At 71.3% G+C, this 57,671-nt stretch carries 41 protein-coding genes, 6 tRNA genes and 1 riboswitch (1 of these 48 running past the window's edge); of the genes, 23 read left to right on the top strand and 24 right to left on the bottom strand.

Annotated features, from left to right (window positions below; translation table 11 throughout):
• Window positions 1–133, bottom strand: the beginning of a protein-coding gene (locus tag ACWGJB_RS46335; RefSeq protein ID WP_453386058.1) for a Uma2 family endonuclease. 452 nt of this gene lie to the left of the window's left edge; 133 of the gene's 585 nt are visible here — the first part of the coding sequence; it begins with the start codon at window positions 131–133; its stop codon lies beyond the left edge, outside the window.
• A 155-nt stretch (window positions 134–288) separates the two neighbouring features.
• Between ACWGJB_RS46335 and ACWGJB_RS46330 the strand changes: the two genes are divergently transcribed.
• Window positions 289–801 carry a GNAT family N-acetyltransferase gene (locus ACWGJB_RS46330; protein ID WP_453386057.1) on the top strand — a complete coding sequence of 171 codons (513 nt, stop codon included), beginning with the start codon at window positions 289–291 and terminating at the stop codon, window positions 799–801.
• 19 nt (window positions 802–820) lie between these two features.
• Here the strand turns inward: ACWGJB_RS46330 and ACWGJB_RS46325 are convergent, their stop codons facing one another.
• Together ACWGJB_RS46325 and ACWGJB_RS46320 are read right to left on the bottom strand one after the other, a co-directional pair.
• Window positions 821–1,285 carry a Clp protease N-terminal domain-containing protein gene (locus tag ACWGJB_RS46325; protein ID WP_453386056.1) on the bottom strand — a complete coding sequence of 155 codons (465 nt, stop codon included), beginning with the start codon at window positions 1,283–1,285 and terminating at the stop codon, window positions 821–823.
• A gap of 7 nt (window positions 1,286–1,292) precedes the next feature.
• A complete protein-coding gene (locus tag ACWGJB_RS46320) occupies window positions 1,293–1,496 on the bottom strand; it encodes a helix-turn-helix domain-containing protein (RefSeq protein ID WP_189262712.1) in 204 nt (67 codons plus the stop codon).
• Window positions 1,497–1,584: 88 nt separating this feature from the next.
• Between ACWGJB_RS46320 and ACWGJB_RS46315 the strand changes: the two genes are divergently transcribed.
• The 4 genes from ACWGJB_RS46315 (at window position 1,585) to purM (ending at window position 5,763) form a co-directional block, all read left to right on the top strand.
• Complete coding sequence (locus ACWGJB_RS46315; protein WP_453386055.1) at window positions 1,585–2,382, top strand: sterol carrier family protein; 798 nt, start codon at window positions 1,585–1,587, stop codon at window positions 2,380–2,382.
• 18 nt (window positions 2,383–2,400) lie between these two features.
• A complete protein-coding gene (locus ACWGJB_RS46310) occupies window positions 2,401–2,874 on the top strand; it encodes an META domain-containing protein (RefSeq protein ID WP_453386054.1) in 474 nt (157 codons plus the stop codon).
• Window positions 2,875–3,095: 221 nt separating this feature from the next.
• Window positions 3,096–4,625: an amidophosphoribosyltransferase gene (gene purF, locus ACWGJB_RS46305; RefSeq protein WP_360481173.1), complete on the top strand. Its 1,530-nt coding sequence runs from the start codon at window positions 3,096–3,098 to the stop codon at window positions 4,623–4,625.
• Window positions 4,626–4,659: 34 nt separating this feature from the next.
• Window positions 4,660–5,763, top strand: a complete 1,104-nt coding sequence (gene purM, locus ACWGJB_RS46300; protein WP_453386053.1) for a phosphoribosylformylglycinamidine cyclo-ligase — start codon at window positions 4,660–4,662, stop codon at window positions 5,761–5,763.
• 116 nt (window positions 5,764–5,879) lie between these two features.
• On the opposite strand, the gene ACWGJB_RS46295 is transcribed toward purM, so the two are convergent.
• Together ACWGJB_RS46295 and ACWGJB_RS46290 are read right to left on the bottom strand one after the other, a co-directional pair.
• Window positions 5,880–6,140: a DUF3073 domain-containing protein gene (locus ACWGJB_RS46295; RefSeq protein ID WP_351937593.1), complete on the bottom strand. Its 261-nt coding sequence runs from the start codon at window positions 6,138–6,140 to the stop codon at window positions 5,880–5,882.
• Window positions 6,141–6,440: 300 nt separating this feature from the next.
• A complete protein-coding gene (locus ACWGJB_RS46290; protein WP_453386052.1) occupies window positions 6,441–7,532 on the bottom strand; it encodes a Leu/Phe/Val dehydrogenase in 1,092 nt (363 codons plus the stop codon).
• 233 nt (window positions 7,533–7,765) lie between these two features.
• On the opposite strand from ACWGJB_RS46290, the gene ACWGJB_RS46285 reads away from it, so the two are divergent.
• Window positions 7,766–8,608, top strand: coding sequence for a hypothetical protein (locus ACWGJB_RS46285; protein ID WP_453386051.1), 843 nt, complete (start codon window positions 7,766–7,768; stop codon window positions 8,606–8,608).
• 643 nt (window positions 8,609–9,251) lie between these two features.
• The gene (bldC, locus tag ACWGJB_RS46280; protein WP_003949541.1) at window positions 9,252–9,458 is read left to right on the top strand and encodes a developmental transcriptional regulator BldC; all 207 of its coding nucleotides are present in this window, start codon (window positions 9,252–9,254) and stop codon (window positions 9,456–9,458) included.
• A 526-nt stretch (window positions 9,459–9,984) separates the two neighbouring features.
• Here bldC and ACWGJB_RS46275 read toward each other — a convergent pair.
• From ACWGJB_RS46275 to ACWGJB_RS46235, 9 genes are all read right to left on the bottom strand, one after another.
• A complete protein-coding gene (locus ACWGJB_RS46275; protein ID WP_453386050.1) occupies window positions 9,985–10,176 on the bottom strand; it encodes a DUF6274 family protein in 192 nt (63 codons plus the stop codon).
• 301 nt (window positions 10,177–10,477) lie between these two features.
• Window positions 10,478–10,552 (bottom strand) — tRNA-Asp (locus ACWGJB_RS46270).
• 93 nt (window positions 10,553–10,645) lie between these two features.
• A complete protein-coding gene (gene hrpA / locus ACWGJB_RS46265; protein WP_453386049.1) occupies window positions 10,646–14,614 on the bottom strand; it encodes an ATP-dependent RNA helicase HrpA in 3,969 nt (1,322 codons plus the stop codon).
• Window positions 14,615–14,807: 193 nt separating this feature from the next.
• The gene (locus ACWGJB_RS46260) at window positions 14,808–15,137 is read right to left on the bottom strand and encodes a hypothetical protein (RefSeq protein ID WP_453386048.1); all 330 of its coding nucleotides are present in this window, start codon (window positions 15,135–15,137) and stop codon (window positions 14,808–14,810) included.
• A gap of 72 nt (window positions 15,138–15,209) precedes the next feature.
• Entirely contained in the window at window positions 15,210–18,080 is a 2,871-nt protein-coding gene (locus tag ACWGJB_RS46255) for a PKD domain-containing protein (RefSeq protein ID WP_453386047.1), read from the bottom strand.
• A 260-nt stretch (window positions 18,081–18,340) separates the two neighbouring features.
• Window positions 18,341–18,414, bottom strand: a tRNA-Phe gene (locus tag ACWGJB_RS46250).
• A 24-nt stretch (window positions 18,415–18,438) separates the two neighbouring features.
• Window positions 18,439–18,513, bottom strand: a tRNA-Asp gene (locus ACWGJB_RS46245).
• Window positions 18,514–18,550: 37 nt separating this feature from the next.
• Window positions 18,551–18,623 (bottom strand) — tRNA-Glu (locus ACWGJB_RS46240).
• 80 nt (window positions 18,624–18,703) lie between these two features.
• Window positions 18,704–20,254, bottom strand: a complete 1,551-nt coding sequence (locus ACWGJB_RS46235) for a metallophosphoesterase family protein (RefSeq protein WP_453386046.1) — start codon at window positions 20,252–20,254, stop codon at window positions 18,704–18,706.
• Window positions 20,255–20,403: 149 nt separating this feature from the next.
• Between ACWGJB_RS46235 and ACWGJB_RS46230 the strand changes: the two genes are divergently transcribed.
• From ACWGJB_RS46230 to ACWGJB_RS46205, 6 genes are all read left to right on the top strand, one after another.
• Window positions 20,404–20,757, top strand: a complete 354-nt coding sequence (locus ACWGJB_RS46230; protein ID WP_453386045.1) for a metallopeptidase family protein — start codon at window positions 20,404–20,406, stop codon at window positions 20,755–20,757.
• A gap of 163 nt (window positions 20,758–20,920) precedes the next feature.
• Window positions 20,921–21,445, top strand: a complete 525-nt coding sequence (locus ACWGJB_RS46225) for a hypothetical protein (RefSeq protein WP_453386044.1) — start codon at window positions 20,921–20,923, stop codon at window positions 21,443–21,445.
• Window positions 21,446–21,849: 404 nt separating this feature from the next.
• Window positions 21,850–24,054 carry a DEAD/DEAH box helicase gene (locus ACWGJB_RS46220; protein WP_453386043.1) on the top strand — a complete coding sequence of 735 codons (2,205 nt, stop codon included), beginning with the start codon at window positions 21,850–21,852 and terminating at the stop codon, window positions 24,052–24,054.
• A gap of 201 nt (window positions 24,055–24,255) precedes the next feature.
• Window positions 24,256–27,336 carry an FG-GAP repeat domain-containing protein gene (locus tag ACWGJB_RS46215; protein ID WP_453386042.1) on the top strand — a complete coding sequence of 1,027 codons (3,081 nt, stop codon included), beginning with the start codon at window positions 24,256–24,258 and terminating at the stop codon, window positions 27,334–27,336.
• Between the two features lie 81 nt (window positions 27,337–27,417).
• A complete protein-coding gene (locus ACWGJB_RS46210; RefSeq protein WP_453386041.1) occupies window positions 27,418–28,932 on the top strand; it encodes an amino acid permease in 1,515 nt (504 codons plus the stop codon).
• A 98-nt stretch (window positions 28,933–29,030) separates the two neighbouring features.
• A tRNA-Lys gene (locus ACWGJB_RS46205) sits at window positions 29,031–29,103 on the top strand.
• A gap of 94 nt (window positions 29,104–29,197) precedes the next feature.
• Here ACWGJB_RS46205 and ACWGJB_RS46200 read toward each other — a convergent pair.
• The 3 genes from ACWGJB_RS46200 to ACWGJB_RS46190 all read right to left on the bottom strand — a co-directional run bounded on the left by ACWGJB_RS46200 (window position 29,198) and on the right by ACWGJB_RS46190 (window position 31,743).
• Window positions 29,198–30,175 (bottom strand): hypothetical protein, encoded by a 978-nt coding sequence (locus ACWGJB_RS46200; protein WP_453386040.1) that lies wholly within the window; start codon window positions 30,173–30,175, stop codon window positions 29,198–29,200.
• Window positions 30,176–30,412: 237 nt separating this feature from the next.
• The gene (locus ACWGJB_RS46195; protein WP_360481220.1) at window positions 30,413–31,054 is read right to left on the bottom strand and encodes a GTP cyclohydrolase II; all 642 of its coding nucleotides are present in this window, start codon (window positions 31,052–31,054) and stop codon (window positions 30,413–30,415) included.
• Between the two features lie 161 nt (window positions 31,055–31,215).
• On the bottom strand, window positions 31,216–31,743 hold the full coding sequence (locus ACWGJB_RS46190) for a MarR family winged helix-turn-helix transcriptional regulator (RefSeq protein WP_453386039.1): 528 nt from the start codon (window positions 31,741–31,743) through the stop codon (window positions 31,216–31,218).
• A 69-nt stretch (window positions 31,744–31,812) separates the two neighbouring features.
• On the opposite strand from ACWGJB_RS46190, the gene ACWGJB_RS46185 reads away from it, so the two are divergent.
• From ACWGJB_RS46185 to ACWGJB_RS46165, 5 genes are all read left to right on the top strand, one after another.
• The gene (locus ACWGJB_RS46185) at window positions 31,813–32,943 is read left to right on the top strand and encodes a dihydrofolate reductase family protein (protein ID WP_453386038.1); all 1,131 of its coding nucleotides are present in this window, start codon (window positions 31,813–31,815) and stop codon (window positions 32,941–32,943) included.
• A gap of 57 nt (window positions 32,944–33,000) precedes the next feature.
• A tRNA-Met gene (locus tag ACWGJB_RS46180) sits at window positions 33,001–33,074 on the top strand.
• 217 nt (window positions 33,075–33,291) lie between these two features.
• Window positions 33,292–34,401, top strand: coding sequence for a PP2C family protein-serine/threonine phosphatase (locus ACWGJB_RS46175; RefSeq protein ID WP_453386072.1), 1,110 nt, complete (start codon window positions 33,292–33,294; stop codon window positions 34,399–34,401).
• 256 nt (window positions 34,402–34,657) lie between these two features.
• A riboswitch (cyclic di-AMP (ydaO/yuaA leader) is annotated at window positions 34,658–34,815 on the top strand.
• A 9-nt stretch (window positions 34,816–34,824) separates the two neighbouring features.
• Window positions 34,825–35,859, top strand: a complete 1,035-nt coding sequence (locus ACWGJB_RS46170) for a M23 family metallopeptidase (RefSeq protein WP_453386037.1) — start codon at window positions 34,825–34,827, stop codon at window positions 35,857–35,859.
• A gap of 155 nt (window positions 35,860–36,014) precedes the next feature.
• Window positions 36,015–36,977: an aldo/keto reductase gene (locus tag ACWGJB_RS46165; RefSeq protein WP_453386036.1), complete on the top strand. Its 963-nt coding sequence runs from the start codon at window positions 36,015–36,017 to the stop codon at window positions 36,975–36,977.
• 92 nt (window positions 36,978–37,069) lie between these two features.
• On the opposite strand, the gene ACWGJB_RS46160 is transcribed toward ACWGJB_RS46165, so the two are convergent.
• The 4 genes from ACWGJB_RS46160 to ACWGJB_RS46145 all read right to left on the bottom strand — a co-directional run bounded on the left by ACWGJB_RS46160 (window position 37,070) and on the right by ACWGJB_RS46145 (window position 42,245).
• The gene (locus ACWGJB_RS46160; protein WP_453386035.1) at window positions 37,070–38,395 is read right to left on the bottom strand and encodes a PrsW family intramembrane metalloprotease; all 1,326 of its coding nucleotides are present in this window, start codon (window positions 38,393–38,395) and stop codon (window positions 37,070–37,072) included.
• 10 nt (window positions 38,396–38,405) lie between these two features.
• Window positions 38,406–39,287: a tRNA (guanosine(46)-N7)-methyltransferase TrmB gene (gene trmB / locus ACWGJB_RS46155; protein WP_453386034.1), complete on the bottom strand. Its 882-nt coding sequence runs from the start codon at window positions 39,285–39,287 to the stop codon at window positions 38,406–38,408.
• Window positions 39,288–39,419: 132 nt separating this feature from the next.
• Entirely contained in the window at window positions 39,420–40,640 is a 1,221-nt protein-coding gene (gene lhgO, locus ACWGJB_RS46150; RefSeq protein ID WP_453386033.1) for an L-2-hydroxyglutarate oxidase, read from the bottom strand.
• Window positions 40,641–40,820: 180 nt separating this feature from the next.
• Complete coding sequence (locus ACWGJB_RS46145; RefSeq protein WP_351713581.1) at window positions 40,821–42,245, bottom strand: MFS transporter; 1,425 nt, start codon at window positions 42,243–42,245, stop codon at window positions 40,821–40,823.
• Window positions 42,246–42,994: 749 nt separating this feature from the next.
• Between ACWGJB_RS46145 and ACWGJB_RS46140 the strand changes: the two genes are divergently transcribed.
• A complete protein-coding gene (locus tag ACWGJB_RS46140; protein WP_453386032.1) occupies window positions 42,995–45,073 on the top strand; it encodes an asparagine synthase-related protein in 2,079 nt (692 codons plus the stop codon).
• Window positions 45,074–45,361: 288 nt separating this feature from the next.
• The gene (locus ACWGJB_RS46135; RefSeq protein ID WP_453386031.1) at window positions 45,362–48,652 is read left to right on the top strand and encodes a BTAD domain-containing putative transcriptional regulator; all 3,291 of its coding nucleotides are present in this window, start codon (window positions 45,362–45,364) and stop codon (window positions 48,650–48,652) included.
• Here ACWGJB_RS46135 and ACWGJB_RS46130 read toward each other — a convergent pair.
• Together ACWGJB_RS46130 and ACWGJB_RS46125 are read right to left on the bottom strand one after the other, a co-directional pair.
• On the bottom strand, window positions 48,639–50,537 hold the full coding sequence (locus ACWGJB_RS46130; RefSeq protein ID WP_453386030.1) for a sigma-70 family RNA polymerase sigma factor: 1,899 nt from the start codon (window positions 50,535–50,537) through the stop codon (window positions 48,639–48,641). The two genes, ACWGJB_RS46135 and ACWGJB_RS46130, sit on opposite strands and share 14 nt — an antisense overlap.
• A 317-nt stretch (window positions 50,538–50,854) precedes the next feature.
• The gene (locus tag ACWGJB_RS46125) at window positions 50,855–51,628 is read right to left on the bottom strand and encodes a TetR/AcrR family transcriptional regulator (RefSeq protein ID WP_453386029.1); all 774 of its coding nucleotides are present in this window, start codon (window positions 51,626–51,628) and stop codon (window positions 50,855–50,857) included.
• 394 nt (window positions 51,629–52,022) lie between these two features.
• Between ACWGJB_RS46125 and ACWGJB_RS46120 the strand changes: the two genes are divergently transcribed.
• Window positions 52,023–53,402, top strand: a complete 1,380-nt coding sequence (locus ACWGJB_RS46120) for an NAD(P)/FAD-dependent oxidoreductase (protein WP_453386028.1) — start codon at window positions 52,023–52,025, stop codon at window positions 53,400–53,402.
• Between the two features lie 181 nt (window positions 53,403–53,583).
• Window positions 53,584–55,230: an ATP-binding SpoIIE family protein phosphatase gene (locus ACWGJB_RS46115; protein WP_453386027.1), complete on the top strand. Its 1,647-nt coding sequence runs from the start codon at window positions 53,584–53,586 to the stop codon at window positions 55,228–55,230.
• A gap of 114 nt (window positions 55,231–55,344) precedes the next feature.
• Here the strand turns inward: ACWGJB_RS46115 and ACWGJB_RS46110 are convergent, their stop codons facing one another.
• Complete coding sequence (locus ACWGJB_RS46110; protein WP_453386071.1) at window positions 55,345–56,628, bottom strand: MFS transporter; 1,284 nt, start codon at window positions 56,626–56,628, stop codon at window positions 55,345–55,347.
• Between the two features lie 128 nt (window positions 56,629–56,756).
• On the opposite strand from ACWGJB_RS46110, the gene ACWGJB_RS46105 reads away from it, so the two are divergent.
• Window positions 56,757–57,305, top strand: a complete 549-nt coding sequence (locus tag ACWGJB_RS46105; protein ID WP_453386026.1) for a MarR family winged helix-turn-helix transcriptional regulator — start codon at window positions 56,757–56,759, stop codon at window positions 57,303–57,305.
• Window positions 57,306–57,671 lie beyond the last annotated feature (366 nt).

The raw sequence follows: 57,671 nt of genomic DNA, 5'->3' as shown, positions 1-57,671 counted from the left end.
CTCCGTCCGCCACCTTCTTGACTCCGATCCGTCCGTTGATGAACTCCAACGTGACGGTCTCGGGAGCGGCGGAGGCGATTGTTTCGAACTCCTCCACCGACATCTGAGACGTGCGCTCGGCCATAACCGTCATGCTGCACCCCCTTCCAGGCGAAAACCAGTGTCGCCAGGTCCCGGCGATGCGAGGCGGGTTTCGCCGTTGATCACATTCATGGGTGATCGTTCTTGGCTGTCGCAGCCGGCTCCGGGACCCTTTCGGGTTCCAGCCGGAAACCGCATCCTTCTGACATGCACTTGCGAGATGTCACCCCGGACGACGTGGACGCCTACGTCCGCATGCGCTGCGACCCCGTCATGATGAGGGACCTCGGCGGACCGTTGCCCCCCGAGGGCATGAAGGACAAGGTGCGCCGGGACGCCGAGGCGGCGGCAGCGGACACCTCCTGGATCAAGGTGATCGTCCCTGATCCCGGCACCCCCGACATCGTCGCGGGCCATGTGTGCATCTGGGCACACGACGAGGACGGGAAGCCGATCTCGGAGATCGGGTGGATGGTCCTGCCCGAGTTCCAGGGGCGTGGCCTCGGCAAGCTGGCCACCCGCACCCTCCTGCGGCAGGCCCGGGACGAGAACCGCTGGGGCGACATCCACGCCTTCCCGGCGACGACCAACGGCCCCTCGAACGGCATCTGCCGATCCCTCGGCTTCCGCCTTCTCGGCGAGGTCGACGTCGACTTCGCGGACCGGGCCATCCACAGCAACCACTGGGTGATCACCCCGGCTTCCGACCTCGTTCCCTGACCGCCTCGGGCCTGACGTCTCAGCCGCCCGGCTGCCGGATGCGTGCCCGGACCGCGGTGCGGTCGATGTCCAGTTCGGCCAGGAGTTCCGCCACGGGATCGGGCCGCTCGCAGTCGAGGAGGGCCAGCAGCAGGTGTTCCGGGGTGATGCGGCGGCTGCGGGCCCTCTTCGTCTCGGCCAGGGCGCGGGGGAGGACGGCGCGGGCGCCCGAGGTGAAGGGGGTCCGCTTGCGGGACGCGGGAATCGGTGCCCGCTCGATCCCCCGGACGTCGATGCCGACCACGGCCAGCGCGGACCGGTCGAGGGAGTCGAGGGCGCCGCGTGCGGTCTCCAGGTCGGTACCGAGAGCGCGGACCGCGCCGGGATCGTGCAGCACTCCCAGCAGCAGGTGCTCCGTACCGATGCGGCGGTCGCCGCGCAGCGTGGTCTCTTCGAGCGCCGACGTGACGGTCGCCCGGGCCTCTGCCGCGAACTGTTCGAACATGGTCGTCTCACTTCCCGTACTTGGCGTGGACGGACTGCCGGGACACGCCGAGGGCGTCCCCGATCTGCTCCCAGGACCATCCCTGTTCCCTGGCGCGCGCGACCGCCGCCGCTTCGACCTGCTCGGCCAGTCGGTGCAGGGCACCCACGGCCCGCAGTCCCACCGCGGGGTCGTGCGACCTGAGGCGTTCCGAGAGCTCTTGCGTTTCCATGCCTGTCAGTCTGGATTGACAGTCCCCTGCTTGTCAACCCAGCCTGACAGGCGCTCGCCTGTCGGACCGGGGCAATACGCTCACCGCCATGCCTCCCGCCAAGAAGCGCCCCAGGACGTACGACCCCGGCAAGATCCGTACGGCGGTTCTCGCCCAGCTCGCGGACGTGCGAGAGGCCGTCCAGGGCCTCACCCCCGAGCAGCTCGCGCTCCCCACCCGGCTCGGCGAGTGGACCGTACGGGACCTCGTCGCCCACATCGGCATGGCCGTGACCGCCGTCCAGCGGGCCCTGGACCAGCCCGAGCCGGCGAAGGCCGACGCGGTCCTCCTCGACTGGCCGTTCGCGACCTCGGGCAACTCCGCCGCCATCGCCGACTTCACCCGGGCGCTCGCCGACGGCCACCCCGACCTCGATGCCTATCTCGCCGACGCCGACGGCAGCCTCCGCGCGCTCCTCGCGGCACACCCCGGCACCCGGCTGCTCGCCACCAGCGCCGGCGCGATGTCCCTGGACGACTACCTGGTCACCCGGACCGTCGAACTGGTCGTCCACACCGACGACCTCAACGCGGCCGTCGCGGGACCGGAGGTGCCGTTCGACCGGCAGGCCCTGGCCGCCTGCACCCGGCTGCTCGCCGACGCGCTCGCGGTCAAGGCGCCCGGCGGCTCCACCGAGGTGCGGGTGCCGCCGTACGCCGTGGTGCAGTGCGTCGAAGGCCCCCGGCACACCCGGGGGACCCCGCCGAACGTGGTCGAGACCGATCCGCTCACCTGGATCCGGCTGGCCACCGGACGGCTGGGGTGGCAGGACGCCCTGGCGGACGCCAAGGTCAGCGCCAGCGGCGAGCGGGCGGACATCGGGGCCCTGCTGCCCCTCATGAGCTGAGGGAACCGATCATCCGGGGTGTTCCGTCGAACCGGCATGTACGGGTACAAGCAGCGCACGCAGCGCAGGACCCTGACCATGACGGCGGCCGCCGTGCTCGTCCCGCTCGCGGTGGCCTGTGGCGGTGAGAAAGCCGGTGTCTCCGTGGGATCCCAGCCACCGGTGACCGGGATCGAGTGGACCGTCGACAGCGTCACGGTGGACGGCACCACCCGGCGCGCCCCGGCACCCGCCCACGTGAAGATCGACGACGGCAAGGCCGCCGGCAGCTACGGGTGCAACCAGTTCAGCGCCACCGCGAAGGTCACGGACGACCGGATCCGGCTGAGCAACGCTCGCACCACCCGCATGGCCTGCGACAACACCCGCATGACCTTCGAGCGCGCCCTCGCCCGAACCCTCACCGCGGGGCCGCTCACCACCCGGGCCGACGGCAGAAAGCTCACCCTCACCACCGTCGGCGGCGACCGGGTCGAGCTGTCCAGGAAGTGACCTCCGGCGCCCCGAATGATGTGCGACACCTCACTCAGAGATACGGTGTGAGGGGGTTGCGCGGGCACAGGACCGCACGAACGTGCCCCGGCTGGAGATTCCTCCCACCGTGTTGACCAGCGGAAATGGAGAAACCCACAACCGCGTCCCCAGTCGTAGATCCATTACGGCCGGGTATCCCCAATTCGGACCAGTGGTCGATCTCGCCTACACTCGGTGGCGTGCCACGTGGTGACGGTCTCCTCAATCACGATCTGCTCCCCGGTGAGAAGGGCCCCCAGGACGCTTGCGGCGTCTTCGGTGTCTGGGCTCCGGGCGAAGAGGTCGCCAAGCTCACGTACTTCGGGCTGTACGCCCTCCAGCATCGGGGCCAGGAATCCGCGGGAATCGCGGTCAGCAACGGCTCCCAGATCCTCGTCTTCAAGGACATGGGGCTGGTCTCCCAGGTCTTCGACGAGACCTCCCTCGGTTCGCTCCAGGGTCATATCGCGGTCGGTCACGCCCGCTACTCGACCACCGGTGCCTCCGTGTGGGAGAACGCCCAGCCGACGTTCCGCGCCACCGCGCACGGCTCGATCGCGCTCGGCCACAACGGCAACCTCGTCAACACGGCGCAGCTCGCCGAGATGGTCGCCGACCTCCCCAAGGACACCCACGGCCGGTCCACCCGGGTCGCCGCCACCAACGACACCGACCTGCTCACCGCGCTCCTCGCGGCCCAGGTCGACGCCGACGGCAAGCCGCTGACCATCGAGGAGGCCGCGCACGCGGTCCTGCCGAAGGTCCGGGGCGCCTTCTCCCTCGTCTTCATGGACGAGCACACCCTCTACGCCGCCCGCGACCCGCAGGGCATCCGCCCGCTGGTCCTCGGCCGCCTGGAGCGCGGCTGGGTCATCGCCTCGGAGTCCGCCGCCCTCGACATCTGCGGCGCCAGCTTCGTGCGCGAGATCGAGCCGGGCGAGTTCGTCGCCATCGACGAGAACGGTCTGCGTACCTCGCGATTCGCGGATGCGAAGCCCAAGGGCTGTGTCTTCGAATATGTGTACCTGGCCCGCCCCGACACCGACATCGCCGGGCGGAACGTCTACCTGTCCCGGGTGGAGATGGGCCGGAAGCTGGCCAAGGAAGCCCCGGTCGACGCCGATCTGGTGATAGCGACCCCGGAGTCCGGCACTCCCGCCGCCGTCGGCTACGCGGAGGCCTCGGGCATCCCGTTCGGCAACGGTCTGGTCAAGAACGCCTATGTCGGCCGGACCTTCATCCAGCCCTCGCAGACCATCCGGCAGCTCGGCATCCGCCTGAAGCTGAACCCGCTGAAGGAAGTCATCAGGGGCAAGCGGCTGGTCGTCGTCGACGACTCGATCGTGCGCGGCAACACCCAGCGGGCCCTGGTGCGCATGCTGCGCGAGGCGGGCGCGGCCGAGGTCCACATCCGGATCTCCTCGCCGCCCGTGAAGTGGCCCTGCTTCTTCGGCATCGACTTCGCCACCCGCGCCGAGCTCATCGCCAACGGCATGACCATCGACGAGATCGGCACCTCGCTCGGCGCCGACTCCCTGGCCTACATCTCCATCGACGGCATGATCGAGGCGACCACCATCGCCAAGCCGAACCTCTGCCGTGCCTGCTTCGACGGCGAGTACCCGATGGAGCTCCCGGACCCCGAGCTGCTGGGCAAGCAGCTCCTGGAGACCGAACTGGCCGCCGGTCCGGCAGCCACGGCCGCGGCCGACGCGATCCGTCGCCCGTAAGCCCCGTAGCAACCAACCCGAAAGATCCCAGGCAATGTCTGCTGCAGACAATCAGTCGCCTCCGGCGACGGGTGCTGTTCCCGGTGCTTCCTACGCGGCCGCCGGTGTTGATATCGAGGCGGGCGACCGCGCCGTCGAGTTGATGAAGGAGTGGGTGAAGAAGACCCGGCGTCCCGAGGTCCTCGGCGGCATCGGCGGCTTCGCCGGTCTCTTCGACGCCTCCGCCCTCAAGCACTACGAGCGCCCGCTGCTCGCCTCCGCCACGGACGGCGTGGGCACCAAGGTCGACATCGCCCGGCAGCTGGGCGTGTACGACACCATCGGCCACGACCTGGTCGCCATGGTCATGGACGACATCGTGGTGTGCGGTGCCGAGCCGCTCTTCATGACCGACTACATCTGTGTCGGGAAGGTCCACCCCGAGCGGGTCGCCGCGATCGTCAAGGGCATCGCCGAGGGCTGTGTGCTGGCCGGCTGCTCCCTGGTGGGCGGCGAGACCGCCGAGCACCCGGGCCTGCTCGGCGCGGACGACTTCGACGTGGCCGGCGCCGGTACGGGCGTGGTGGAGGCCGACCGGCTGCTCGGCGCGGATCGTATCCGTACGGGTGACGCGGTGATCGCCATGGCGTCCTCCGGGCTTCACTCCAACGGGTACTCCCTGGTCCGGCATGTTCTGCTGAACCAGGCGGGGCTCGCGCTCGACGCGCATGTCGAGGAGCTCGGCCGCACGCTCGGCGAGGAGCTGCTGGAGCCGACCAAGATCTACTCGCTGGACTGCCTGGCCCTGATCCGCACCGCCGAGGTGCACGCCTTCAGCCATGTGACCGGCGGTGGACTCGCCGCGAACCTGGCCCGGGTCATCCCGGACCACCTGCACGCGACCGTCGACCGGGCCACCTGGACGCCGGGTGCGATCTTCGACCTGGTCGGCCGGACCGGCAACGTCGAGCGGCTCGAACTGGAGAAGACGCTCAACATGGGCGTCGGCATGATCGCCATGGTCCCGCAGGAATCGGTGGACGTGGCGCTGGCCACACTGGCCGACCGCGGGGTCGACGCATGGGTGGCCGGCGAGATCACCGAGCGCGGCGAGCACACCACGGGCGCGGAGCTGGTCGGCGACTACGCGCCGAACTAGCCCCTCGGGCGGGTGAGGAGCGGGATCCGGGGCCGAGCCCTGTGAGGCCAGCACAAAACCCGGTCCGGCGTCAGAACCCCGGACCGGGTATGTGAACGGCTAAGCAGCCGCGGGCATTACGCACCGCGACGATGTTGAGACTGGGGACCGGACTGGTCGTCCTCGTCCTCGTCGTCATCGTCGTTGTAGAGATCCGCGTACTGGGCGTACGGGTCGTCGTCCTCGTCGTCGTCCTCGAACGGCTCGCCATTCGGCGGCTGGCTCGAAGTCGAAGCGCCCAGCTCGCTGGCCAGACGTGACAGGTCAGTCCCACCGCTGTTGTACTTCAGCTGGCGGGCGACCTTCGTCTGCTTGGCCTTGGCCCGGCCGCGCCCCATGGCTCGACCCCCTCGGTGACGGGGCTCGACGGCCCCAGAGTCTGACACGCGTTCATGATCCGGAACGGACTCTCCTCGGAGAGACCGGTCCGTAGGGCTTCCACGGTACCTGAGCCCGCGCCCATACGGTACGTCGCCCGCACCACGCGCCTGGCTGCACAACCCGCGAGGCGCCCCGTCCCCGCTGGTCAACGACGATTTTAACCACTTCCTGGCGAGCGACCCGCCGACGAACGTGAGAGTTCTCTCCAACTGCCCGCCGGCGGGTACCGGAAATCCGTGCGGAAACCCGGCGTTCGGTCAGCGTGCATCCGCCGTTGCCGCTTCGTGCATCCGCTGTTCGGCGATCCGGTCGGCCGCCGCGGCAGGCGGAATCCCGTCATCCTTCGCACGAGCGAATATGGCCAGGGTGGTGTCGAAGATCTTCGCCGCCTTGGCCTTGCACCGGTCGAAGTCGAACCCGTGCAGCTCGTCGGCGACCTGGATGACCCCGCCGGCGTTCACCACGTAGTCCGGTGCGTAGAGGATCCCGCGGTCGGCGAGGTCCTTCTCAACGCCGGGGTGGGCGAGCTGGTTGTTGGCCGCGCCGCACACCACCTTGGCGGTCAGCGCCGGCACCGACTCGTCGCTCAGGGCGCCGCCGAGCGCGCAGGGCGCGTAGATGTCGAGGCCCTCGACACGGATCAGGGATTCGGTGTCGGCGGCGACCTGGACCTGGGCGTGCCGGTCGGAGATCCGGCCGACGGCCTCCCGGCGCACGTCGGTGATGACCACCCGGGCGCCTTCCTCCAGCAGGTGCTCCACCAGGTGGTGGCCGACCTTGCCGACGCCCGCGATGCCGACGGTGCGGCCGCGCAGCGACGGGTCGCCCCACAGGTGCTGGGCACTGGCCCGCATGCCCTGGTAGACGCCGTACGCGGTGAGCACGGAGGAGTCGCCGGCGCCGCCGTTCTGCGGGGAGCGCCCGGTGGTCCACCGGCACTCCCGCGCCACGACGTCCATGTCGGCGACATACGTGCCGACGTCGCAGGCGGTGACGTAGCGACCGCCGAGCGAGGCCACGAACCGCCCGTAGGCGAGCAGCAGCTCCTCGCTCTTGTCGCGCTCGGGGTCGCCGATGATCACGGCCTTGCCGCCGCCGTGGTCCAGACCGGCCATGGCGTTCTTGTACGACATCCCGCGCGCGAGGTTGAGGGCGTCGGCGACGGCCTCCTCCTCGTTGGCGTACGGGTAGAAGCGGGTGCCGCCGAGGGCGGGGCCCAGCGCGGTGGAGTGGATGGCGATGACGGCCTTGAGGCCGCTCTTGCGGTCCTGGCAGAGCACGACTTGCTCGTGACCGCCCTGGTCCGAGTGGAACAGGGTGTGCAGGACGCCGGTGGAAACGTCGGTCACTGTGGTGACTCCCGGTTGTGTCGCGGCGAGTGGAAGCGGGGGCTCCCGTACGGGTGGCGGGAGCCTGGCATGAGCGTAGAGCTATTGCCCGCCCACCATCCGCGCCGTGTTCAGGATCACTCTCCCGCGCCGTGAGTGCACGTATGAGCGTGGGACGATTTGCTGTGGTTTCGCGGCTGCTCCGTAGTGGGTTCCGCTGGTTTCGAGCCCGGTCCGATGGGGAGGGAGCAGGCGTGCCCAAGGTGTCCTCGGTGGTCATCCCCTACGCGACGTACCTGCGTGTGTACGAGCCGCTGGCCGCCTTCCCGGAGCCCGAGCGCGGCCACTGGACGCGCTACGCCCGCCGCTCCGACCGGCCCTCCTATCAGGACGAACTCCGGCGCGCACTGGCCGACTTGCTTCCCACCCCGCCGATCCCGGTGCCGGTGCAGGAGAGCGCCGACGCCTTCGTCCTGGAGGTCGACGGTGTCGTGTGCGTGTGCCCGTGGCGGACCCGGCTGCGCGGCTGGCAGGCCCTTCAGGAGCTGCCCGACGAACTGCCGAACACGGTCCTGGACGCGATGCTGCCCCCGGTCGTCCGCCGGCAGGCCGCGATGGACTACGAGCGGTGGCTGGCCCGCAACCCCGACTCCCGGCCCTGGATCCGGACGGCGACCTGGCAGGTGCCGCTGAACTGGTTCGTGCTGGTCTCCGACGAGGAGCGCCGGTACGAGAAGGGCACCGGCGAGATCCCGCCGATGCTGCGCTACCGCACGCCGATGGTGCAGGCCCGGCGCCGGGTGGCCCGGGCGCTGCGCACGCTCAAGGACACCATCGACGAAGGACCGCTGATCGACGGCCTGGTGGACGTCGGACGCTGGCTGGAGGAGTTCCATCCCCGCTCACTGGTCGAGCTGGACTACGGCGGCCTGGTGCACGCCCTGCCGGCCGGCGACCTGGAGGACGACCATTCGGCGGCCGATGTGGCGGCCGGCATCGAGGCGCTGCGGCAGGGCGACGGGGCCGCGGCCGGGGAGGCGTACGGGCGGCTGGTGGAGCGCTGGCGGGCGGTGCGGGACCGCCGGTCCGCGAACTGAGCACGGCTGTGACCACCGGCCCGAGTGCCGGCCTGAGCACCGATGCCGACTGCTCCGCACTGAGTGTCAGGTCATGTGATGGTGTGACAGCCGGATGACACCTCGGTGACGTATGAGTGCCGAGTGATCTACATCACGGCCCAGATGCCATGAAACAACGTACGTTGACGGCACTTCAGTGAACGCACGGGACGTTGGTCCCGATCCGGGCTTTTGCGTCAAGGGTGACGGACCGCACTTACACGGCTCTTGCGCCTCTTGCCACTCCTCGTGCCAAAATAGGACAAGGAGTCCGGGGAGGGCTCCTTCCGTCCACTTGTGGTGCACTGTGGGCGGAATCTCAGCATTGCACTCGCTTTGGGGGGTCTGACGACTCCTGATCGCCATGTGACTGATCGTCACAGTGGCGTGACTGTCCGCTATGGCATGGTCCATCGGCTTCCGCGGCTGATGACTACCTGGGAGGGCAATTCCATCGGTTTGGCCGACGCGGCTGGACGGATGGTGTAGTTGTAGTGCCGAGGACAAGCCGTTCGTCCTATAACCGACTCGACTCGCGTCCACCATTTCGGGCAACGCGGGTCAAGGTGCAGAATTTAGAGGAAAGAACCGAGAAGGTTCGGTTCTCCCGAGGAGGCCGCTCATGACCGCTCGCACCCCTGATGCCGAGCCGCTGCTGACCCCGGCTGAGGTCGCCACGATGTTCCGCGTCGACCCCAAGACGGTCACGCGGTGGGCGAAGGCCGGCAAGCTCACGTCGATCCGCACACTGGGCGGACATCGACGCTACCGCGAGGCTGAGGTCCGCGCGTTGCTCGCGGGTATCCCGCAGCAGCGCAGCGAGGCCTGACCAACTGAATAGCGGGCAAACCGACCGGTCCCCCAACTGGCCGAGGTGCTCGCAACCCTAGCTCCGAGCGACGCGGGACCTGCCCCAACAGGGCCCACGCCCAGGCCGACAGAACTTCTCAGGCAGCGACACAGGGTGCGTCGTAGATCGCGCTGGACTCCGCCGGGTCCAGCGCGATCTTTTTTGTGCGTCCATGGGGCCTGATCGACCATGACCGGCGACTCTGTGGGCAGCCTTGTCGGAGTCTGGGGAGGCCTGTCGGATCTGCTGTGAACGCGCCCGAAGGTGGGACGGGAGGGGGTTCGGGGGGGAGCTCGTGGGCGTGCCGCGGGAGGTGTCTCAGGGTGGTGCAATTGCACATATTAAATTGACTTGTTGTATGCGGGGTGTAAGTACCGTTGTTTCAGGAACTTATGCGGTGACTCCCGTCACATACCGCACGGGTTGTTTGTACTGCCCCGGGTGCGCTAATGGAGTCGAAGGCTCCACCGTCCCACAGGGGAACGGCCGTTGGGGCCGGCGCCGCTCAAGCGCCGACGGGACCTTCGTCCTCCGGGGCGTCCTCGGGGGCCTCCGCGGCGCACGGGGCGGAGGTCATGGCCAGTCGCAGCAGCCGATGGCAGACCGGGCAGTGGCGGGTCAGGTGCCGGTACGACGAGGCGGCCGCCAGGTGGGCCCGCAACAGGGCTCGCGTCTCATGCCGCACCGAAGCCGCCATACGCCACCTCCAGGAGGGGGTCCGAGGGGAAGCGGGCCCTGTCTTCTGGGTACCGACCGAATGTGACCCCGTCAAGAGCGCACCCTCTGCACCCGGCCAACGGCCAGGGGGCTGGCGGCGCCGCCGGGGAACACGGAAGAGGCCCGCGTCCCTTGTGGGGATGCGGGCCTCCCGGGTTATGCGGTCCTGACGGGATTTGCTGCATCCGATCGCGGCTGCGCCGCGGGCGCGGCCTCCGTCTCGACGGGATGACGTGCGAGAGGCCCGCGCCCCTTGAAGGGATGCGGGCCTCTCGCCTATGCGGTCCTGACGGGATTTGAACCCGCGGCCTCCACCTTGACAGGGTGGCGAGCACTCCAAACTGCTCCACAGGACCAGGTTTTGCGGCACTTTGTCTTCGCTGTGCTGCGAGAAGGACTGTACAGGAGGGTGAGGGTCCTGGTCGAACTCACGCAGCGTGCCCGGTCGGTTACGGTAGTGCGGAGTCGATCGCCTTCACGATCCGCTTGTCGGAGATCGGATACGCCGTGCCCAGCGCGTGCGCGAAGTAGCTGACCCGCAGCTCCTCCAGCATCCAGCGGATGTCCAGCGCCTGCTGCGGCACCGGCCGCCCCTTGGGGAGCTGCTCCAGGAGCCAGGCGTACTCGTCCTGCATCTCGTGGACCTTCTCCATCCGGGTGGTGTCCCGCTGGACGTTGGTCGGCATCTGCTGGAGGCGCCGGTCGGCGGCCACCAGATAGCGCATGAGGTCGGGGAGCCGTCGTATACCGGCCCACGTCACGAAGCCCGGCTTCACCAGGGCGTCCAGCTGCTTGCGGACGTCCGTCAGGTTTGCCAGCAGCGCGGGGCTCCCCACGGCCTTCAGACGGCGCTCGCAGGCCTGCCAGGCCGCCAGTACCTGCTGCACCTGACCGACCGTACGGACCGTCGTGTCGACGATCTCGGCGCGCACCTTGTCGTAAAGCTTCCGGTACGACTCCTCGTCCCACACCGGTCCCCCGAAGTCGCCGATCAGCTTGTCCGCCGCCGCCATCGCGCAGTCGTCGAACAGGGCCTGGATCGTGCCGTGCGGGTTGGCGGACAGTGCCAGCTTCTGGGCGTTGGTGAGCTTCTCCGAGGCGAACTTCGCGGGATTGACCGGGATGTTGCGGAGGATCAGCCTGCGCGTGCCCTTCCACATCGCCTCGGCCTGCTCCTCCTCGGTGTCGAAGAGGCGGACCGAGACCGTGTCGCCGTCGTCGACGAGCGCCGGGTACGCCTTCACCGGCTGGCCGGCCCGGCGGGTCTCGAAGACGCGGGTGAGCGAGCCGATCGTCCAGTCCGAGAGGCCCGTGCGCTCCAGCGACTCGCCGCCCTCGCGCTCCGCGGTGGCCGCGGCGGCCTGCGAGATGGCCTGGCGGGCCTTCGGCTTCAGCCGGATCTTCAGCGCCTCCAGGTCCTTGTCCTCGGCCAGCTTCCGGCGCCGTTCGTCGACGATCCGGAAGGTGATCTTCAGATGGTCCGGGAGCTTCGCCCAGTCGAAGTCATCGGCCTCGAAGGGCACCCCGACCATCCGCTTCAGCTCGCGGGCCATGGTCGTGGTCAGGGGCTCCTGGAGGGGGACCGCCGTGTCCAGGAAGCGCTTGGCGAAGTTGGGTGCCGGGACGTAGTTGCGGCGGATCGGCTTGGGCAGGGACCGGATCAGCTCCGTGACGACCTCTTCCCGGAGGCCCGGGATCTGCCAGTCGAAGCCCTCGTCCCTGACCTGGTTGAGGACCTGGAGCGGGATGTGCAGGGTCACACCGTCGGCGTCCGCGCCCGGCTCGAACTGGTACGTCACCCGGAACTTGAGCTGCCCCTGCTGCCAGGAGTCCGGATAGTCGGCCTTGGTGACCGCCTCCGCCGACTCCCGGATGAGCATCTCGCGCTCGAAGTCGAGGTACTCCGGCTGCTCCTGGCGCTTGTGCTTCCACCAGGAGTCGAAGTGGGCGCCGGAGACGACGTGTTCGGGCACCCGCTGCTCGTAGAAGTCGAAGAGCGTGTCGTCGTCCACGACGATGTCCCGGCGCCGGGCCCGGTGCTCCAGCTCCTCGACCTCGCTGAGGAGTCTTCGGTTGTCGGCGAAGAACTTGTGGTGGGTCCGCCAGTCGCCCTCGACCAGCGCGTTGCGAATGAAAAGCTCGCGGCTGGTCTCGGGGTCGATCCGGCCGTAGTTGACCTTGCGCTGGGCGACGATCGGTACGCCGTACAGCGTGACCTTCTCGAACGCGAGCACGGCCGCCTGGTCCTTCTCCCAGTGCGGTTCGCTGTACGTCCGCTTCAGGAGGTGCTCGGCGAGGGGTTCCACCCACTCCGGCTCGATCTTCGCGTTGACCCGGGCCCAGAGGCGGGAGGTCTCGACGAGTTCGGCGGACATCACGAACCGGGGCGTCTTCTTGAACAGGGCCGAACCGGGGAAGATCGCGAACTTGGCGCTGCGGGCGCCTAGATACTCGTTCTTCGCTGTGTTCTTCCCACCCTCGCCCCCGGCGTTCTTCACGTCCTTCATACCGATGTGCGAGAGCAGGCCCGCGAGCAGCGAGACATGGACACGGTCTCCGGGGGCGTCCTCCTCGTTGAGGTGGATGCCCATCTGCTTGGCGACCGTGCGCAGCTGGCTGTAGATGTCCTGCCACTCCCGGATGCGCAGGAAGTTCAGGAACTCCTGCTTGCACATCCGCCGGAAGGACGACGAGCCGCGTTCGCGCTGCTGTTCGCGGATGTACTTCCACAGGTTGAGGAAGGCGAGGAAGTCGCTGGTCTCGTCGCGGAAGCGGGCGTGCTGCTGGTCGGCCTGGGTCTGCTTGTCGGCGGGGCGTTCGCGCGGGTCCTGGATGGAGAGCGCGGCGGCGATGACCATGACCTCACGGACACAGCCGTTCTTGTCGGCCTCCAGGACCATGCGCGCGAGGCGCGGGTCGACGGGCAGCTGGGCGAGCTTGCGGCCGGAGTCGGTGAGCCGCTTGCGGGTGTCCTTCTCGTCCGGGTTCAGGGCGCCCAGCTCCTGGAGCAGCTGCACACCGTCGCGGATGTTGCGGTGGTCCGGCGGGTCGATGAAGGGGAACTTCTCGATGTCGCCGAGGCCGGCCGCGGTCATCTGCAGGATGACGGAGGCGAGGTTGGTCCGCAGGATCTCGGCGTCGGTGAACTCCGGGCGGGCGAGGAAGTCGTCCTCGTCGTACAGCCGGATGCAGACGCCGTCGCTGGTCCGGCCGCAGCGGCCCTTGCGCTGGTTGGCGCTGGCCTGGCTGATCGGCTCGATGGGCAGCCGCTGCACCTTGGTGCGGTGGCTGTAGCGGCTGATCCGGGCGAAGCCGGGGTCGATGACGTACTTGATGCCCGGGACGGTCAGCGAGGTCTCGGCGACGTTGGTCGCCAGAACGATCCTGCGACCGGTGTGCGGCTGGAAGACGCGGTGCTGCTCGGCGTGTGAGAGCCGGGCGTACAGCGGCAGCACTTCCGTGAACCGGTAGTTCTTCTTCTCCAGCGCGTCCGCGGTGTCCCGGATCTCCCGCTCTCCGGACAGGAAGACGAGGATGTCGCCCTTGCCCTCGGCCTGGAGCTCCTCGACCGCGTCGCAGATCGCGGTGATCTGGTCGCGGTCGGCGTCCTCGGCGTCCTCTTCGAGGAGGGGCCGGTAGCGCACCTCCACGGGGTACGTCCGGCCGCTGACCTCGACGATCGGGGCGTCCCCGAAGTGCCGGGAGAACCGCTCGGGGTCGATGGTCGCGGAGGTGATGATCACCTTCAGGTCGGGCCGCCTGGGCAGCAGCTGGGCCAGATAGCCGAGCAGGAAGTCGATGTTGAGGGACCGCTCGTGGGCCTCGTCGATGATGATCGTGTCGTAGGCGCGCAGCTCGCGGTCGGTCTGGATCTCGGCGAGCAGGATGCCGTCCGTCATCAGCTTGACGAAGGTGGCGTCCGGGTTCACCTGGTCGGTGAAGCGGACCTTCCAGCCGACGGCCTCCCCGAGGGGCGTGCGCAGCTCCTCGGCGACCCGCTCGGCGACGGTGCGGGCGGCGATCCGGCGGGGCTGGGTGTGACCGATCATTCCCCGGACACCGCGCCCGAGTTCCAGACAGATCTTCGGGATCTGTGTGGTCTTCCCGGACCCGGTCTCACCGGCGACGATCACGACCTGGTGATCGCGTATCGCCTCCGCGATCTCGTCCTTCTTCTGACTGACGGGCAGCTGCTCGGGGTACGACACGGCGGGCACGACGGCGCGTCGGCCGGCCATCCGTTCCTCGGCCCTGGCCACCTCGGCCTCGATCTCCGCGAGGACGGTGGCCCGGGCCTCCGGCTTACGGATCTTGCGTGCACCTTCCAGCCTGCGCCCGAGCCGGTGCGCGTCGCGCAGCGAAAGCTCGGTCAGGCGGGGGGCGAGAGCGCCGAGGGCGGGGGCGGGATGCGTAGACATACGCGGTCCAGGATCTCACCTCGGGGAAATTCGTGGCGAACGCTTTTGCCTCCGGCGGTTCGGCCGGGGTTGGGCTACCGGCTTCACCGGCCCCGCCGGGCGGCCGGGGTGGCAGCGGAGGGGCCACGGCGGGGCCGGCGCCGGGTGCGGCGGGGCGGTGTGGAGGCGGGTGGTTCGGGGTGCCTGTGGGCGGCTACTGGGCGCGCTGCGTGGGCGCGGTGGTGGCAGTGGCGGTGGCGGGGGCGACCGGAGTCGGTGGGGCGGTGTGGGCGGCCGGGGCCGAGGCGGCGGCCATCGCCTTTGCCGTGTTGGACACCGCCTTGATCCCCAGGTACGCCGTGGTCATGCTGCTCACGGCGGTGAAGGCGGCGGAGAGCACGCCGATGATCACCGACGTGTCGCCGCTCAGCCGCCAGACTCCGAAGACCGCGACTCCGGCGATCGCGAGGTTGCTGATGACGACGGCGAGCAGGCCGTATCTCGCGCGGACCTTCTCCAGCTGTATGTCCTGGTCCCGGCTCATCTTCCCCACCCTGATGACGTGTCGACCCGCCAGAACCTAGCGCCGAGCGGTCCCGCCGCCAAGGAGATCAGGTCAGCCCGCCGGGAAGACGTCGTAATCGCCCAGTAGGTCGGCATAGACGTCCACCGGGCCGGTGCCGGCGTTGTAGAGGTCGATCTCGCCGTCGGTGCCGACCTTGACCAGTGCGTGGTTGGCCGCGGTGTGTCCCTTGGTGAAGTTCAGGGAGTAGACGCCGGGGCGCGAGGTGCCGTCGGGGTAGGCGACGAGGTAGCCGCTGCCGGACGGCGAGGGCACCGTGAGGTTCAGGTCGACGGCGGTCACTCCGGTCGCCGGGACGCCGTGGGCGCCGGTGACCTTGAGCTTGAGGGTGGCGTGGGCGGCGATCCTGGCGGCCTTGCCGGTGCCGGTGCCGGTTCCGGTGCGGGTGTTGAGGATGCGGGCGGGGGTGGCGGGCAGGAACTCCGAGCCGCCCGCGGTGGTGCCGTACCAGCCGGCGAGGTCCGCGACGAGGTTCGCCGAGCCCTTGCCGGCGTTGCGCAGGACGACCTTGCCGTCCTTCAGGGGGAGCACGATCTGGGCGGAGGCGGTCTGCCCGGTGGTCCAGTACGGGCCGGTCAGGCTGGAGCCGGTGGTGCCGTGCGTGGAGAGGACGAGGCTGCCGGACGACTTGGTGGTGGTCGCGGTGACGTTCAGGACCACCGCCTGGGCTCCCGCCGGGACGCCGTGGGTGCCGGCGACCGGCAGCGTGACCGAGTGGTTGCCGGCCACCGGGCCGGTGACGCCGCCGGTGTGGTTGCGGGTGTCCAGCAGGCGGACCGGTGTGGCCGGGTGGTAGGTGTCGGCGTACTGGGCGTGCGAGTGGAGGCCCACGGTGGCGACATTGATCGTGACCGCGCCGGAGCTGCCGTTGTAGAGGTCGACCGCACCGGTCGGGGTGACCTTGACCGTCGCCTCGTTGAGCGTCGTCCGGCCGGGCTCGAAGTTGAGGGTGGAGGTACCGGGACGGGTGGTGCCGGCGGTGTAGAGGGTGAGCGAGCCGCTCGCCTTGGCGGCGCTGGTGACGAGCTGCAGCTGGGCCGCGTCGACGCCGTCGGTGTTGGCGTGCAGCGCGGCGGCCGAGAGCTTCAGGACTCCGTGGGCGGCGATGGTCTTCTCGGTGTCGTACTGCGGGGTCGTCGCGACGTAGGTGTCCGCGGCGTGGAAGGTCGTCGTGGCGGTGGTGGTGCGGCCGAACCGGTCGGTTTGCGTCAGGGTGGCGGTGTAGGTGCCGGGGGCCGGGTACTGGTGGAGCGGCTGCTCGGTGCCGATGGCCAGGTTCTGCTGGGTGCCGTCGCCGAAACTCAGGGTGCGCGAGGCGACTTCCCACGAGTCCGCCGGTTCCGGGGCGGTGAACTGCGCGGATCCCGCGTTGACCGATCCGTCCGCGGTGTCGGGGGCCATGGACAGGGAGGCGGGCGGCGGGGTGGTCGTACCCGCCACCACCCAGCCGTACGACGTGGTCCGGCTGTTCCCGTCGGTGTCGGTGACCGTGATGAGCGGGCTGTGCAGACCCGGCGTGGTGTAGGTGTGGGTGATCGGGGTGCCCGCGGGGCCGTGGGCCGGGGCGCTGCCGTCCCCGAAGTCGATCGAGTAGGTGAGGGCCTCGCCCCAGGAAGTGGTGGCGTCGGTCTTCATCGAGGTGTCGAACGGAGCGATCCCCTGCGTGGGCGAGGGGGCGTCGCCGGGCGGGATGTCGATGGTGTCCTGCCGCTCGATGGCGCCCCGGTCCGGGTGGGTCGTGGTGGCGGCGCCGGTGTCGGTGACCAGCCGGTCGTCGACACGCGGGTGGCCCACGTAGTCGGTGGTGAGTTCGCCGGGCGCGGTGGCGTCGGCCGAGTCGATGAGGGGGGAGTGCTCCACGGGCGTCCCGAGGTACGCGCTGACCCTGTCGATGTCGTGTGTGCCCTGCCCGGTGGCGTCCCGGAACGCCGCGCTGGTGACGTAGGAGGTGCCGGCCCAGGAGTACTCGGTGCGTGCGGGGGCGGAAGGCGGCGCGTCGTTCGCTGCCACGTTGTAGTCGCTGGTGACCTGGCCGGCGGAGTCGGGTGACACGGTGTAGAGCGGAGCCGTCGGCGTCGGGCACGTGCTGCTCTGCGTCGACCCCGTGGAGACGGCCACGTTGTTCTCCACCACCCCGGAGCTTCCGCCGTCCATCGAGATTCCGGTGGCGCACGGCGCCCATACCGTGTTGCTCGTCACGTCTGCGCCGGTCGCGCCCGTCACCACGATCCCGGCCTGCCGCATGGTGGTGATCACGTCGGTCGTCACGGTGACCTGGCTCGCTCCGGGCCGCACGCGCACGCCGTACGCGCTGCCGGGACCGATCCAGTTCCGTGACACGGTCACATTCGAGGACGTGCCGTCCACATCGACCGCGCTCCCCGTGGCGGGGCCCGACGGCGCGGGGCGGTTGATCACCAGCCGGTCGAGGGTCACGTGGTCGGACCCGGTCACCGCCACTCCGTCTGCGCCGTCGTCGCTGACGGGCAGCGATTCGACGCGCACGTCGTGCACGCCCTTCAGCGTCAGCGCAGGTGCCGAGGCGGACCCGGTGAGCGACGCCTTCGGACCGTTCGGGAGGAGAGGTTCCCCGGTGAACGTGATCGGCGCATCGCTGGTCCCCGACCGGGTGAGGGTCACCGCCGGGTACGGGTCGTTGTCGAATCCAAGGATCCGGACCGTGCCGCCCGCCTCGACCACGTCGGCCGCGGCCTGCACCGAACAGAAGGGCTGGCTCTGCGTCCCCGCGCCGCTGTCGGTGCATGCCTGGCTGTTGTGGTTCACGTACAGCGTCCCGCCGGACCCGGGGTCCGCCATCGCAGCCCCGGTCCCCCAGCCGCTCATCACCCCCGCTACGGCGATCACGGCGAGGGACAGCCCGACGGCGGGGCGGGGTCTGCGCATGAGATCTCCACGGAGCGTTCGCGGGTGCGGTCACGAGAACGCCGGAGGGGTGAACAGCCCGGGGGATACGACCGATTGGGGCCTGGGGCGGTTCAGCTCAGCGTTGGCATGCAGCCGTCATGTTCGCAGCCCGATCTCAAAGGAACGCCATGTTCCACCCTGGTCTTGCCCAAACCGGAGCAGGTCGGCAGAGCACCGGATCGGCGAGGCCGTGGGGCATGAAAACAGCCCCTCCGGAATTCCGGAGGGGCTGCTTATTGTGGCTGGGGCCGGGGTCGAACCGGCGACCTATCGCTTTTCAGGCGATCGCTCGTACCAACTGAGCTACCCAGCCACGAGGTTTCACGTGAAACCCCAGCGGTCCTGACGGGATTTGAACCCGCGGCCTCCACCTTGACAGGGTGGCGAGCACTCCAAACTGCTCCACAGGACCAAGCTTTGCGTGCAACAGTGTCGCACACGATCTTGCGTGCCCCCAACGGGATTCGAACCCGTGCTACCGCCTTGAAAGGGCGGCGTCCTAGGCCGCTAGACGATGAGGGCTATCGGCCCGCCTGGGCGCTTCTCAGCGCGTCGGGGACGTGAGAAGCATATGGGATGGCGGGGAGTATCGCCAAAACGGTTTACGACCCCGAGGGCGTCGGGGTGTCCGGTGTGCTTCCTGCGGGTGACGGGCTCTCCGAAGGGGAGGGAGCGGCGCCGGGTTGGTTCTCTTCGGGGAGGTGACGGCTGACCTCGGCCGTCGTCTCGCCCAGACCGCCCAGTCTGATCTCGTCCCAGGCCTGGAGCCGGCGGGTGTCGCGGTCGAAGTAGAGGACCGAGGCCTCGATGGGGTCCGGGTACTTGCCCTCGACCGCGCGCAGACCGCTGCCGCCCGTGGAGCCCTCCACCCGGAGACGGGTGCCGTGCGGCAGGATCTCGGTCTGTTCGTGGTGGATGTGGCCCGCCAGGACCAGGGGCACCTCGCCGTCCGTCATCCGCGCGGCCGTCGGTTCATGGGCGATGGCCACGTCCACCGGGGTGTCGGCCGCCCGCTGCTCCCGCAGGGCCGTGGCCAGACGGTCTCCGGCCCGTTCCTCGGCCGTGTCCCCGCCCGGCACGGCGGAGCGGTCGGGCGTGAACTGGGGATCACCGGTCCCGGCGAAGCGCAGCCCGGCGATCGTCTCGGCGCGGCCGTCGTCCAGGACGTGCACGTTCTTCATCCGGGACAGATAGCGCTGGGTGATGTCCGAGTCGTGGTTGCCCCGCACCCAGACGTATGGCACGCCCAGGTCGGCGATCGGGTCCAGGAAGCCGTTCTCGGCCGCAATGCCGTGGTCCATGGTGTCGCCGGAGTCCACGATCACATTCACCTTGTACTGCTCCACCAGCGAGGCGATGATCTTCCAGCTCGCCGGGTTGAGATGGATGTCGGAGACGTGCAGGACGCGCAGGGTGGTCGGGTCCGGTGCGTAGGCGGGGAGCGTGGAGGTGGCGTCGTACAGCTTCGTCACATTGGTCACCAGGCGCGCCAGTTCCTTCTGGTAGACGTCGAATTCGGTGACGATGCTGCGTGCGTTGCCGACCAGGGCGGGGGCCGAGGAGAGCAGGCCGGAGAACCTCGGTTCCAGGACCGACTTGGGGTTCCAGGTGGCGTACGCGGTCACGCCGGAGGCGGCGAGCAGGGCGAGGGCGAGGCCGCCCGCGGTCAGGGCGCGGCGCGGGCGGCGGTAGACGGCGAGGCCGAGGGCGGTGGCGCCGCAGACGACGGCCACGCAGGAGCGTACGGCCACGTCGAGGGTGCCGTGCTCGACGTCCTGGGCGACCTCGTCCTGGAGACCGGCGAGGCGCTCTGGGTGGTCGACGAGCGCCTGGGAGCGGACCGGGTCGAGCTGGTCGACGTTGACGTCCAGGCGGACCGGCGCGGAGTGGGTGTCCAGGTAGAGGGCGCCCAGCGGGGAGACGTTGATCTTCGTGCCGCCGTGGAGGGACGGACGCAGGGCCATCGTCGTGTCCATCGGGCCGACCTGGGCCCGGACGTTCCCGACGACCAGCAGGCCGAGCCAGGCGCCGACGAGCACGACGGTTATCAGGCCGAGGACGCGGATCCAGACGGGCGGTGCGTGCGCATCGGGGGCGAGTTCCAGATCGGGCAGGCGGGCATGGGCATGGGCACGGGCTCGGACGCGGGCCATTGGTGCCGTATGCCCAGGATTGCGGGCGCGTATGCGACGGTGGTTGGCCGGATGTCGGGGGCTGGCGGCCCGCCTGTCGGGGGCTCGCGGCCCGGATGCCGGAGGGTTCGCGACTCTCGTACGGGCGTTCCGTGCCGGACAATGGGCCTGTGCTGGAGATGACGCGCGAGGAGTTCGAGGAACTGGTCGCCGAGGCGCTCGACCGGATCCCGCCGGAGCTGACCCGGCTGATGGACAACGTGGCGGTGTTCGTCGAGGACGAGCCCGACGACCCGTCCGACCCTGAGCTGCTCGGGCTGTACGAGGGGACTCCGCTGACCGACCGCGGGGAGTGGTACGCGGGCGTGCTGCCGGACCGGATCACCATCTACCGCGGGCCGACGCTGCGGATGTGCGCGTCGCGCGAGGAGGTCGTCGCGGAGACCGAGGTGACCGTGGTCCACGAGATCGCCCATCACTTCGGCATCGACGACGCGCGGCTCCATGCGCTGGGGTACGGGTGAGGGGTGAACCGGGGGCGGCGGGGCCGGCGTGCGCCCTTGTGCGCGGGTGACGCCGCGACGCGGGTGATGCACCGGTGCGGGTGACGCCTCGGTTGCGTGTCCTCTTGTGGGCGGCGGGAGTTGGGGAGGTTGACTCCTTTCTTCGCCCCCGGAGGTGGCCGCCGTGCGCCCCTTGTACGTACCCGTCCGTCTGGCCGTCACCGTGATGGCCGTCGCGGCCGCCGCGGGCTGTGTGAACGTCGGGGACGACGCGGGGAAGGCCAAGCCGTCGCACTCCGCCGGGCACCGGGACGGGGGCGAGGCCGACGGGGGTTCCGGGGTGTCCGGCGAGGGTGGTGCGGGGTACGGCGGTGCGGTGGCCGACGGGAAGCGGGGGCATGGGGGGAAGCCGAAGCCGGGGGAGTCCGGGTCGGCGACCGCCAAGCCGTCGAAGGGCGCGAGTGCGGGGCCGACGGTGCCGGTGAAGCCGGGGAAGAGCGCGCCGCCGGGGGTACCGGCCGGACCTTCGGGGGCGCCGGCGTCACCCACGCCGCCGGCGGCCTCCCCCACGCCACCGCCGGACTCGCCGACACCGCCACCGCCGGCCACGGACCCGCCGTCCGCCGAGCCGTCCTCGTCGGCGCACGAGGGCGCGGGGCCGCAGCTGATGCAACGGGAACCGGCACCGGAGGCGGGGACGCCTGCGTAGGTCGCCGTCGGCCTTCAGAGCGCGGGCGGGTCCGGCACGACGAGCGACGGCTTGGCCTCCGCCCACGACGAGCACCGGTGCGTGCGGCACGACGAGCGGCGGTGGGTCCGGCACCGCCGGAGAGCGCCGTGGGGGTCGAGCGCCGACGCGGTGGGCCGAAAATTGGGCGGCGGAGGAAGGGGGGTGTGGTGTGTGAGCTGCGGGTTTGGGGGGCGGTTTGCCTTGAGGGGTGTTGGGTGCGTATGGTGGTAGATCGTTTGATCCCATTTGCCCGGCGCCACCGCAGAGCGCGCCGTGTGGCGCGTACTCTCCCTTGCCGTGGCGGACCGCATTGAGGCGGTCGTGAGCGAATCACGGAGTTGACGGGCGCGTGCCGAAGAGACTCCGGAAGGTTTCGCATTCGCATGTCCGTGTCCAGTACTGATCAGTTCGTCGTGTCCGAGAACAACGAGGACAACGAGCTGGTGACCCAGGTCTCCGAGGAGACCGCTGACACCACCGACACCACCACTGACACCACCACCGACACCCCTCAGGTCACCTTCGCCGACCTCGGTCTCCCCGAGGGCGTCGTGCGCAAGCTCGCGCAGAACGGTGTGACCACCCCCTTCCCGATCCAGGCCGCGACCATCCCGGACGCCCTGCTCGGCAAGGACATCCTCGGCCGTGGCCGCACCGGCTCCGGCAAGACCCTCTCCTTCGGTCTGCCCACCCTGGCCACGCTGGCCGGCGGCCGTACCGAGAAGAAGCGGCCCCGCGCCGTCATCCTCACCCCGACCCGTGAGCTGGCCATGCAGGTCGCGGACGCCCTCCAGCCGTACGGCGACGTCCTCGGCCTGAAGATGAAGGTCGTCTGCGGCGGTACGTCCATGGGCAACCAGATCTACGCCCTGGAGCGCGGCGTCGACATCCTCGTCGCCACCCCCGGTCGTCTCCGCGACATCATCAACCGCGGCGCCTGCTCCCTCGAGGACGTGCAGATCGCCGTTCTCGACGAGGCCGACCAGATGTCCGACCTGGGCTTCCTGCCCGAGGTCACCGAGCTGCTCGACCAGGTCCCGGCCGGCGGCCAGCGCATGCTGTTCTCGGCCACGATGGAGAACGAGATCTCCACGCTGGTCAAGCGCTACCTGACCGACCCGGTCACCCACGAGGTCGACAGCGCCCAGGGCAACGTCACGACGATGTCCCACCACATCCTCATCGTGAAGCCCAAGGACAAGGCGCCGGTCACCGCCGCGATCGCCTCCCGCAAGGGCCGCACGATCATCTTCGTCCGCACCCAGCTGGGCGCCGACCGGATCGCCGAGCAGCTGCGCGACGCCGGTGTGAAGGCCGACGCGCTGCACGGCGGCATGACCCAGGGCGCCCGCACCCGGACGCTGGCCGACTTCAAGGACGGGTACGTCAACGCGCTCGTCGCCACCGACGTCGCCGCCCGCGGTATCCACGTCGACGGCATCGACCTGGTCCTGAACGTGGACCCGGCCGGCGACCACAAGGACTACCTGCACCGCGCGGGCCGTACGGCGCGTGCCGGTCGTACCGGAACCGTCGTCTCCCTCTCCCTGCCGCACCAGCGCCGGCAGATCTTCCGGCTGATGGAGGACGCGGGCGTCGACGCCGGCCGTCACATCATCAACTCCGGTACGGCCTTCGAGCCCGAGGTCGCCGAGATCACCGGCGCCCGTTCGATGACCGAGGTCCAGGCCGAGTCCGCGGGCAACGCGGCGCAGCAGGCCGAGCGTGAGGTCACCCAGCTCACCAAGGAGCTGGAGCGGGCCACCCGCCGTGCGGCCGAGCTGCGCGAGGAGGCCGACCGTCTGGTCGCCCGTGCCGCCCGCGAGCGTGGCGATGACCCGGAGACCGCGGTGGCCGAGGCCGCTGCCGTCGCCGAGGCCGAGGCCGAGGTGGCGGAGCAGCCGGCCGTCGAGGCGCCGGCCCGTCAGGAGTCCTCCTCGTACGAGCGTCCGCGTCAGCAGCGCGACGAGCGGGGCAACTACGAGCGCCGTGACCGCCGTGACGACCGTCCCTCCGGTGGCTTCCGCCGGGACGACCGTCGTGACGGTGACCGTGGTGGCCGTTCCTTCGAGCGTCGTGACGACCGTCCGTCGGGTGGTTTCCGCCGGGACGACCGTCGTGACGGCGGTGACCGTGGCGGCTTCCGCCGCGACGACCGTCCGTCGGGCGGCTTCCGCCGGGACGACCGCCGCGACGACCGCGGTGCCCGTTCCTTCGACCGTCGTGACGAGCGTCCGTCGAGTGGCTTCCGCCGCGACGACCGCCGGGACGACCGTCGTGACGGTGACCGTGGTGGCCGTTCTTTCGAGCGTCGTGACGAGCGTCCGTCGGGTGGTTTCCGCCGGGACGACCGTCGTGACGGCGGTGACCGTGGCGGCTTCCGCCGCGACGACCGTCCGGCCGGCCACCGGGGCAGCGACCGTCCCTTCAACCGCGACCACCGCGACGACCGTCCGGGCTTCCGCAGCGGCGGCCACGACCGCCCCTACGGCCGCCGTGACGACCACCGCGGCACCGGCACCGGCACCGGCACCGGCTCCAGCTCCTTCCGCCGCGACGACAAGCCGCGCTGGAAGCGCAACGGCTGACACCGAGTGAGCTGAGGAAGGGCCCGTACGACGAACTGTCGTACGGGCCCTTCCGCATGACGCGTCCGGAACGGCTGGGCGCGAACCTGTGAAGCGGCTGTAAGATCGGCGCACTTATGTGACGGGTGGGCAGGCCGGGGGGCCGAGGGCGTCGGAGTGAGCGGCGCCGAACCCGTCTCCGTTCCTGGGGAGGGACTCTTCGTGGTGCGTCATGCCCCTGCACGCCTGCGCCTCGTCGCCGCGACCGCCGTACTGGCGGCAGCCCTGAGCCCACTGTTGCCGGCCCCGTCGGCGACGGCCGGCACCGCACAGGAGACGGTCGTACCGCCGACGCTGCGCGGCACGTACACGTCCGGGGCGCTCTACGGGAAGTCGACGTACGGCGGCCGCGACGGCGCTGGTGACCAGGGCGTGTTCCACAGTCTGGAGCGCGCGGGGCTGGTCTGGACGCGCTACTCCACCGGCGTCTCGGTACTGGTGGTCCACCCGTCCGGCTACACCAGCTACTCGACCGCCGGCGGCGACGTCCTCGCGTACAGGTACGCCGACGGCCGGGTCGACCTGTGGAACGCGGCCGACGGCACCACCCGGACGATCCACACGCCCGAGGGGCTCTCGCTGCTCACTGCCTACGCCGACCTGGCGGTCGCCTACCGGCAGGTGCCCGACGAGAACGGCACGGCGACCCGTGAGATGCATCTGCTGCTTCCGCAGGACGACGGCAGCACGCGTGACGTACCGGTGACCGGGGTGCCCGACGGATACGTGCTCGGGCAGCCCAAGGGCGGCGACGCGGACGGGCTGCTCTTCCTCGCCGGACGGACCGGCGGCGGGTCGTACACCTCGGTCATGGTCGACCGGCACACGGGGCAGGTGCGGGCCTGGACCCCGCCCACCGCCAAGGTCTACCTCAACGCGCAGGTCACCCCCGCCCATGTCGTCCTCTTCAACACGAACGACCCCACGGTCCAGGTGTACTCCCGCACCGACCTGTCCGCCGCCCCGGTCGCGGTGACGCTGGGCGGCGGCGGCATGCTGCCCGCGACCGACCTCGCGGTCGTCGGCGACTGGCTGCTGACCCAGCCCGGTACGGCGGTGATCGCCAAGCCGATCGCCGGCGGTCCTTCGAGGACCCTGCTGCCCGCGTCGAACGGCGGCGTCGCCGCCGCCTCCGACGGCGGTGCCCTGGCGGTCGGCCGTACCGGCGCCGCCGCGGACGACTGGGGCGTCCAGCGCATCCAGCCGGGCCCGGGCGGCGAGCCGACGGTGACCCAGGTCAAGGCGCTGCCAAAGCCGGCGTACAAGATCCAGGGGCTGTCCCTGGACCAGGGGACGCTTGTCGTCGGCGACGCGAGTGACTCCGACGTCCGGGACGCCTTCGCACGGACCGTCGCCGCGTCCGGGACGCCGACGTTCGGGGCGCGCACCTCGGTCGACGGGACCACCACCCGGCTGGGCACCTGCGCGGAGACGGACCTCGGCTGCTCGCAGCTGTTCGGCATGCCCGGCGGGCGGGTCGCGTCGCTCCAGCGCGGCACGGAAGGTGCGGACGGGCCGGACCGGATCACGGTGGCCGAGCCCGGCCAGCACTGGGAGAGCGAGGTCCCGGCCGGCGGACGGATCACCGATGCCTCCGGCACGTACCTGATCCACACGACATCCCACCGGCAGGCCGTCTACGGGATCGTCGGCGGCAGCCTCACCCCGGTCCTCACCCGCACCCCCGGCCCCGCCGCCCTCTCCGGAGACACGCTGTGGACGCCGGGCGCGACCCCCGGCACCGTCACGGCGTACGACCTGACGCAGCGGAAGACGGTCGAGACCGTCGCCACCGACGCCGGCTGCGCACCCACCGAACTCCAGGCGCTGGGTCGCTGGCTGTACTGGAACTGCGGCGACAGGGCCGGGGTGTACGACCGTACGGCGAAGAAGTCCGTGTCCGTCCCGGCCGACGAGGCGAAGCTCGGCGACGGGTATGTCGTCACGCACGACAAGGCGGCCGGGAAGCTGGTGTCGACGACCGTCGCCGACGGGACCCCCGTCAGCCGGGTGATCGGCGACCTGCCCGACACCGGGGTCTCGCAGCGGGACGTGCGCTGGACGGTCGACGAGTCCGGCGCCAACGCGGCCTATGTGGACGCCAGGGAGCAGGTGCACCTCGAGCCGTCCGGGGTGGCCCAGCAGCCGCTGCGCACGCTGGGTCCGGTATACCGCGCGACCACGCTGGAGGCCCGTCAGACCGATCCGGCCGTGTACGCGGTGACGCGGGTGCCGCTGTCGAAGCCGGCCGCGGGCTGGACGCTGACCGTCCGCGACAAGGTGACCGGCAAGGTCGTCGACACCGCGACCGGCGGTCCGGCGCGGGGCGTGCTGAACGTCGGCTGGGACGGCGTGGCCGGTACGAAGCTCCTCCCGAGCGGCCCGTACGACTGGACGCTGTCGGTCACTCCGGCGGACGGGACGGGTGCGCCGCTGTCGCTCCAGGGGTCGGTCCGGCTGCTGCACGGCCGCGTCGTGCACCGCGACTACGTCGGCGGCGGGGACGGCATGGGCGACCTGCTCACCCTGAACACGTTCGGTGAGCTGACGTTCCAGCTGGGCACGGGCGGGCAGTTCAAGGTCTGGATGATCGGCAGCGGCTGGTCCACGGCGATCAGACCGGTGCCCGTCGGCGACCTGAACGGCGACAACTGCAACGACGTGCTGGTCCGGCTGAGCAACGGCACTCTGCGGCTGTACAAGCCGGCCTGCGACGACCCGCTGGAGCCGACGACGCGGTACACGACGCTGGGCACCGGCTGGGACCAGTACGACGTCCTGACCGCCCCCGGCGACCTCACCAAGGACGGCCGCCCGGACCTGATCACCCGCAACGCCAAGACCGGCGCGGTGTACGTCTACAAGGGCACCAGCACCGGCAAGCTCTCCGCCCGCGTGAAGCTGTACGACAACTGGAAGACGTACAAGAAGGTCGTCGGCGCCGGGGACCTGAACGGCGACGGGGTCGGGGACCTGGTCGCGCAGGACAAGGCGAACAACCTGTACCGGTACTACGGCACCGGCAAGGGCGGCTTCGGCGGCCGGGTGAAGATCGCCACCGGGTGGGGCTCGTCGTACAACGCGGTCGTGGGCGTCGGGGACATCACCGGGGACGGGAAGAGTGACCTGGTCGTGCGGGACACGGCGGGCAACCTGTACCGGCAGACCGGGACCGGCAAGGGTACGTTCGCGGCCCGGGTGAAGATCGGGACGGGCTGGCAGGGCTACAAGGGCCTCTTCTAGGCCTGTTTCCAGAGGGTTCCAGAGTGTTTTCAGCCACGCTGTGACGCATGTCACGCCCCCGGCGAGGGAATCGCTGGGGGCATGACAGATGACGCGATAGGCAAAGCGACCTCCGACGAGGAGCGGCTGGCCCAGCTCGGCTACACCCAGGTCCTGGCCCGCCGTATGTCGGCCTTCTCGAACTACGCGGTCTCCTTCACGATCATCTCGGTCCTCTCCGGCTGTCTCACCCTCTACCTCTTCGGCATGATCACCGGCGGTCCCGCGGTGATCACCTGGGGCTGGGTGGCCGTGGGCCTGATGACCCTCTTCGTAGGCCTCTCCATGGCCGAGATCTGCTCCGCCTATCCCACCTCGGCGGGCCTCTACTTCTGGGCCCACCGCCTGGCCCCGCCCCGCAGCGCGGCCGCCTGGGCGTGGTTCACGGGCTGGTTCAACGTGCTCGGCCAGGTGGCGGTGACCGCGGGCATCGACTTCGGCGCCGCGTCCTTCCTGGGCGCGTACCTGAACCTGCAGTTCGACTTCAAGGTGACCCCGGGCCGCACGATCCTCCTCTTCGCCGCGATCCTGCTCCTGCACGGCCTGCTGAACACCTTCGGCGTCCGCATCGTCGCGCTGCTCAACAGCGTGAGCGTGTGGTGGCACGTCGTCGGTGTCGCGGTCATCGTCGGCGTGCTGACCTTCGTCCCCGACCACCACCAGTCGGCGTCCTTCGTCTTCACCGAGTTCGTGAACAGGACGGGCTGGAGCAGCGGCCCGTACGTGGTCCTGCTCGGCCTTCTGATGGCCCAGTACACCTTCACCGGGTACGACGCCTCGGCGCACATGACGGAGGAGACGCACGACGCGTCGACGGCGGGCCCGCGGGGCATCGTCCGCTCGATCTGGACGTCGTGGATCGCCGGCTTCGTCCTGCTCCTCGGCTTCACCTTCGCGATCCAGTCGTACGACAAGGAACTGGGGTCCCCGACCGGGGCACCGCCGGCCCAGATCCTCCTGGACGCGCTCGGCGCCACGACCGGCAAGCTCCTGCTCCTCGTCGTCATCGGCGCCCAACTCTTCTGCGGAATGGCGTCGGTGACGGCCAACAGCCGGATGATCTACGCGTTCTCCCGCGACGGCGCGCTCCCCTTCTCCCGCGTCTGGCACACGGTCAGCCCGCGCACCCGCACCCCGGTGGCGGCGGTCTGGCTGGCGGCCTTCGCCGCGCTCGCCCTGGGCCTCCCGTACCTGATCAACTACACGGCCTACGCCGCGGTGACGTCGATCGCGGTGATCGGGCTGTACGTGGCGTACGTGATCCCGACGCTGCTGCGGGTCAGGAAGGGCGCCGCGTTCGAACGCGGGCCGTGGCATCTGGGCCGCTGGTCCGGGGTGATCGGCGTGATCTCGGTGGCCTGGGTCGGTGTCATCACCGTCCTCTTCATGCTCCCGCAGGTCTCCCCGGTCACCTGGAAGTCCTTCAACTACGCCCCGGTGGCCGTGCTGGCGATCCTCGGCTTCGCCGCGATCTGGTGGCAGGTCTCGGCCCGGCACTGGTTCCTCCACCCGGACAGAGCACGCCACGAGGACACCGCCAAACTGGTCGATCTCTGACGGTCCGGGCCACTTCTGCCTCACGACGCGGCCGCGACCCCGATACCCGATCGGCGACGCGGCTCCGTCCGGCTATGCTCGGGGAGGCAACATCGCCTGGGCCGTTAGCTCAATTGGCAGAGCAGTGGACTTTTAATCCATTGGTTGTGGGTTCGAGTCCCACACGGCCTACGGGATGTGGGCGGGGGATATGGCCCCTGACCTGCTGTGCAGCGTCCGGGTCGGCTTCGGCTGACTCGGACGCTGCGGTGTTTTCAGGTGGCGGTCAGTCAGCTTCCGTCTCTGCGGCCAGTGCATCGAGCGCCGTACGCAGCGCGGCCAGTTCGGCCGGGGTGGGATCGGCCGGTTCGTGCGGCACCAGCGCGGCGGGGGTCACCACGGGGGTGGTGCCCTCCGGACCGGACACAGCCGTGGCGTGGGCGAGGAGCGCGCCGTTGTCGGGCGGCGGGGTGCCGAGGCCCTCGCCGAGCGTCCGCAGTGCCGCCGCGAGCGGGGGCCGGGGGAAGGGGAAGTCCGCGGGGAGCAGCCCGGCCTGCCGGGTGTGGTCGTCGCCGCGGAAGTCCAGGACCCAGTTCTCCCAGCCCGGCAACGGCCAGTTGTGAATGCCGGCCACGGTCTGCACCGCCCAGAGCGCGACGGTGCGGGCCTGCGGGTCGAAATGGACACCGCCGTACGGCATGTCCGTGGGCGGAGGGGTGGCCGGCGACGCGACGAGCAGGTCGATCAGGCCGGAGCCGTCGGCGAGGTACTCGATGGGCTCCCGGCCGCTGCCCCAGGCGCGAACGCTTCCGTCGGGCAGGCGCAGGGAGACGACGGACCTGGGCTCGGTGTTCTCGGGGTCCGCGTACCAGGAAGGTTCGAAGGTCTCGAACCAGCCCGGCGGACGGGTCAGGTCCCTTCCCAGGCCCAGGTGGTGGGTCAGATCGCCCATGCCGTCGTGCGCGAAGCGGACCTCCCAGCCGGGCCATGTCCGGGCCAGTACGGCGCGGGCGGCCACGTGGTCGGCCCAGCTGTCCGCGAAGGCGAACCAGAGCAGGATCCCGCGGTCGTGGTCGACGAGTGCCGCGCCTTCGCACCACACGTCGTCGAGCCATTCGCTGATCTCCTGGTTGGCGCGGAAGCAGCGTGTCGCCGCGGCCGGGCCGGGCAGCAGGTCGTCAACCACCCGGTTGGCGGCCCAGTGCGAGTAGTACCGCTGCCAGGCGCCGTTCTCGACCACCACGTACTGCGCTCGTGCTCCCATGGCCGGCGAGGCTAGCGCCGCTGCGCGACGGACGGCGAACGAGTTTCAGCCGACGTTCCGCGCGGCGCCGGTCGGCCGTTCCGCCCGGCCGCCACCGCGCCGGCCGGCCGGCCGGATCGGGGCGGTGCCCAGCCGGCATCGGAGCGTCTCAGCCCGGCCGCTCTGCCCAGCCGCTCAGCCCGGTTGCTCAGCCCGGCCGCTCTGCCCGGCCGCTCTGCCCGGTTTCAGCCCCGTTGCTCAGCCCGCGTTGAGTTCCGTCAGCTCGGCGAGGGGGAGTGTGTGCTGGGTGTGCAGGACCTTCGCGCGCAGGTAGCGGACGTTGTGCGCGGTGCGGAAGACACCGGTCGGGACGCGGTCCCGGACGGTGACGCCGAGGCCGCGCAACTGCTCCGCCTTGTCGGGGTTGTTGGAGAGCAGGTCGAGGTCGGTGACGCCGAGAGCGGCCAGCATCTGGGCGGCGGCGGTGTAGTCGCGGCCGTCCTCGGGGAGGCCGAGGGCGGCGTTGGCCTCGTAGGTGTCGAGGCCCTGGTCCTGGAGGGCGTAGGCGTCGAGCTTGTTGTAGAGGCCGATGCCGCGTCCCTCCTGGCGCAGGTACAGCAGCACGCCACCGCGCTCCGCGATGCGCTCGACGGCCTCGCGCAGCTGGGGTCCGCAGTCGCAGCGGGCCGAGCCGAAGACGTCGCCGGTCAGGCACTCGGAGTGCAGCCGGACCAGCGGGAGCGTGCCGGGCGCGGGGTCGCCGAGGACGACGGCCACATGTTCCTGGCCGTCGGTGAGGCCATGGAACGTGACGAGTTCGGCGTTGACGCTGTAGCCGTCGGTGAAGCGCAGCGGTACCCGGACGCGGGCGCGCTGGGTGGCGGCGGGGAAGTCGGGCATCGGGTTCTCCTGTGTCCGGGTGCAGGACGGTAGCGGCCTCTGCTTCAGATTTGAAGCAGATCCACTGCTGGAACCCTACCCATGTTTTAAATTTGAAGCAACAGGGTTTTGCGGGAATATCCACGCGGCCCCACCGCGAGACCTCACGGCAGGCCGAGGCCTTAAGAGGGGCCGGAACAGGGCGACGACCGCCGCCGCCAGGGAACCTCGTCGGAGGTCGGCCGCGGGGTCGACGCGTCACCCTCCAGCGCCCGTGCGATCACCGAGCTGATCTCCTCCAGCTGGTCCACCTGCTCCGGGGAGAGATGGTCGAACACCGCCGCCCGTACCGTCTCCACATGCCCCGGCGCCGCGCGCTCCAGCACCGCCATGCCCTCGTCGGTCAGGGCGGCGAAGCTGCTCCGCTTGTCCCACTTGCAGTCCTCGCGCCGGATCAGCCCGTCCTTCTCCAGCCGGGTCACCGCGTATGTCAGCCGGCTCCGGGTGATCTTCGACTTCTCGGCGAGGTCGGTCATGCGCAGCTTGTGCTCCGGCGCCTCGGAGAGACTGACGAGGATGCCGTAGTACAGATGCGGCATGCCGGCGTCCTGCTGGAGCTGCCGGTCCATCGCATCGTCCAGGAGGTGTGTCGCCGAGACGTAGGCGCGCCAGGCGCTCTGCTCCTTCGGCGTCAGCCAGCGAGTCGTCATACAGCCAGTGTAGGTTTGTTTCAAAGTTTAACCAAGCCTGCCCGTCGCCCTCGGGAGTGAGCACGTCCGATGCCGTACCCCTACGTCCTGCTGTCCGCCGCCGTCTCCCTCGACGGCTATCTCGACGACACCGGCCCCGACCGCCTGCTGCTCTCGTCCCCGGCCGACTTCGACCGGGTCGACGAGGTGCGGGCCTCCGTCGACGCGATCCTGATCGGCGCCGGCACCGTCCGCGCGGACAACCCGCGGCTGCTGGTCAACGATCCCGGGCGGCGTGCGGCCCGGACCGCCGCGGGCAAGCCCGAGTACCCCCTCAAGGTCACGGTCACCGCGACCGGCGACCTCGACCCGGACGCGCGTTTCTGGCACACCGGCGGCGAGAAGGTCGTCTACACGACGGACACGGGCGCGACGCGGATCCGCGGCCTCGGTATCGCCGCGGACGTCGTCTCCCTCGGCGCCGACCTCGACTGGCCCGCGCTGCTGAGGGACCTGCACGAGGTGCGGTCGGTCGGGCGCCTGATGGTCGAGGGCGGCGGCACCGTCCACACCCAGCTCCTCCAGCAGGGCCTGGCCGACGAACTCCAGCTGGTCCTGGCCCCCCTCTTCGTCGGCGACCCGAAGGCACCGCGGCTGTTCGGCCCGGGCGGGTACCAGGAGGGGCGGCTGCGGCTCCTGGAGAGCCGCCGTATCGGGGACGTGGTCCTGATGCGGTACGAGCCCACCGCCCCCGGCACGGGCGGGTCGGCGTCCGCCGCGGACCGGCACTGGCTGCGGCTCGCCTGCGAGCTGGCGGCCGACTGCCCGCCCTCCCGGACCGCCTTCAGCGTCGGCGCGGTGGTGGTCGCGGCCGACGGCACGGAACTGGCCCGCGGCCACTCCCGGGAGGCCGGCGACCCGGTCGTCCACGCAGAGGAGGCGGCCCTGGCCAAGATCTCCCCGGCCGACCCCCGGCTGGCCACGGCCACGGTCTACACCAGCCTCGAACCCTGCACCCACCGCGCCTCCCGGCCGCACCCCTGCGCCGAGCTGATCCTCCGGGCCGGGGTGCGGCGGGTGGTGACGGCGTGGCGCGAGCCGGACACCTTCGTCGAGGCGGCCGACGGGACGGGGATGCTGCGGGAGGCTGGGGTGTCGGTGCTGGTGCTGGGCGCGTACGAGGAGCTGGCGAAGACCCCGAACGCGCACCTGCTGAGCTGACCTCTCCTCAACCCGTGTGACTCGCGCTCCTCCGATGGCGTATGCTGGTTTCACCGACGCGGGGTGGAGCAGCTCGGTAGCTCGCTGGGCTCATAACCCAGAGGTCGCAGGTTCAAATCCTGTCCCCGCTACTGAAGGCTCAGGGCCGGAATCCAAGAACGAGGATTCCGGCCCTGAGTCGTATACCGGCACGTGCTTCTCCGTGTGTCCCTCCGCTTGTCCCTCCGTGTGTCCCTCTGCGTGTTCCTCATCACACCCGTCCGTACTCATCCGCCCGGTCCACACCACTCGCCCCTGCTCGCTCGCAGCCGCAAATCTGGACGGACATATATTGGACACCGGGGACATATAGGGAGTCGTGCCGTGGGCTCTGGACAGGTGCAGGAGGACGGGTCCGCAGTCGTCCGCACCCTGGCCCGCTTCCTGCCCGTCCTGCTGATCGCGGCCGGCGTCTGCTACGACGTCCTCACCCCGCGGGCCTTCACGCCGGTCCCCTTCTTCACGGCCGCCCCGCTGATCGCCGCGCCCCTCTTCTCCCTCCGCGCCACCGTCCTGACCGGCCTCGCGTCCTTCCTCGCCGCCTATGCCGTGCACGCCCGCTACACCTTCAGCCCCAACGTCGACATGGCCACCGAAGTCCTCACCGTGGTCACCGTCGCCGCCCTCGCCGCCGGCATCAACCGGGTGGTCCGCCTCGGCGACCAGCGCCTCGCCTCCGCCCGCGAGATCGCGGAGGCCGCCCAGCGGGCGGTGCTGCCCGAGCCCGCCGAGCGGATCGGCGGCTTCGAGATCGCCGCCCGCTACGAGGCGGCCCAGGAGGGCGCCTTCATCGGGGGCGACCTGTACGCCGTCCAGGACACCCCGTACGGTGTGCGGCTGGTCGTCGGCGACGTCCGTGGCAAGGGCATGGACGCGGTCGCCGCCGTAGCCGTGCTGATCGGCGCGTTCCGGGAGGCGGCCGAGCAGGAGGCCACGCTGGAGGCGGTGGCGGCGCGGCTGGAGCGGGCGCTGGCCCGCGAGGGTGTCCGGCGCGGTGGCGTCGACGCGTTCGAGGGGTTCACCACCGCCGTGCTCGCCGAACTCCGGCACGGCGACGGCACGGTCCGGGTCGTCAACCGCGGCCATCCGCCGCCCCTGCTGCTGTACGGCGACGGCAGGGTGAGCCCGGTACGGGTGCCCGAGGCCGCGCTGCCGCTGGGGATGGGCGAGTTGGGGGCCTGGCCGGACCGGGCCGCCGAGCACGCGTTCCCGAGCGGGGCCACGCTGCTGCTGCACACCGACGGCCTCTCCGAGGCGCGGGACGCGCACGGCCGGTTCTACGACCCCGAGCGGCGGCTGGCCGGCCGGGTCGGCACCGCCCCCGGCCCGCTGCTGGCCTGGCTCGCGGCCGAGGTGCGCCGGCACACCGGCGGCGGCATGACGGACGACATGGCGCTGCTCGCGGTACGGCGGCCCTGAGCGCGGGCACCGGCTGTACTGGGGATTGTGACCCTAGGTGCGCGGACGACCGCCCTCCGCATAACGTCTGAGACGCGTGTGACTCCTGAGCCGAACAGAATGCATGGTCAACTCGACCGTTTTTGGCCGTTCGTGGCAGGTAAGTCCACGCTTTGAAAGCTTAATGATCAAGGCGAACTGCTTGGAATCTGATAGCCGGGTCTATTAACGTTCGATAACGCAGCGCGGTCGTCCCAGCCGTCACCCGCGACGGCTCCGTGCGCACGCGCCGAATCCCGCAAGGGAACCGGGGAACCACCACCTTGGGGTGAATCGCACGGCTGCCGCCGGAAGAAATCGGCCGGTATACGCGCGTAGGAGACCTTCCCGCTCCGAACCCGTCAGCTAACCCGGTAGGCAGCGGAAGGAAAGGAGTGCGCCCGCGTGGCGTCCAACCGGCCTGCCCCGACAGCCCCGTTCGTGCCCAGCCAGCGTCAACCCGAGACCTACGGCTACGGCGGCTACCGCACCGACGAGGGCCCCTGGGAGGAGTGGAACCCCACCGAGGAGTCCCTCGCCCCGGTACGTGGCCGGCACCGGGTCGCCAAGCAGCGCGGCGGCGGGCTCGCCCGCAGCTCCACGGTCCTCGGCGTCGGCGTCATCGCCGCCGTCGGCGCGGGCGGCATGGCCAGCGCCAACACCGGCAAGCCGCCGGTCTCCATCTCGCTGCCCGACCTGCCGTCCTCCGTCGACTCCCTGCTCGGCCAGGGCAGCGGCCACCACGCCACCCAGACCGCCCTCAGCAGCGTCACCACGACGGCCGCCACCGACGCGGACTCCTCCTCCGACGCCGGTGAGGCGCTGCGCAGCCGGATCATCGCCCAGGCCGAGCAGCAGCAGACCCAGCTCGACGTCAAGGCCACCGCCAAGGCCGTGGCCGCCGCCGACAAGGCGGTCTCCGACGCGGAGGCCAAGGCGGAGAAGACGGCGGCAGCCAAGGCCGCCGACGCCAAGGAGCAGGCGCAGGCCGCCGAGAAGGCGCAGGCCGAGCAGAAGCGGCTCGCCGCGCTGGCCAAGCAGTACACGCTGCCGGTCGTCTCCTACACGATCACCGGCACCTTCGGGCAGGCCGGCTCCATGTGGGCCTCCGGCTACCACACCGGCCTCGACTTCGCCGCCCCCACCGGCACGCTGATCAAGGCCGTGCACAGCGGCACCGTCACGGAGGCCGGCTGGGCCGGCTCGTACGGCTACCGCACGATCATCACCCTGGACGACGGCACCGAGCTGTGGTTCTGCCACCAGTCCTCGATCGGCGTCAAGGTCGGCCAGAAGGTCGCCACCGGTGACGTCATCGGCCGGGTGGGCGCCACCGGCAACGTCACCGGCCCGCACCTCCACCTGGAGGTCCACCCGAACGGCCAGGCCACCGCCATCGACCCGATGACCTGGCTGCGTGGCAAGGGCCTCAACCCCTGACGGACCCCACTGATCCCCGGCGGCCCTGACGACAACCCCCCCGACGTCAGGGCTGCCGGTTTGGTGTACCCGGGGCCGGCCAGGGCCTTCCGCTTTTACGAGAACTTCGCGTTGCGGCGGCATGGGTCCGCAGGCGGCCGGTGTTGAACTGAGGCATGACCTCTTCTTCCGCTTCCCGTTCCCTCCGCAAGCTCGGCGCCTCCGACCTGGAGGTGTTCCCACTCTGCCTCGGCGGCAACGTCTTCGGCTGGACCGCCGACGAGGCCGCCTCCTTCGCCGTCCTCGACGCGTACACGGCAGCGGGCGGCAACTTCGTGGACACCGCCGACGCGTACACCGCCTGGATCGAGGGCCACAAGGGCGGCGAGTCCGAGACGGTCATCGGCAAGTGGGTCAAGGCGCGCGGCAACCGCGCCGACGTCGTGATCGCGACGAAGGTCAGCCAGCACCCCGAGTACCTGGGGCTGTCGGGCGCCAACATCAAGGCCGCCGCCGACGCGTCCCTGCGCCGCCTGGGCACCGACTACATCGACCTGTACTACACGCACTTCGACAAGCCCGAGATCCCGGTCGAGGAGATCGTCGGCGCGCTGGACGAACTGGTGCGGGCGGGCAAGGTCCGGCACATCGCCGCCTCCAACATCACCCCCGAGCGGCTCCAGGAGTCCCTGGACTTCTCCGACCGCGAGGGTCTCGCCCGGTACGTCGCCCTCCAGCCCCACTACAACCTGGTCTCCCGCGACACCTACGAGGGCCCCCTCCAGGAGCTGGCCTCCCGCACCGGCCTCGCGGCGGTCCCCTACTTCGCCCTCGCCGCCGGCTTCCTCACCGGCAAGTACCGCCCCGGCACGATGGTTGACAGCGCCCGCGCGGGCCGCGCCGCCCAGTACCTCGAGACCGAGCGGGGCCAGAAGGTGCTGACCGCCCTGGACGAGATCGCCGAGGCCCACTCCGCCCCGGTCCCCACGGTCGCCCTGGCCTGGCTGGCAGCCCAGCCCACCATCACGGCCCCCATCGCCTCGGCCCGCTCGGTGGAACAGCTCCCGGCGCTGCTGGGGGTGGCGGACCTGGAGCTGACGGAGCAGGAGCTGGCACAGCTGACGGCGGCTTCCGCCTGACTCCCGCTTTCTCTCCGCTGCTTTCCGCGGCAACCGCGGTCGGCCCGTGCGGCCTCTTCCGGCGGTGCCCAGCCCTCCGCAACCCTGGAGCACTAGCTCCGGTACGGGTTGTAGGACGGATACGGCACCGCCGCCGCATACCACCCCGGTGCCCCATAGGCCGGCGGCGGGTATCCGGGCCAGCCGTTCGGTGCGGCCGTGCGGGCCGCGTAGCCCAGGGCGGGGCGGACCAACTCGCGCCGGGTCCACAGCTCCGTCAGCAGCTCCCGCTCCCGCACCACGAAGTCGGCGCCCGCCCGTCCCCGCCGCCCTCGGCGGCGTAGCAGGGCGAGCGTCGTCGCGTACGCCTCGTACTCGGCGACCGCCCGCCCGGCCGGCTTTCCGAAGTGGTACGCGGCGTACTCCCGGGCCATCTGCCGCGCCCGCATCGAGCCGAGCACGAACGGCTCGGCCGTCCCCAGCCACCCGGCGTACACATACGCCGGCAGCTCCTCCCGGACGGTCCGCAGCTCCCGCTGCCGGGTCCAGATCGCCAGCCACGTCAGCGACCCGAACGCCGGCACCATGAACATGCCGTACACGGCGAAGAACCCGTACTGCCCGAACGTCGACGAGCCGTTCCAGAACGCGTGCATGCTCATCGCGAGCAGCAGCCCGGCGACCGGCACGAGCACCCGCCGCACCCGCTGCCGTTCCCCGGAGAACGCGGCGATACCGAACCCGATGCCGGTGAAGACGGTGAACAGGGGGTGGGCGAAGGGGGACATGACGATGCGCACGAAGAACGTCGCGGCGGTGACGGAGGCGATGCCGGTGCCGCCGGTCAGCCGGTCGGTCCCGAAGGCCGTACCGAGGTAGAGGATGTTCTCGGTGAAGGCGAACCCGGTGGCGGTGATCCCCGCTATCACCACACCGTCGACGATCCCGGTGAAGTCCCGTCTGCGGAACAGGAAGACCATGAGCACGGCCGCGCCCTTGGCGGACTCCTCGACGATCGGCGCTATCACGGTCGCCCCAAGGGTGTCCGCGCTGCTCGGATCCGCGGTCGCCGTCGCTATCCAGTGCGTCGCGAAGCTGTTGGCGACGATCGCTATCAGCGCGGCCGCGCACGCCCCCCAGGCGAACGCGAACAGCAGGTTCCGCCAGGGCCCGGGCTGGACCCGGTCGAGCCAGCGGAACGCGGCTATCAGCAGCGGCACGGGCAGCACCGCGAGTCCGAGCCCGACCAGGAAGCCCTCCGTGCCCGTCTGCTCCCGCACCAGCGCGAGGATGACCAGGCCGGACAGGGCGAGCAGGGTGCTCAGCGCCCCGTACCGCACCCAGCGCCGCTGCCACCAGCGGGGATGCCGCAGCCCGGCACCGGTGGGGTCCGGGGGGTACGACGGATACGGCGGGTACGGCGGCGGGGAGGTGGCCACGGCATCGACCCTAACGAGGTGACTCCAGTCGGTGCTGATCGCCCTGCTGCACCGGATGCTGTACGCGACGGAAGAGCAGATCGTTCACCACATGTCCCTTGTCCAGCCCCTGCCCCTCGAAACGGGTCAGTGGCCGGTACGGGGGACGCGCCGCGAAACCGCCCTCGGCCTGGGTGTTCTCGAACGCCGGGTGCGCGTCGAGCACTTCGAGCATCTGCTCGGCGTACGGCTCCCAGTCCGTCGCACAGTGCACGATCGCCCCCGGCCTGAGCCGGGTCGCGGCGAGGTCGAGGAACTCGGGCTGGATCAGCCGCCGCTTGTGGTGCCGCTTCTTGGGCCAGGGGTCCGGGAAGTACACCCGCAGCCCGTCCAGCGAGTCGGGCGTGAGCATCTCCCGGAGCAGGATGATCGCGTCCCCGTTGCCGACCCGGATGTGGGACAGCCCGTTCTGGTCGGCGAGGTTGAGCAGGTTCCCCTGTCCCGGCGTGTGCACGTCGACGGCGAGGATGTTGGTGTCCGGGTCCTCGGCGGCCATCTGCGCGGTCGCCTCTCCCATCCCGAACCCGATCTCCAGGACGACGGGATTGGCGTTGCCGAACAGCGCACCGAGATCGATGACGTGCTGCCCGTCGATGTCCAGGCCCCACTTGGGCCACAGCCGCTGCAGGGCGTCCGCCTGTCCCGCGGTCACCCGGCTCCGCCGTGGCTGGAAACTGCGGATCCGCCGCTCGAAGTGCGACCCGGCCGGATCGGCGCTGGGTCCGTCCGGGAACCGCGGCTCCCCCTTGGTCCGGGTGTGCCGGACGGACACACCGGGAGCGTGCGGGGAGCCCGAGCCGGGGACGGTCTCGGCGGGCCGGGGGGTCTCTGGGGCATTGAGCGAGTCAGACACAGTGGGGTCGATTTTACGGCCCGTGCGAGACGGGGTGGCCGGGTCCCGCACGGGTCACACCGAGTGGGATGGGGTGGCCGGGTCGCGCCCGGGTCAGACCGCCTGAGACGGGGCGGCCGGGTCGCGCCCGGGTCACACCGAGCCCAGCATCTCCAGTGCCCGGCGCGCCACCTCCCGCCCGATCGGCAGCGAGGCCGTCGCCGCGGGCGAGGGCGCGTTCAGCACGTGCACCGTCCGTGCGCCCTCCTTGATCAGGAAGTCGTCGACCAGCGAGCCGTCGCGCAGCACGGCCTGCGCCCGCACCCCGGCCGCCGCCGGCACCAGGTCCGCATCGGTCACGGCCGGCAACAGCCGCCGTACGGCCGCCGTGAACGCCCGCTTCGACACCGACCGCCGCAGCTCCCCGCCCCCGTACCGCCAGTGCCGCCTGGCCAGCGCCCACGTCCCCGGCCAGGCCAGCGTCCCCGCCACCTCCCGGGGCCGTACGACACCCCATCCGTACCCCTCCCGGGCCAGCGCCGGCACCGCGTTGGGCCCGATGTGCACGCCTCCGTCGACGCCCCGGGTCAGATGCACCCCGAGGAACGGGAACGCCGGATCCGGCACCGGGTACACCAGCCCCCGCACCAGCTCCCGCCGCGCCAGCTCGTAGTACTCCCCGCGGAACGGCACGATCCGCATCCCCGGCTCGTCCCCCGCGAGCCGGGCGATCTCGTCGCAGTACAGCCCGGCGCAGTTCACCAGCACGCGTCCGCGTACGACGTCTCCGCGCGAGGTGAGCACGGCCACGCCCCGCTCCGGCCGCCGGTCGATCCGCTCCACCCGGCCCCCGTACCGGATCTCCGCCCCCGAGGCCTCGCCGAGCTGCCGGGCGACCCCCACGAAGTCGCACACACCGGTCGTCCCGACGTGTATGGCGGCCAGCCCCCGCACCTCGGGCTCGTACTCCGCGATCTGTGCGGCCCCCAGCTCCCGCACCGGTATCCCGTTCTCCCGGCCGCGCTGCACGAGCGCGTGCAGCCGGGGCAGCTCCGCCCGCTCGGTGGCGACGATCAGCTTGCCGGTGACAGCGTGCGCGATGCCGTACTCCGCGCAGAACTTGACCATCTCGGCGGCACCCTTGACGGCGTACCGTGCCTTCAGCGATCCGGGCCGGTAGTAGATCCCGCTGTGGATGACCCCGCTGTTCCGCCCGGTCTGATGCCGTGCCGCCCCGGCCTCCTTCTCCAGCACGGTGACCCGGGTACCGGGCGCGGCCCGGCTGATCGCAAACGCCGTGGACAGCCCGACGATCCCACCCCCGACGACGAGCACATCACAGTCATAAGCAACCCCGGCAGACACCTGCACCACCTCCCACGCTCGATAGTGCACTGCGCCACTGACAGCCACTTCAAACGCGGGGGAGTACGGCGCGCCCCAAAGGGGCGCGGGGCTGTCTTCGATGTGCGGCTGCCGCCGCGTGGGCGCGAGCAACCACAACGCACCCGCACCCGCCCGGCGTCCTTAGGTCCATGGACGAGTGGGCGACCCTCACGCCGGCGCCATCAGCAGCGGACGCGCCCGCTCCCGCAGCTCCACCACCCTCGGCTCGTCCCCGTACGGCTCCAGCCGGTGCAGCAGATCCTTCACGTACTCGGTCGTCCGCGCCGACGAGATCCGCCCGGCCACCTCCACGGCCCGCACCCCCTGCTCGCACGCCGCGTCGAGGTTTCCGGACTCCAGTTCGGCGACAGCGGAGACGACCAGCCGCAGCCCGTGCGACCGCACGAACTCCTCCGTCGGCTTCGACAGCGCCTGCTCCGTGAACCGCCGCACCTGGCGCGGCGCCTTCAGGTCCCGGTAGCACTCGGCGGCGTCTGCGGCGAACCGGTCGTATCCGTAGAAGCCGAGCCAGGAGGGATCGTTGTCCCCCTCTCGCGCCCGCTCCAGCCACCCCTCCGCAGCCTTCAGCGCGGCCCCCGCGGCCTGTGCGTCACCGGCACGCGCGTGTGCCCGTGCCTCGACCAGCCGGAAGAAGCTCATGGTCCGCGCGGTGGCCAGGCCGCGGTTGCGTTCGACGGCCGCCTGCGCGAGGTCGACGCCCTCGTCGCCGAACCCGCGGTACGTCGCCTGCAACGACATCGATGCCAGGACATAGCCGCCGAGCGGCACGTCGGCCGCCGCGCGGGCGAGCCGCAGTGCCTGGATGTAGTACCGCTGCGCGGCCTCCTGCTGTCCCGTGTCGAAGGCCATCCACCCGGCGAGCCGAGTCAGTTCGGCGCTCGCCCCGAACAGTGCCCGCCCGACCTCGTCGGAGTACGCGCCGAGCAGCAGCGGTGCCGCTTCCACTCGTAAGCACTCCGGCACCATCGACGAACGCCAGTCGCCGCCCCCGTACTTGGAGTCCCAGCGCCTGGCGTCCTCGGCCGCCTCCCGCAGCTTCTGCACGTCGCTGTGGCCGACTTTGAGCGGTGCGCCGGAGGCCTCGGCGGTGTTCGCCTCGCGCGCGACCGAACTGTCGGCGGGGGTTATCAGCCAGCGCGAGGCGGGCGTTGCGTACGCGCTTACTGCGAACGAACCGGCCAGCGACTGCCAGATGCCGCCGGAGCCGGCCCGGCGGCCGGCCAGGTCGAGCCGGTACAGCTCGGTGGCCGAGCGCACCGCCTGTCCGACGTCCCTGGGGAAGGCGAGGCCCACTTCGGGCGCGGGATCCGCGTCCGCCAGGCCGATCTCGTGGAGCGGCACCGGGCGGCCGAGCTTCTGGCCGATCGCGGCTGCGATGAGATGCGGCGCGGCGCCCTGCGGCACCATGCCCTTCGACACCCAGCGCGCCACCGACGTCTTGTCGTAGCGAAGAGTCAACCCGCGTTGAGCGCCAAGATCGTTGACGCGTCGCGCGAGTCCTGCGTTGCTGATTCCCGCGAGGGCGAGAACGGTGCCGAGTTTTTCGTTCGGCCCGCGTTGCTCCCTGGACATGCGCCACCCCTCGACACAGACGGCTGCCGCAGTGGCATAACCACGCGGCATTCGTAAACCCAGCGTAGTTCGCCGCATCCCAAGCGTTAAGGGGCATTGTTCCGGATGGCGGGATTGTGGTCCGTACGCGAGTGCGGCCCATATACGCACCGTGCACGGCCTGTCGCGTCGTGCCCCCGCCGTGTGGCCGTGCGCCCGTCCGTGCGCTCTTCTCCGGCCATCGGGGGAGCGGTTCCATGGTCGGTGCGTGGGTCGGCCCGCTGTACTGGATCCAGTGGGCTGGGGGACACCGCCACCTCAATCCCCGCGGGTGGCGGACCGGTCCGGGAGGCGATGCCCGCCTCCCGGACTGTGCGCGTTCGAGTACGCGCGCGTTTGGTGCGCAAAGCATGTACGGAGCGTGCGCACCGTCGCGTCGACCTCGCCGAATTGGCCGAAAATCGACCCCTCCTTTTGCGGGCGATCAACGCTCCTACCACGGGAATTGAGGGCGCGAAGGGCGTTCGGAGGGAGCGTACAGGGGGCGCATTCGCGTCGCAGTTGCCCTGTGCTGTAAGGCGGTTCGGCTCTTCCGCGGCTCTTTCACGACTCTTCCCCAGCACGTTCGCGTGGGCCGGTCCTGCGGCAACTCCGTGAAATCTTCCGGGGATCAAAGGCGGCCCCACCGGCCCTCCGGAGCGCGTCCTTCATGGCAGCATGGGGATCCAGTTCGTACCGTGCATGGTTGTCCACAGCCTGTGGAGGCGTCGATGCGGTGGTTGGTGGGATGGAGCAGCACCGCCTCCGGTGCCGCCACGCTCGGCTCCGCCGGCGCCCTGGGATACGACGGCGAGACCGTCCACCCCGTCGGCTCCCAGCTGCTGTGGGGCGATCCGGACCCGCTCTGGGCGGTCGGCGACTGGCGCCCCGACGAGGTGCGCGTCATCAAGGCCGACGCCCAGAACCGCATCGCCGTCCTCGGCACCTGCGGCGCCACCGACGAGGAACTGCGCCTCGGCCTCTTCACGGCGCGCGGGGGCGCACTCCGGCATCTGACCGCCTGGCCCGGCAGCTACACCGCCGTCGTCCAGGTCGGCCGCCGGGTCACCGTCTGCGGCGACCTCGCGGGCGCCCGCCCGGTCTTCCACACCCCCTGGGCAGGCGGTACGGCCTACGCCACGGCCGCGCTGCCGCTCGCCGACCTGATCGAGGCCAACCTCGACTACGGTCACCTCGCCGCACTCCTGGCCGCCCCCGACGTACCGGCGGCGGTGCACGACTCGACTCCGTACGAGGGCGTACGGCGCATTCCGCCGGGGCACGCGCTGATCCTGCGCACCGGGGCGCGCGAGGTCGCCGGGTACGAGCAGGTCGCCTCGCTCGCGGTCGCGGCCCCCTCCGCCGACCCCGACCGTGCGGTGGACGCCGTACGGGACGCGCTCGTAGAAGCCGTACGCGCGCGACTGTCGGCCCCCCGGCACGTCCCGGACATCGACCCCGGTCCGGTGCCCGGAATGGGCCCCGCCGCGCGGCGTGCGGCGCGCGGGATGCCGGTGCCGGGCATCGGCGCCGACCTGTCCGGCGGCCCGGCCTCCGGCACCCTCGCCCTGCTGGCCGCCGGGCTGCCCGGCATGCCCGGCACGGTCCTGGGCCACGGCACGGGCGCCGGCGAGCGTCTCCTCGCGGTCACCTTCAACGACCTCGCCGTCGGCGGCCGGGAGGCGGAACTCGAACGCGCGGGAACCCTGGCGGCCAACCCGCGGCTGCACCACGTGGTGGTCACCGGCGGCGAGGACATGCTTCCGTACGCCGACCTGGAGGGCCCCCTGACCGACGAACCGGGCCCGTCCCTCGTCCACGCCGCCAGACACCGCGCCCGCCTCGCCGCCGGCAGCGCCGACCACTTCACCGGCTACGGCGCCCGCCAGGTGCTGGACGCGCATCCCGCGCGCCTCGCCGACCTGCTGATGGACCGCAAGCGGCGGCACCTGGTCCGCCCGGTCGCCGCGCTCGCCAAGGCCGACGGCTCGGTGATGGTCTCCGCGCGCGTGTACAGCGCGGCGCGCCGGCTCGCGCGTACGCCGTACCGCGCGGGCGTCGAGTCCCTCGCCGAGCGCCTGCTGCGGCGCCGCTTCGACGAACCCGGAGGCGCTGTGGGCGCGTCCCTCGCGGCGCTCAGCTGGGCGAGACCCGGCCCGGCGGCGCGCTGGCTGACAGGGGAGGCGCTGGCTGAAGTATCGGTTCTGCTCCAGGGGGCGGCGAACCGCTCCGGCGTCGGCCCCGGGCAGCGCCCCGGCGACTACCGCGCGCGTGCCGTCCTCGCCCGCCACGCGGCCGACATCCGGATCCTGGAGCAGGCCGCCGAGATCCGCTCCCAGCGCCTGCACGCCCCCTTCCTCGACAACCAGGTGGTCCGCGCCTGCCGCGACCTCCCCGAGGCGCTGCGCGTGCGGCCGGGGGCCCGCGCCGCCATCCTCCGCACGGTCCTGGAGGGCGCCGGCGTCGCCGATCTCCCGCCGGGCTGGGGCGCCCCCTCCCACGCCTCCTCGGCGGCGGCCACCCGCACGGGGCTGCGCGTGGCGGCCGACGATCTGATCGCCCTCTTCTCGACGCCGCTGCTGGCGCAGGCGGGCCTGGTGGAGGCCCGGGTGGTCCGCAAGGCGCTCCGCGGGGCGGCGGCGGGCGAACCCCTGCCGCTGGACGGCCTGGCGGACCTGGTCTCCCTGGAACTGTGGCTCCGCCGCCTGCTGTCCCGCCGGGGCACGTGCTGGACGGGAACACCCGCACGCGCCCGTGCGGTCCCTGCGGGGATCCGGCCGATGCGGGGGGCGTTGGCGTCGGGGGCGTGACCCTCCGCGGCCCGCCGCTGTGCTGCCGGCCGGCAGTGGAGTGCGGGCCGGTGGGGGCCGATCGCGCAGTTCCCCGCGCCCCTTACGGGGCACGTTGTAGCCGCGGGCAATCGTGCCGCAGGGCGGCACGGGTGGGCGCGGCGGCACCCTGCAAGCGCCGGTAAGCGAAACCCCCCGCCCCCAGCCCCCGCCCCGGGCAACCTCCCCAGCCCGCACCCTGCGTATCTCCAGTGCCCCGGCCTCCGAAACCCCGGTGCCCGATCCCCCCGGCGCGGCGACAATGACCCGGTGCGGTACCGGATTCTGGGTGTGACCCAGGCGACTGACGACCAGGGCACCGCCATACCCATCGGCGGCCCCCGCCTCCGCGCGCTGCTCACCGTCCTGGCTCTCCACCCCCACCGCACCCTCACCCCCGAGACCCTCATCCAGGAGGTCTGGGCGGCGGACGACGACCCGCCGCAGGACGCCCCGGCCGCCCTCCAGGCCCTCGTCGGCCGGCTCCGCCGTGCCCTCGGCAAGGACACCGTCGCCTCCACCCCCGGCGGCTACCGCCTGGCCGCCGCCGAGGACGACATCGACCTGCACGTCTTCGAACGCCAGGTACGCGAAGGCGCGGCCGCCCTCGTCGCCGCCGACCCGGCGACCGCCCATCGTGTCCTCACCGAGGCTCTCGCCCTGTGGCGCGGCCCCGCCCTCGCCGACCTCCCCGACCGTGCGACGGCCGCCGCCCGCCCCGAGGCGCTCCGGCTGGAGGCCACCCGTACCCGCGCCGACGCCGCCCTCCGTCTCGGCCGCGCCTTTGACGCCGTACCGGAGCTGACCGCGCTGACCACGGCGCACCCGTACGACGAACCGCTGCACGCCCTCCTCATCCGCGCCCTGCGCGACACCGGCCGCCCGGCGGACGCCCTCGCCGCGTACGGGACCGCCCGCCGCACCCTCGCCGAAGGCCTCGGAACCGACCCCGGTCCGGAACTCCAGTCTCTGCACGCGTCGTTGCTGAGGCAGGAGCCGATCCCGCCGGGCGCACCCCCGCCCCGCACCGGCAACCTGCGTCCACGTCTTACCTCTTTCGTGGGCCGGGAACCCGAACTCGACGCGGTTCGTTCCGAATTGCACAGGGCCCGCCTCGTCACCCTCATCGGACCGGGCGGCTCCGGAAAGACCCGTCTCGCCGAGGAGGCCGCCGCCGGGCTCCCGCAGGCATGGCTCGTCGAGCTCGCCCCGCTCGACCGGCCGGAGGCGGTGCCGGGCGCGGTGGTCAGCGCGCTCGGTCTGCGCGAGACCGTGCTCATGACCAACGAGCTGGCGACCCCGCAGGCCGACCCCACGGCCCTGCTGGTCGAGTACTGCGCGCGGCGCAGCCAACTCCTGATCCTTGACAACTGCGAACATGTCATCGAAGCGGCGGCCGCCCTCGCCGAGACCCTGCTCACCCACTGCCCGGGGCTCACGATCCTCGCCACCAGCCGTGAACCCCTCGGCGTCCCCGGTGAGTCGGTGCGCCCGGTCGAGCCCCTCGCCCCCGAGCAGGCGCACCGGCTCTTCGAGGAGCGCGCCGCCACCGTCCGCCCCGGCGCCCGTGGCGCGCCGGGCGAGCGGACCGCGGTCGACGAGATCTGCCGCCGTCTGGACGGACTGCCGCTCGCCATCGAGCTCGCGGCGGCCCGGCTGCGGCTGCTGACACCCCGGCAGATCGCCGACCGGCTCGACGACCGCTTCCGCCTGCTCACCTCCGGCAGCCGCACCCTCCTGCCCCGCCAGCAGACCCTGCGCGCGGTCGTCGACTGGTCCTGGGACCTGCTCGACGAGGGGGAGCACACGGTCCTGCGCGAGGTGTCCGTCTTCGCAGGCGGCTGGGACCTCGCGGCGGCGGAGGCCGTGTGCACCGGCCCCGTCGCCGACCTCGTCGGCGCGCTCGTCGACAAGTCCCTGATCGTCGCCACCCCGGACGGCCCGGACGGCACAGGCGGTATGCGCTACCGCATGCTGGAGACCATCCACGAGTACGCCGTCGAGCGTGCCGCCGAGGTTCCGGGACTGCGCGCGGCGGCCGAGCGGCGGCACGGCGCCTGGGTGCGGGCGCTGGTGGAGGAGGCGGCGCCGAAGCTGCGGTCCGGCGAGCAGCTTCCGTGGATCCGCCGCCTGGAGACCGACCTCGACAACATCCGCGTCGCCCTCGACCGCGCGGTGTGCGCGGGCGACGAGGCGCTGGCCGGCCGGATCGTCCTCGCCGTCAGCTGGTTCTGGTGGCTGCGGAACTACCGCCTGGAGGCCATGGACTGGATGGGCGCGGTACTGCGCCTGGGCGTCGCCCGGGACACCCTGCCGGACGGCGCCGGCCCGGAGGAACTGCGCGCGCTGGCCGACACGGCGGACCCGGTGGGCGCGCTGCTGGCCGCTCCGGGCGCCGGCACCGGGCACCCGCTGTACGAACTGCGCATGGACCTGCGGCTGTTCGACCTGCTCCTGGCCTCCGAGTCCCCCTCGGCCGGCCTGGTGACGGACGAGCGGGCCCCGAAGTACGTCGCGCTGGTCCGGGCCGCCTTCGAGGCGGGCGGTCCCCGGGCCGCCCGGCTGCCGGGCATCATCTGGCCGCTGACCGCCTGGTTCCTGGGCAGCTCGTTGGACGTCGGCCCCGACATGGACGCCGTCGTCGCCAACTGCCGGGTGTACGGCGGCGACTGGGAGACGGGCGTCACCCTGATGTACCGCGCCCACGTCATGGTCGACTCGCCCGGCAACCTGCGGGGCGTCGACGAGGACCTGGCGGAGCTGCGGATCCTCAGCCGGCGGGTCGGGGACCGCTGGATGCGGGCGCAGGTGTGCAGCGCGGCCGGTGAGGCGGCCATGGCGCGCGGCCTGTACCCGGAGGCGGAGACCGAGTACGAGGAGGCGCTGCGGCTGGCCCACGAGGTCGGCGCGTACGCCGAGACGCCGTTCCTGATCGCGCGGCTCGCCGAGATCGTCTACCGCTCCGGCGACCGGGCGGCCGCCCGGGCCGCCCTGGACCGGGCGAGCGAGGCCTCCGACCGGTACGGGGTGGCGGAGTCGCAGGCGTTCGTGGCGCTGCTGCGGGCGCACATGGCCCAGCACGAGGGGGACCTGGCCCAGGCGCGCGAGTTCTGCGAGGCCGCCCGCGCGGCGACCCGGGGCGGCACCCCGCCGCCGCAGTTCATGGCGGGGTTCCGTGCGGTCGAGGCCCTGATCACGGCGATGGAGCAGGGCCCGCGGCAGGGGCTGCCGATCCTGGCCGGGGGGCTGCGCGAGGCGATGGAGGCCCGGTGCGCCGAGGTGATCACGGCGGCGCTGGCGGACGTCGGCGCCGACCTGGTGGCCCGGCTCGGCGATCTGGCGGGCGCGGTACGGCTGTTCGCCGCCGCCGACCACTGGCGGGCCGGCAGCGTCCGCCCCGAGCCGGAGCGCACCCGCGCCGCGGAGATTGACGCGGCCGCCCGCGCGGCGCTGACCCCCGAGCGCTACGCGGCCGAGCGCTCCCGCGGTGCGTCCCTCACCGAGGAGGACGTCCTGCGCGAACTGGGCGGGACACCCACGGGCACCGCTACCGGCAGGTGAACGTCGAATCGGCCCAGTCGGCGAGCGCCACCGAGTCGAAGCCGGTCCCCGGTTCGACCACCAGCCGCACGGTCCGGTGCCCGGCCAGGTTCACATGGACGGGTACGGCGGCCTGTCCGCCCTCGACCGTCCCGGACCGCCACAGCCGCTCCCCGTCCGCATAGACGGAGAAGGCGACCTTGCCGAGGCCGAGCGTCATGTCGTCGACGCCGGCCATCGCGTCGTAGGCGGTGCACTCGCGGTTGAGGTCGACGGTGACGGAGGACCAGCCGTGCACGGTGACGCCGTTCGCATACTGCTCGCCGGCAACCGTCACCCCGTACCGCTGCCACACCCAGCTGCTCTCGCCGAGCCGCATCTCGGGCCGGGTGCCGTCACCGGTGATGTCGTAGCGCAGCTCGCTCCACCGGTAGACGACCGGGGCGGGCGGCGGAGTGGGCGTCGGGGTGGGGGTGGGCGTCGGCTTCGGGGCCGGCGCCGGTGTCGGAGTGGGGGTCGGCTTCGGCTCGGGGCTCGGGGTGGGCTTCAGTGTCGGGGTCGGGCTCGGGGTGGGCGTCGGAGTCGGCTCGGGGGCGAGGACGACCGGCTCGGGGTGCGGCGCTCGCTTCGGCGGCGTGCGGGCCGGCGTAGGTGTCCCGGGCTCGATCACCGGCGCGGACGGGGCGGGGCGGGCCACCTCCTTGGTCGGGTGGCTGTCGTTCACCAGGGCGAGGGCCAGCGCGGCGGCGGCCACCGCGACCACCCCGGCCGCGATACCGGCCTTCACCGGTGCTCCCAGCCCCTCCGAGGCCGCGGCACCCCCGGCACCGCCGCCCGCCCCGCCGGACGAACCGCCCGCCGCGGCGGCCGCGCCCGCGGCCCCCACTCCGGCACCGCCGGCGATGATCCCGAGCGCCTTGGCGTACCCGGCGGCCCCGAACCAGCCGATGACCGCGACCGGTACGACGGCCGGGATACCGGCGGCGACCTCCTCGATCTGGGCGGCGGCCAGGCGGCACTTGGCGCACTCCTCCAGATGCTTGCGCAGCCCCCGCTCCGCGCGGATGCGCAGCTTGCGGCGGGCGTAGCTGCCGAGCTGGTCGGCGTAGCGGGCGCACTCCTCGTCGTCGATGAGGGAGGCGCTCACATGGGCCTGGAGGTAGGCCTGCTTCAGCCCCTCACGGGCCCGGCTGGCAAGGACGCGGGTGCCGTTGGCGTCGAGCCCGAACAGGGTGGCCACCTCGCTCGGCGACTCGTCCTCGACCTCGGTGTGCCACAGCACGGCCTGCCAGCGCTCGGGCAGCGAACGGAAGGCCTGCATCGCCATCGACTGCTCGGCGTCGTGCATCGCCCGTACATCGGCGCCGAGGTCCAACCCCGCTCCGAAGGAGCCAACGGGTGCAGTGTCGTCGGCGGCCTCGGAACCGCGCGCGGACTGCGCCGCGAACAGCGCGAAGTCGTCGACCAGTTGCTCACGCCGGGCCGACTTGATCCACTGCGCGGCGACCCGCCGTACGGAGGTGAGCAGATAGGCGCGCACGGCGTACTCGGGCCCGGCCCCGCCGCGCACCGCCTGCAGCATCCGGGCGAAGACCTCGGCGGTCAGGTCGTCCGCGGTGTGCCCGTCCCGGCAGCAGGTCCGCGCGTAGCGCCGTACCGCGTCCGCGTGCCGCCGGTACAGCTCCTCGTAGGCCGAGTCGTCGCCGCCCCGCATCCGCTCGATCAACTGGGTGTCGGCGGGCGGCTGTTCCCGGGACGGTGGCAGCACACTGCCGCTCCGCTGTGCCGGAACGTTCCCTTCCGGCGGTTCGCCGACGGGCGGTACACCGGCCCGCCCGCCCTGACTGGGCACCTGCGGCGAGGTCAGTTCCTCGCCGGCGGACTCGTCCCACCCGTCAACGCTCATCGTGGAACGCCCCCGATGCCTGCCCAACCCGACCGAATCACCGGGTCAGACTGCCACATTGGCTTTTGTTCAGCTCCCGGAGCGACGGACGTACCACTCGTCCGAGCGCACTTGTCAGGGCGGTGCACTGACGATCACCCGGAAGGGAAAGCATCAACAGGCGGCCCCGCGCCCCTGCAAGGGGCGCGAGGCCCTGTCCATGTGCGGCTCCGCCGTGTGGGCGTGCTCGGCCACAGTCCCCCCGCACCCGCCCACGACCATCGACGGCACATGCTGCCGCGCCGCCCGGCCAGGCACAGGGCACCGTCACGGCACCGTCAGGGCCGGGACCGCAGCCCCTCCAGCAGGATGTCCAGCAGCCGCGACGAAGCCGCCGCCTGCTGCGCCGGATCCGGCAGCGAGGGCGCCGCCGTGGCGATCACCAGGAGCACGTCGGACACCGAGACATCCGCCCGCAACTCACCCGCCGCACGGGCCCGTTCCACCAGCCGCCCGACGACTTCGAGCAGCACTGCCGCTCCCGCGTCGTCGTCGGCGCCGGCCACCGGCTCCCGCTCCTCCGACACCAGCCGCAACTCACCGGCGACCGGCTGCGTCCGCTGCTGCGGCACCCGGGCCTCCTCGGCCCGGACGCCGGAACCGCCGACCTCCTCCGGTACCCCGACGCGCAGCACCTGCGGCGGCAGCAACCGCCCCGCCCCCGACGCCACCGACGTCCGCAGGAAGCGCGACAGCGCCGACCACGGTTCGTCCTCCTGCCCGAGCGCGGCCCGCGCCTGGTCGGTCAGCCGGGAGGTCTCCTCCTCGGCTATCCGCCGGACCAGCACGTCCTTGCTGGGGAAGCGCCGGTACACCGTGCCGACCCCGACCCGCGCCCGCCGCGCCACATCCTCCATCGGCGCGCCGTAACCCAGTTCGCCGAAGACCTCGCGTGCCGCACGCAGCACGTGCTCCAGATTGCGCTGTGCGTCCACCCGCAGCGGCGTCGTACGCGGCCCGTCGCCGCGTCCGTTGCCCGTCGCCGCGCTCACCGTTGCGCCGCCCGTCGCGAGGGCGGAAGCCGATGACCAATGTGTGTCCTGAATATGCATCTGTGTTCCCCCGGTTAATGACGTCTCCCCCCGGAGACTCTCCCCGCACTGTGAAGGCCGGAGCGAGTGGAACTGTCGCCGATCAATGGACCGTCGACCGGGCGGACCCGCCCGTCGTGGACCGTTCGGCCACATCCCCTACACCCCGTCGACACACGAACATAGTTGAGAGGCTGTCAATTCAGAAGGGGGGTGTTCCGCACGGAGCGCCCCCCGATCGGAGTACGGGTCGCTTACATCCCGATTCGTTGCCTTCACGCCCCCTCGTCCGCCCCCGCTGACCTGGCCCCTTTCGTCCGGTCCCGGCCGCGCGTCCGGCACCCGGCACAGCAGCCCGCCGGTCACACAAATTGCCGGGGCTGTGGACAAACAACAGTCACGGGTGCGTCATGGGATGGTGAAGGAACGTGCGCGCATTCTCGTTGTCGGCGGCGGCTACGTCGGGATGTACACGGCCCTGCGGCTCCAGCGGAAGCTGAAGGCGGAGCTCAGGCGGGACGAGGTCGACATCACTGTCGTCACCCCCGATCCCTACATGACGTACCAGCCGTTCCTTCCCGAAGCGGCCGCAGGTTCGATTTCCCCTCGTCATGTCGTCGTACCGCTGCGGAGCGTTCTGGACCGGTGCCATGTCGTCATCGGCGAGGTGACGTCCATCGAGCACGCCAAGCGCACCGCCGAAGTCACCACCCTCGCCACGGCCGAGGAACGAAAAGGCGCCACATTCCTCGAATACGACGAACTGGTCCTCGCGCCCGGCTCGATCGCGCGCACGCTGCCCATCCCCGGTCTCGCCGAGCACGGCATCGGTTTCAAGACCGTCGAGGAGGCCATCGGCCTGCGCAACCACGTCATCGAGCAGATGGACATCGCCTCCTCCACCCGCGACCCCGCGATCCGCGACGCGGCCCTCACCTTCGTCTTCGTCGGCGGCGGCTACGCGGGCGTGGAGGCCCTCGGCGAACTGGAGGACATGGCCCGCTACGCCACGCGGTACTACCACAACGTCCAGCCCGAGGACTTGAAGTGGATCCTCGTCGAGGCCACCGACCGGATCCTCCCGGAGGTCGGCCACGAGATGGGCCGCTACACCGTCACCGAGCTGCGCCGCCGCAACATCCAGGTGCTGCTGAACACCCGCCTGGAATCCTGCGCCGACCGCATCGCCGTCCTCAGCGACGGCCAGCGCTTCCCGGCTCGTACGCTCGTGTGGACGGCTGGCGTCAGACCGCACCCCTTGCTCGCCGCCACCGACCTTCCGCTCACCCCGCGCGGGCGGCTGAAATGCACCGCCGAGCTGACGATCGACGGCGTCGACCACGCGTGGGCCGCGGGCGACGCCGCCGCCGTTCCTGACGTCACCGCCGCCGAACCCGGCACCGAGACCGCCCCCAACGCGCAGCACGCGGTCCGCCAGGCCGGGGTCCTCGGCGACAACATCGTCCACGCCCTGCGCGGCGAACCCCTCGACACCTACGCCCACGCCTACGTCGGCTCCGTCGCCTCCCTGGGACTGCACAAGGGCGTCGCCCAGGTCTACGGGCGCAGGCTGAAGGGCTACCCTGCCTGGTTCATGCACCGCGTCTACCACCTGAGCAGGGTGCCCACCTTCAACCGCAAGGCCCGCGTGCTCGCCGAATGGATCCTCTCCGGACTCTTCAAACGGGAGATCGTCTCGCTCGGATCACTCGAACATCCCCGAGCGGAGTTCGAACTCGCGGCCGGTGGAAAGCCTCCTCACAGTCCCTCCGACGACTCGAACGGGTCGTCCTGACGGAACTCAGGAACTCCACGGCCCGCCCCGGCGTCTGACGGATGTCGCCGCCGACGGCCACCCTGCCAGACTGCCCCCCGACCGAGCACAAGGCTTCTCCCCAGAACTGCACCGGGGGACTTCCCCCGGCCCCCGGCCGCTCCCGTAGCAGGCCGGAGACGACGACACGAGGCAAGGATTCGTGAACTTCACGCGCTGGAGCGCCCGGCTCCCCGGAACGCAACGCCGCGCCGCAGCGCGGACCGAGCACGCGGTCCCACCGGACCGACGGGGGGAAGGCTCCGTGCCCGCTGCCCGCGTCGAACAACTGACCGACGACCCGCCCTGTGTGCCAGCCGTCGACGAACTGCCCGCCCGCGACGTCCTGGACCGCGTCCCGGCCCTGGTCGCCCTCGTCCACGGCCCCGACCACCACATCGGGTACGTCAACGACGCCTATACGACGGCCTTCGGCGTACGGCCCCCGGGCGCCCCCGCCCGCGAGGCCCTGCCCGAACTCGCCGAACTCGGTCTGCTGCCCCTTCTCGACCAGGTCCTGCGCAGCGGCAGGCCCCGCACGCTGAAGTCCCGCAAGGCACTCGACGGCCGCACCTACACGTTCACCTGCACACCCGTCGCGGAGAACGGCGACCACGACGGCGGCGTCCTGCTCTTCGCCACCGACGTCACCGACCACGCGGAGGCGGCCGAGCGACTGCGCGCCAGTGAGCGCCGCCAGCGCGAGACGGCCGTAACCCTCCAGCGCAGCCTGCTCCCGCAGGAACTCGAACAGCCGGACGACCTGCGCATCGCCGCGACCTACCAGCCCGGCGGCACCGAGGCCGCGGTCGGCGGCGACTGGTACGACGTCATCACCCTCGGCGGCGGCCGCACCGCCCTCGTCATCGGCGACGTGATGGGCCGGGGCGTCCGCGCGGCGGCCGTCATGGGCCAGCTCCGCACGGCGGTCCGCGCCTACGCCCGGCTGGACCTGCCCCCGCACGAGGTCCTTCAGCTCCTCGACGGCCTCGCCACCGAGATCGACGCCAACCAGATCGCCACCTGCGCGTACGCCATCCACGACCCGAACGAGGGCCGGCTGGTGTTCGCCTCGGCCGGCCATCTGCCGATCCTGGTCCGCGACGAGAACGGCAGCGTGCTCCGCACCGACGAGCCGACCGGGCCGCCGCTCGGCACGGGCGGCTGGATCCACACGTCGGGCTCGGTACCACTGGGGCCCGGCTCCACCGCCGTCCTCTACACGGACGGCCTGGTGGAACGCCGTAACGAGGACCTGGACGAGGGCATCGCCGCGCTCCAACGCGCGCTGGCGGGAGCCACCGGCACCCCGCAGGTCATCTGCGACCGCCTGGTCCGCTCGGCCGGCGTCACGGCCGACCACGACGACGATGTCGCCGTTCTGGTCCTCCAGCACCCGGCCCGTACCGGCCCCGACAGCGAGCTGTTCCGCAACGCGGCGCTGGAACTCCTCGGCGGCGTCGAAGCGGCGCCACGCGCGCGTGCGTTCGCCTCCGGCGTGCTGACCAGCTGGCGCTTCCCGGTCGAACTCCATGACCTGGGCGTCCTCGCCACGAGCGAGCTGGTCGCCAACTCGCTCCAGCACGGCACCCCGCCCATGCGGCTGCGGCTCCGCCGCACCGACCGCCGCCTGATCATCGAGGTGACGGACGGCGACGACCACCTGCCGCGCCGCAGACGCGCGGAACCGGGAGACGAGTCGGGCCGGGGGATCGCGATCGTGGCGACGATCGCCTCTGGGTGGGGGTCGAGAAGGACACCGGGGGGTGGGAAGGCGGTGTGGTGCGAGTTCGTACTGCCGAAGGGGTAGCTGAGGGCCGAGCCTTGGCTGCGGGTGGGCGGGGGCTGGTCGCGCAGTTCCCCGCGCCCCTTACGGGGCGGCACCCTGCCAGCGCCCGTAAGCGCCCCCCCCGCATAGCCGCCCCTACGCGGAAACGGACTCCGCCGCAGCTCCACCCCTCGCCACGACCACACTCTTCGAGGCGAGCCATGGCTGGTCCTGCGCGAGGGTCAGCCGCCTTCCGAGCCGCACCGCCAGCACACTGATCCCCAGCGAGAACAGCAGGAACGTCACGACGTACGGCGCATGCAGCGAGGCCCCCATCGGCCCGCCCACCGCCGGTCCCACCGCCAGCGCCAGCTGCTTGACCAGCGCGAACGCCGAGTTGTACTGCCCGGCCAGCCCCGTCGGCGCAAGGTCGGCCACCAGTGGAGCGACCGTCGGCGACAGCATCGCCTCACCCAGCCCGAACAGCGCGTACGTCGACACGAACGCGGCCGTCGCCATCTCCTGACTGCCGTGTCCCAGCCCCGCGTACCCCGCCGCGACCCACGCCACGGCCCAGATCAGCCCGACTCCGGCGATCACCCGGGACCGCCGCCGGCGCTCGACGAACTTGAGCACGGCGAACTGCGCGACCACGATCATCAGCGTGTTCGCGGCCAGCGCGGTCCCCAGCGCGGACGTGGATATCCCCGCCGCCTCGACGCCGTACGCACTCAGCCCGGACTCGAACTGTCCGTAGCACGCGAAGAACAGCACGAAGCCGAGCACGCTCAGCTGGACCATCGCCCGGTTCCCGAGCCACTGCTTCCAGGCGCCCTTCGCGGCCGAGGCAGGAGCGCCCGCGATCCGCGGCGCGTGCGGCATCCGTACCGTCGACATCACCACGGCCAGCAGCAGGAACATCGCCGCCTCGATCGCGAAGAGGAGCGTGAACGAGGACACCCGGGTCGTGTCGACCAGGTGGCCGCCGATGAGGCCACCGACACCCAGCCCCAGGTTCTGCAGGAAGAACTGCGTAGCGAAGGCCCGCGACCGGGTCTCCGCCGAGGAGCAGTCCACGATCATCGTCGCCAGCGCCGGCTGCATCACGGCCTGCCCGGCCCCGAGCAGCGCGGCCGCGGCCAGTACGGTCGCGGCCTCTCCCGCCAGGCCCAGGCTCAGCGCACCCGTCGCGGCCAGGACCAAGGCGGTGAGAAGGACCGGCAGTGGGCCGCGCCGCACGATCGCCCGGCCGGCGAACGGCAACACGATCAGCGCGGCCACGGCAAAGACGGCGAGCACGAACCCCGCCGTCATGGCACCGAGCCCCCGCACCTGCGCCACGTAGACGTACAGGTAGGGGACGGTGAAGCCGAGCCCGAACGCGCTGAGTGCGTTCCCCACGTGGATCCGGCGCATCGCTGCGCCCATCGCCCTGGTCACGTTCACCTCTCTCAGGTCGTTAAGTCAGCGGACTGCTGAAGTCTGAAGACTTAGAAGCTAAAGTTTCGACCTAAAGAGTACATGGCGAAGGACTTCAACGCCAAGCTCGTTCGTGCGATACTTCGGGCATGGCCGACACCACCGGCGCCGGCGAGCCGACACTCGACGAACAGATCGCCGCCTACCAGCGTGAGTTCCAGGACCTCGACCCCCAGGTCGAGAAGGTCGTCTCGGCGCTGTCCCGGCTCAACCGCCGGATGAACGTCGCCTACGGCCGCCAGACCGCGGCCCTCGGCATCAGCAGCGCCGAGTGGGAGGTCCTCAAGGCCCTCGTCCTCTCCGGCGTCCCCTACCGCCTGGGCCCCAGCGAGCTGGCCAAGCGGCTCGGTCTCACCCCGGCCGCGATGACCCACCGCATCGACCGGATGGTCGCCGAGGGTCTGGTCACCCGGGAGCGGGACGAGTCCAACCGCGTCCGGGTGATCGTCGAGCTGACCTCCGAGGGCCGCGAGAAGTGGCTGGAGGCCATGCGCCTCGCCTCCGTCTTCGAGGAGGAGCTGCTCCAGGACCTCTCTTCGGCGGAGCGCGGTGTGCTCGGCGAGGTCCTCACCAGACTGCTGCGCCGCGTGGAGCATGCCCAGCCCGACGCCGGCGGCCGCCTCACCGACCTGGACTGACCCTGGTCACGGGGGCCGGAAAAAAATCTTGACAGGGGGTACTTGACACCCCCCTGGCCGATCCGTAATGTTCTCCGGGTTGCCGCGGAGCCGTAACGGTTCTGCGACAGCACCTCCGCCGCATGAGCGGCACCCAAACCATCAGTACGATCTCCCGACCGGGTTGATTTCGGCGTGCCCGAATTCAATTCGATTTCGGATCTCTGTGCTGTCCGGTCGAGCCGCTAAGGCCCGATTGGGCATCGCGGAGCGGATCCGCTAAGGTTTGAGACGTCGGAACGGCCCAACAGCCGCGAAGACAACACCCGCTGACTGGGAATCAGACGCCGAAAGGATCTGATAGAGTCGGAACCGCCGGAAAGGGAA

This window comes from Streptomyces sp. NPDC054813, assembly GCF_053611365.1.
The sequence above is the reverse complement of the archived record's forward strand: the minus strand, read 5'-3'. Positions and strand labels throughout refer to the sequence as shown.

Coding starts and splice junctions, on each gene's coding strand:
- ACWGJB_RS46275 (WP_453386050.1), bottom strand. CDS start 10,176: ATGGCGGCTTCGGTGCGGCATGAGACGCGAGCCCTGTTGCGGGCCCAC.
- ACWGJB_RS46320 (WP_189262712.1), bottom strand. CDS start 1,496: ATGGAAACGCAAGAGCTCTCGGAACGCCTCAGGTCGCACGACCCCGCG.
- ACWGJB_RS46235 (WP_453386046.1), bottom strand. CDS start 20,254: ATGGCCCGCGTCCGAGCCCGTGCCCATGCCCATGCCCGCCTGCCCGAT.
- ACWGJB_RS46200 (WP_453386040.1), bottom strand. CDS start 30,175: ATGGGAGCACGAGCGCAGTACGTGGTGGTCGAGAACGGCGCCTGGCAG.
- purM (WP_453386053.1), top strand. CDS start 4,660: ATGTCTGCTGCAGACAATCAGTCGCCTCCGGCGACGGGTGCTGTTCCC.
- ACWGJB_RS46210 (WP_453386041.1), top strand. CDS start 27,418: ATGACAGATGACGCGATAGGCAAAGCGACCTCCGACGAGGAGCGGCTG.
- ACWGJB_RS46195 (WP_360481220.1), bottom strand. CDS start 31,054: ATGCCCGACTTCCCCGCCGCCACCCAGCGCGCCCGCGTCCGGGTACCG.
- ACWGJB_RS46330 (WP_453386057.1), top strand. CDS start 289: ATGCACTTGCGAGATGTCACCCCGGACGACGTGGACGCCTACGTCCGC.
- ACWGJB_RS46125 (WP_453386029.1), bottom strand. CDS start 51,628: ATGCATATTCAGGACACACATTGGTCATCGGCTTCCGCCCTCGCGACG.
- ACWGJB_RS46315 (WP_453386055.1), top strand. CDS start 1,585: ATGCCTCCCGCCAAGAAGCGCCCCAGGACGTACGACCCCGGCAAGATC.
- ACWGJB_RS46255 (WP_453386047.1), bottom strand. CDS start 18,080: ATGCGCAGACCCCGCCCCGCCGTCGGGCTGTCCCTCGCCGTGATCGCC.
- ACWGJB_RS46140 (WP_453386032.1), top strand. CDS start 42,995: ATGCGGTGGTTGGTGGGATGGAGCAGCACCGCCTCCGGTGCCGCCACG.
- ACWGJB_RS46295 (WP_351937593.1), bottom strand. CDS start 6,140: ATGGGGCGCGGCCGGGCCAAGGCCAAGCAGACGAAGGTCGCCCGCCAG.
- ACWGJB_RS46130 (WP_453386030.1), bottom strand. CDS start 50,537: ATGAGCGTTGACGGGTGGGACGAGTCCGCCGGCGAGGAACTGACCTCG.
- bldC (WP_003949541.1), top strand. CDS start 9,252: ATGACCGCTCGCACCCCTGATGCCGAGCCGCTGCTGACCCCGGCTGAG.
- ACWGJB_RS46145 (WP_351713581.1), bottom strand. CDS start 42,245: ATGTCCAGGGAGCAACGCGGGCCGAACGAAAAACTCGGCACCGTTCTC.
- ACWGJB_RS46325 (WP_453386056.1), bottom strand. CDS start 1,285: ATGTTCGAACAGTTCGCGGCAGAGGCCCGGGCGACCGTCACGTCGGCG.
- ACWGJB_RS46120 (WP_453386028.1), top strand. CDS start 52,023: ATGGTGAAGGAACGTGCGCGCATTCTCGTTGTCGGCGGCGGCTACGTC.
- ACWGJB_RS46165 (WP_453386036.1), top strand. CDS start 36,015: ATGACCTCTTCTTCCGCTTCCCGTTCCCTCCGCAAGCTCGGCGCCTCC.
- ACWGJB_RS46260 (WP_453386048.1), bottom strand. CDS start 15,137: ATGAGCCGGGACCAGGACATACAGCTGGAGAAGGTCCGCGCGAGATAC.
- ACWGJB_RS46105 (WP_453386026.1), top strand. CDS start 56,757: ATGGCCGACACCACCGGCGCCGGCGAGCCGACACTCGACGAACAGATC.
- ACWGJB_RS46185 (WP_453386038.1), top strand. CDS start 31,813: ATGCCGTACCCCTACGTCCTGCTGTCCGCCGCCGTCTCCCTCGACGGC.
- hrpA (WP_453386049.1), bottom strand. CDS start 14,614: ATGTCTACGCATCCCGCCCCCGCCCTCGGCGCTCTCGCCCCCCGCCTG.
- ACWGJB_RS46220 (WP_453386043.1), top strand. CDS start 21,850: ATGTCCGTGTCCAGTACTGATCAGTTCGTCGTGTCCGAGAACAACGAG.
- ACWGJB_RS46190 (WP_453386039.1), bottom strand. CDS start 31,743: ATGACGACTCGCTGGCTGACGCCGAAGGAGCAGAGCGCCTGGCGCGCC.